General features: G+C 67.5%; 48 protein-coding genes, 1 tRNA gene and 1 other RNA gene (2 of these 50 cut by a window edge). 24 read left to right on the top strand and 26 right to left on the bottom strand.

The genetic code is table 11. From position 1 onward, the window contains the following. The 4 genes in view from malQ to glgA are tightly spaced (at most 2 nt apart) and all read right to left on the bottom strand, a layout consistent with a single transcriptional unit that may run on beyond the window. Window positions 1-407, bottom strand: the beginning of a protein-coding gene (gene malQ, locus DYQ94_RS09530) for a 4-alpha-glucanotransferase (protein ID WP_160955105.1). 1,543 nt of this gene lie to the left of the window's left edge; the window shows 407 of its 1,950 coding nt (coding positions 1-407); the start codon lies at window positions 405-407; the stop codon falls past the left edge of the window. Then, a complete protein-coding gene (gene treZ / locus DYQ94_RS09535; RefSeq protein WP_160955106.1) occupies window positions 404-2,161 on the bottom strand; it encodes a malto-oligosyltrehalose trehalohydrolase in 1,758 nt (585 codons plus the stop codon). Before treZ ends, malQ begins: the two co-directional genes overlap by 4 nt. A gap of 2 nt (window positions 2,162-2,163) precedes the next feature. Next, window positions 2,164-4,395 (bottom strand): 1,4-alpha-glucan branching enzyme, encoded by a 2,232-nt coding sequence (locus DYQ94_RS09540; protein ID WP_160955107.1) that lies wholly within the window; start codon window positions 4,393-4,395, stop codon window positions 2,164-2,166. Beyond that, entirely contained in the window at window positions 4,392-5,975 is a 1,584-nt protein-coding gene (glgA, locus tag DYQ94_RS09545; RefSeq protein WP_047127915.1) for a glycogen synthase GlgA, read from the bottom strand. The genes DYQ94_RS09540 and glgA overlap by 4 nt, the downstream gene beginning before the upstream one ends. A gap of 486 nt (window positions 5,976-6,461) precedes the next feature. Between glgA and DYQ94_RS09550 the strand changes: the two genes are divergently transcribed. Further along, a complete protein-coding gene (locus DYQ94_RS09550; RefSeq protein ID WP_024938243.1) occupies window positions 6,462-8,081 on the top strand; it encodes a GGDEF domain-containing protein in 1,620 nt (539 codons plus the stop codon). 154 nt (window positions 8,082-8,235) lie between these two features. On the opposite strand, the gene DYQ94_RS09555 is transcribed toward DYQ94_RS09550, so the two are convergent. Beyond that, a complete protein-coding gene (locus tag DYQ94_RS09555) occupies window positions 8,236-9,177 on the bottom strand; it encodes a DUF808 domain-containing protein (protein ID WP_053046019.1) in 942 nt (313 codons plus the stop codon). 238 nt (window positions 9,178-9,415) lie between these two features. Between DYQ94_RS09555 and DYQ94_RS09560 the strand changes: the two genes are divergently transcribed. Continuing rightward, window positions 9,416-11,140 carry an ABC1 kinase family protein gene (locus DYQ94_RS09560; RefSeq protein WP_024938244.1) on the top strand — a complete coding sequence of 575 codons (1,725 nt, stop codon included), beginning with the start codon at window positions 9,416-9,418 and terminating at the stop codon, window positions 11,138-11,140. A gap of 472 nt (window positions 11,141-11,612) precedes the next feature. Then, entirely contained in the window at window positions 11,613-13,721 is a 2,109-nt protein-coding gene (locus DYQ94_RS09565) for a phosphoglycerol transferase I (protein WP_160955109.1), read from the top strand. A gap of 300 nt (window positions 13,722-14,021) precedes the next feature. Here DYQ94_RS09565 and DYQ94_RS09570 read toward each other — a convergent pair whose 3' ends face one another. Further along, on the bottom strand, window positions 14,022-16,445 hold the full coding sequence (locus tag DYQ94_RS09570; protein ID WP_160955114.1) for a DUF3772 domain-containing protein: 2,424 nt from the start codon (window positions 16,443-16,445) through the stop codon (window positions 14,022-14,024). A 350-nt stretch (window positions 16,446-16,795) separates the two neighbouring features. Here DYQ94_RS09570 and DYQ94_RS09575 point away from each other — a divergent pair, with 350 nt between their 5' ends. After that, on the top strand, window positions 16,796-17,137 hold the full coding sequence (locus DYQ94_RS09575) for an HPF/RaiA family ribosome-associated protein (RefSeq protein WP_024938247.1): 342 nt from the start codon (window positions 16,796-16,798) through the stop codon (window positions 17,135-17,137). Between the two features lie 163 nt (window positions 17,138-17,300). On the opposite strand, the gene DYQ94_RS09580 is transcribed toward DYQ94_RS09575, so the two are convergent. Next, a tRNA-Arg gene (locus DYQ94_RS09580) sits at window positions 17,301-17,377 on the bottom strand. Window positions 17,378-17,605: 228 nt separating this feature from the next. On the opposite strand from DYQ94_RS09580, the gene ubiA reads away from it, so the two are divergent. After that, window positions 17,606-18,511 (top strand): 4-hydroxybenzoate octaprenyltransferase, encoded by a 906-nt coding sequence (gene ubiA / locus DYQ94_RS09585; RefSeq protein ID WP_102255503.1) that lies wholly within the window; start codon window positions 17,606-17,608, stop codon window positions 18,509-18,511. Window positions 18,512-18,626: 115 nt separating this feature from the next. On the opposite strand, the gene DYQ94_RS09590 is transcribed toward ubiA, so the two are convergent. Then, complete coding sequence (locus DYQ94_RS09590) at window positions 18,627-19,352, bottom strand: ComF family protein (RefSeq protein WP_184428944.1); 726 nt, start codon at window positions 19,350-19,352, stop codon at window positions 18,627-18,629. Window positions 19,353-19,401: 49 nt separating this feature from the next. Here DYQ94_RS09590 and bioB point away from each other — a divergent pair, with 49 nt between their 5' ends. From bioB to bioC, 5 genes are all read left to right on the top strand, one after another. Further along, complete coding sequence (gene bioB / locus DYQ94_RS09595) at window positions 19,402-20,436, top strand: biotin synthase BioB (RefSeq protein ID WP_154831294.1); 1,035 nt, start codon at window positions 19,402-19,404, stop codon at window positions 20,434-20,436. A 97-nt stretch (window positions 20,437-20,533) separates the two neighbouring features. Then, on the top strand, window positions 20,534-21,739 hold the full coding sequence (bioF, locus tag DYQ94_RS09600) for an 8-amino-7-oxononanoate synthase (RefSeq protein ID WP_160955111.1): 1,206 nt from the start codon (window positions 20,534-20,536) through the stop codon (window positions 21,737-21,739). 235 nt (window positions 21,740-21,974) lie between these two features. Beyond that, window positions 21,975-22,736, top strand: coding sequence for a pimeloyl-ACP methyl ester esterase BioH (gene bioH, locus DYQ94_RS09605; protein WP_160955112.1), 762 nt, complete (start codon window positions 21,975-21,977; stop codon window positions 22,734-22,736). Between the two features lie 43 nt (window positions 22,737-22,779). Further along, complete coding sequence (locus tag DYQ94_RS09610) at window positions 22,780-23,562, top strand: SDR family oxidoreductase (protein WP_046346173.1); 783 nt, start codon at window positions 22,780-22,782, stop codon at window positions 23,560-23,562. A gap of 192 nt (window positions 23,563-23,754) precedes the next feature. Next, window positions 23,755-24,639 (top strand): malonyl-ACP O-methyltransferase BioC, encoded by an 885-nt coding sequence (bioC, locus tag DYQ94_RS09615; protein ID WP_039517288.1) that lies wholly within the window; start codon window positions 23,755-23,757, stop codon window positions 24,637-24,639. Between the two features lie 169 nt (window positions 24,640-24,808). On the opposite strand, the gene DYQ94_RS09620 is transcribed toward bioC, so the two are convergent. Then, a non-coding RNA gene (locus DYQ94_RS09620) (sX9 sRNA) lies at window positions 24,809-24,884 on the bottom strand. 101 nt (window positions 24,885-24,985) lie between these two features. Here DYQ94_RS09620 and lpxO point away from each other — a divergent pair. Continuing rightward, complete coding sequence (lpxO, locus tag DYQ94_RS09625; RefSeq protein WP_016903250.1) at window positions 24,986-25,891, top strand: lipid A hydroxylase LpxO; 906 nt, start codon at window positions 24,986-24,988, stop codon at window positions 25,889-25,891. 206 nt (window positions 25,892-26,097) lie between these two features. Here the strand turns inward: lpxO and DYQ94_RS09630 are convergent, their stop codons facing one another. The 3 genes from DYQ94_RS09630 to DYQ94_RS09640 all read right to left on the bottom strand — a co-directional run bounded on the left by DYQ94_RS09630 (window position 26,098) and on the right by DYQ94_RS09640 (window position 28,159). Further along, window positions 26,098-26,517, bottom strand: coding sequence for a nuclear transport factor 2 family protein (locus tag DYQ94_RS09630; protein WP_065047020.1), 420 nt, complete (start codon window positions 26,515-26,517; stop codon window positions 26,098-26,100). A gap of 80 nt (window positions 26,518-26,597) precedes the next feature. Continuing rightward, on the bottom strand, window positions 26,598-27,215 hold the full coding sequence (locus tag DYQ94_RS09635) for a YdcF family protein (protein WP_026064498.1): 618 nt from the start codon (window positions 27,213-27,215) through the stop codon (window positions 26,598-26,600). After that, window positions 27,200-28,159 carry a pyridoxal-phosphate dependent enzyme gene (locus DYQ94_RS09640; protein ID WP_126965386.1) on the bottom strand — a complete coding sequence of 320 codons (960 nt, stop codon included), beginning with the start codon at window positions 28,157-28,159 and terminating at the stop codon, window positions 27,200-27,202. Before DYQ94_RS09640 ends, DYQ94_RS09635 begins: the two co-directional genes overlap by 16 nt. 157 nt (window positions 28,160-28,316) lie before the next feature. On the opposite strand from DYQ94_RS09640, the gene DYQ94_RS09645 reads away from it, so the two are divergent. The 3 genes from DYQ94_RS09645 (at window position 28,317) to DYQ94_RS09655 (ending at window position 32,191) form a co-directional block, all read left to right on the top strand. Next, a complete protein-coding gene (locus DYQ94_RS09645; protein WP_024938779.1) occupies window positions 28,317-28,775 on the top strand; it encodes a hypothetical protein in 459 nt (152 codons plus the stop codon). A 581-nt stretch (window positions 28,776-29,356) separates the two neighbouring features. Further along, on the top strand, window positions 29,357-31,261 hold the full coding sequence (gene mnmG, locus DYQ94_RS09650) for a tRNA uridine-5-carboxymethylaminomethyl(34) synthesis enzyme MnmG (RefSeq protein WP_184428943.1): 1,905 nt from the start codon (window positions 29,357-29,359) through the stop codon (window positions 31,259-31,261). Window positions 31,262-31,480: 219 nt separating this feature from the next. Beyond that, the gene (locus DYQ94_RS09655) at window positions 31,481-32,191 is read left to right on the top strand and encodes a DUF2490 domain-containing protein (RefSeq protein ID WP_425519411.1); all 711 of its coding nucleotides are present in this window, start codon (window positions 31,481-31,483) and stop codon (window positions 32,189-32,191) included. A gap of 131 nt (window positions 32,192-32,322) precedes the next feature. Here the strand turns inward: DYQ94_RS09655 and DYQ94_RS09660 are convergent, their stop codons facing one another. Then, a complete protein-coding gene (locus DYQ94_RS09660) occupies window positions 32,323-33,291 on the bottom strand; it encodes an alpha/beta hydrolase (protein ID WP_054591142.1) in 969 nt (322 codons plus the stop codon). On the opposite strand from DYQ94_RS09660, the gene DYQ94_RS09665 reads away from it, so the two are divergent. Then, window positions 33,235-33,585: a hypothetical protein gene (locus DYQ94_RS09665; RefSeq protein WP_164738858.1), complete on the top strand. Its 351-nt coding sequence runs from the start codon at window positions 33,235-33,237 to the stop codon at window positions 33,583-33,585. The genes DYQ94_RS09660 and DYQ94_RS09665 overlap by 57 nt on opposite strands. A 30-nt stretch (window positions 33,586-33,615) precedes the next feature. Here DYQ94_RS09665 and DYQ94_RS09670 read toward each other — a convergent pair whose 3' ends face one another. Continuing rightward, window positions 33,616-34,476: a PA4780 family RIO1-like protein kinase gene (locus DYQ94_RS09670; RefSeq protein WP_039528778.1), complete on the bottom strand. Its 861-nt coding sequence runs from the start codon at window positions 34,474-34,476 to the stop codon at window positions 33,616-33,618. Window positions 34,477-34,623: 147 nt separating this feature from the next. Between DYQ94_RS09670 and DYQ94_RS09675 the strand changes: the two genes are divergently transcribed. Then, window positions 34,624-35,481, top strand: a complete 858-nt coding sequence (locus DYQ94_RS09675) for an IclR family transcriptional regulator domain-containing protein (protein ID WP_024938784.1) — start codon at window positions 34,624-34,626, stop codon at window positions 35,479-35,481. A 16-nt stretch (window positions 35,482-35,497) separates the two neighbouring features. On the opposite strand, the gene DYQ94_RS09680 is transcribed toward DYQ94_RS09675, so the two are convergent. The 9 genes from DYQ94_RS09680 to DYQ94_RS09720 all read right to left on the bottom strand — a co-directional run bounded on the left by DYQ94_RS09680 (window position 35,498) and on the right by DYQ94_RS09720 (window position 44,049). Beyond that, window positions 35,498-36,424, bottom strand: coding sequence for an alpha/beta hydrolase (locus DYQ94_RS09680; RefSeq protein ID WP_160955116.1), 927 nt, complete (start codon window positions 36,422-36,424; stop codon window positions 35,498-35,500). Window positions 36,425-36,691: 267 nt separating this feature from the next. Continuing rightward, window positions 36,692-37,096 carry a 4-carboxymuconolactone decarboxylase gene (pcaC, locus tag DYQ94_RS09685; RefSeq protein WP_126965389.1) on the bottom strand — a complete coding sequence of 135 codons (405 nt, stop codon included), beginning with the start codon at window positions 37,094-37,096 and terminating at the stop codon, window positions 36,692-36,694. 252 nt (window positions 37,097-37,348) lie between these two features. Continuing rightward, a complete protein-coding gene (pcaD, locus tag DYQ94_RS09690; RefSeq protein WP_126965390.1) occupies window positions 37,349-38,137 on the bottom strand; it encodes a 3-oxoadipate enol-lactonase in 789 nt (262 codons plus the stop codon). A 10-nt stretch (window positions 38,138-38,147) separates the two neighbouring features. Continuing rightward, entirely contained in the window at window positions 38,148-39,500 is a 1,353-nt protein-coding gene (locus tag DYQ94_RS09695) for a 3-carboxy-cis,cis-muconate cycloisomerase (protein WP_126965391.1), read from the bottom strand. Window positions 39,501-39,818: 318 nt separating this feature from the next. After that, a complete protein-coding gene (pcaG, locus tag DYQ94_RS09700; RefSeq protein WP_065033054.1) occupies window positions 39,819-40,382 on the bottom strand; it encodes a protocatechuate 3,4-dioxygenase subunit alpha in 564 nt (187 codons plus the stop codon). Between the two features lie 4 nt (window positions 40,383-40,386). Then, entirely contained in the window at window positions 40,387-41,115 is a 729-nt protein-coding gene (gene pcaH, locus DYQ94_RS09705; RefSeq protein ID WP_126965392.1) for a protocatechuate 3,4-dioxygenase subunit beta, read from the bottom strand. An 80-nt stretch (window positions 41,116-41,195) separates the two neighbouring features. Then, window positions 41,196-42,404, bottom strand: coding sequence for a 3-oxoadipyl-CoA thiolase (gene pcaF / locus DYQ94_RS09710; protein ID WP_053051075.1), 1,209 nt, complete (start codon window positions 42,402-42,404; stop codon window positions 41,196-41,198). Further along, on the bottom strand, window positions 42,401-43,189 hold the full coding sequence (locus tag DYQ94_RS09715; RefSeq protein ID WP_126965393.1) for a CoA-transferase subunit beta: 789 nt from the start codon (window positions 43,187-43,189) through the stop codon (window positions 42,401-42,403). Before DYQ94_RS09715 ends, pcaF begins: the two co-directional genes overlap by 4 nt. Continuing rightward, window positions 43,186-44,049 carry a CoA transferase subunit A gene (locus DYQ94_RS09720; RefSeq protein ID WP_024938793.1) on the bottom strand — a complete coding sequence of 288 codons (864 nt, stop codon included), beginning with the start codon at window positions 44,047-44,049 and terminating at the stop codon, window positions 43,186-43,188. Before DYQ94_RS09720 ends, DYQ94_RS09715 begins: the two co-directional genes overlap by 4 nt. Before the next feature lie 257 nt (window positions 44,050-44,306). Here DYQ94_RS09720 and DYQ94_RS09725 point away from each other — a divergent pair, with 257 nt between their 5' ends. The 7 genes from DYQ94_RS09725 (at window position 44,307) to glpK (ending at window position 52,432) form a co-directional block, all read left to right on the top strand. Continuing rightward, window positions 44,307-45,383: an aromatic ring-hydroxylating dioxygenase subunit alpha gene (locus DYQ94_RS09725; RefSeq protein WP_016904721.1), complete on the top strand. Its 1,077-nt coding sequence runs from the start codon at window positions 44,307-44,309 to the stop codon at window positions 45,381-45,383. A gap of 20 nt (window positions 45,384-45,403) precedes the next feature. Then, window positions 45,404-46,207: a GntR family transcriptional regulator gene (locus DYQ94_RS09730; protein WP_016904720.1), complete on the top strand. Its 804-nt coding sequence runs from the start codon at window positions 45,404-45,406 to the stop codon at window positions 46,205-46,207. Then, the gene (locus DYQ94_RS09735; protein ID WP_126965394.1) at window positions 46,200-47,183 is read left to right on the top strand and encodes a PDR/VanB family oxidoreductase; all 984 of its coding nucleotides are present in this window, start codon (window positions 46,200-46,202) and stop codon (window positions 47,181-47,183) included. Before DYQ94_RS09730 ends, DYQ94_RS09735 begins: the two co-directional genes overlap by 8 nt. A gap of 55 nt (window positions 47,184-47,238) precedes the next feature. After that, window positions 47,239-48,066 (top strand): DeoR/GlpR family DNA-binding transcription regulator, encoded by an 828-nt coding sequence (locus DYQ94_RS09740; RefSeq protein WP_039528800.1) that lies wholly within the window; start codon window positions 47,239-47,241, stop codon window positions 48,064-48,066. A 223-nt stretch (window positions 48,067-48,289) separates the two neighbouring features. Further along, complete coding sequence (glpD, locus tag DYQ94_RS09745; RefSeq protein WP_126965395.1) at window positions 48,290-49,804, top strand: glycerol-3-phosphate dehydrogenase; 1,515 nt, start codon at window positions 48,290-48,292, stop codon at window positions 49,802-49,804. 177 nt (window positions 49,805-49,981) lie between these two features. After that, window positions 49,982-50,800, top strand: coding sequence for an MIP/aquaporin family protein (locus DYQ94_RS09750; protein ID WP_016904933.1), 819 nt, complete (start codon window positions 49,982-49,984; stop codon window positions 50,798-50,800). A 132-nt stretch (window positions 50,801-50,932) separates the two neighbouring features. Next, window positions 50,933-52,432 carry a glycerol kinase GlpK gene (gene glpK, locus DYQ94_RS09755; protein ID WP_126965396.1) on the top strand — a complete coding sequence of 500 codons (1,500 nt, stop codon included), beginning with the start codon at window positions 50,933-50,935 and terminating at the stop codon, window positions 52,430-52,432. Between the two features lie 136 nt (window positions 52,433-52,568). On the opposite strand, the gene DYQ94_RS09760 is transcribed toward glpK, so the two are convergent. Together DYQ94_RS09760 and pobA are read right to left on the bottom strand one after the other, a co-directional pair. Then, a complete protein-coding gene (locus DYQ94_RS09760; RefSeq protein WP_126965397.1) occupies window positions 52,569-53,093 on the bottom strand; it encodes a nuclear transport factor 2 family protein in 525 nt (174 codons plus the stop codon). A 258-nt stretch (window positions 53,094-53,351) separates the two neighbouring features. After that, complete coding sequence (gene pobA, locus DYQ94_RS09765) at window positions 53,352-54,536, bottom strand: 4-hydroxybenzoate 3-monooxygenase (protein ID WP_104553187.1); 1,185 nt, start codon at window positions 54,534-54,536, stop codon at window positions 53,352-53,354. Window positions 54,537-54,634: 98 nt separating this feature from the next. Here pobA and DYQ94_RS09770 point away from each other — a divergent pair, with 98 nt between their 5' ends. Continuing rightward, on the top strand, window positions 54,635-55,531 hold the full coding sequence (locus DYQ94_RS09770) for a helix-turn-helix domain-containing protein (RefSeq protein WP_024938801.1): 897 nt from the start codon (window positions 54,635-54,637) through the stop codon (window positions 55,529-55,531). Between the two features lie 253 nt (window positions 55,532-55,784). On the opposite strand, the gene DYQ94_RS09775 is transcribed toward DYQ94_RS09770, so the two are convergent. Continuing rightward, window positions 55,785-57,097: the 3' portion of a benzaldehyde dehydrogenase gene (locus tag DYQ94_RS09775; protein WP_126965398.1), read on the bottom strand. The gene runs 169 nt beyond the window's last position; only the last 1,313 of its 1,482 coding nucleotides appear in the window; the start codon falls outside the window, past its right edge; the stop codon is at window positions 55,785-55,787.

Below are 57,097 nucleotides of genomic sequence, written 5' to 3' on the forward strand. Positions count from 1 at the left end.
GGGGCGACCGCAACCTGCTGGGTCAGGCTGCCGATCTGCAGCGTCCAGTAGCCGAAACGCTGCGGCGCACGCACCTGCCCCTGCGCATCGGCATGCGCCGGCTCGCTGGCGCCGCTGTCGTCCAGCCAGCGGCCGCTGGCATTGGCGGAAACCGACACCGGCAGCAACCCGGCCACCTGCACGGTCAGCAGCGGCGCCGGCTCGGTGGCTTGCGCCTTGCAGCGACGCAGGCTGTCTTCGCGCTGCGCAGCGGTGCCGGCAGGCAGTTCCAGCGCGGTGAGCACCGCATGCAGCGATTGGTCGGACACCTGCCGTGGCTGGTCGCTGGCATCCACCCAGTCCACCATCACCCCGGCCGCGCCGGCCAGCGCATGCAGATCGCTCCTGCTCAGATCGCGGGTACTCATGCGCGCGCCTCGTGCCAGGCGATGAAGCCATCGACCGGCAACTGCTGCGCATCGGCAGCGACGTTTTCGACATGCGCCACGCGGCCACGCAACGGCGGCATCGGCACCGCCGAGGCGCCGACGTTGAAGGCGATATGCCACAGCCCGTCGGGCAACTCCCAGCTGGCGGTCACTGCACCGTCGGCCAGCACGCTGGCGCCCACCGCGCGCGCCTGTGCAAGCCCCGGCACCAGCCACTGGCGACGCACGCCCAGCAGCGCCTTGAACCAGGCTGTCCACTGCACGCCTTCGCCCTGCGCGGCGTCTTCGATCGGCGAGCGCGAGGCGGCGAAGGTGTCGTGGCTGTTCGGATCGGGAATGGTGGCGCGCTGCGCTTCGTCGGCGAATGCGGCGAAGTGGGCGAATTCGCGACGGCGCCCTTCGCGCACTGCATCGTCCAGCGGCGGGCCGAAGTCGGTGAAGAACAGGAACGGCTGCGTGGCGCCCCACGGCTCGCCCATGAAGAACAGCGGAATCATCGGCGTCAGCGTGGTCAGCGCCAGCGCAGCACGCAGGCGTTGCGGCGACACCAGCACGCTCAGCCGCTCGCCGCGCGCACGGTTGCCGATCTGGTCGTGGTTCTGCGCGAAGACCACGAACTTGTGCGGCGGCAGCGCCCCACTGGGCTCGCCGCGCACATGCCCGCGCGGGTCCGGCTCGCCCTGGTAGGCGAAACCTTCGCCGAGCACGCGCGCCAGGTGTTCGGTGGGCTTGTCGGCAAAGGCGGCGTAATAGCCTTCCTCTTCGCCGGTCAGCAGCACATGCAGGGCGTTGTGGAAATCGTCGTCCCACTGCGCGGTGTAGCCGCGTTGCAGCTGCGACGCCTGGTTGGCCTCGTTTTCCAGCACCAGATGCACATGGCGGCCGGCCGGCAGGCTGGCCTGCACGGTCTGCCGCAAGGTATCCAGGAAGGCGTTCGGGGTGATCGCATGCACCGCATCCAGGCGCAGGCCGTCGAAGCCGTATTCGTGCAGCCACATCAGCGCATTGTCGAGAAAGTAACGCTGCACCTGCGGCTTGCGGAAATCGATCGCCGCGCCCCACGGCGTGGGCTTGTCCTCGTTGAAGAACGGGGCGGCATAGCTGTGCAGGTAATTGCCGTCCGGGCCGAAGTGGTTGTAGACCACGTCCAGCAACACCATCAGGCCGTGTCCGTGCGCGGCGTCGATCAGCGCCTTCAATTGGTCCGGCGTGCCATAGGCTTCTACTGGTGCATACGGCAGCACGCCGTCGTAGCCCCAGTTGTGCGCGCCCGGAAATGCGCTCAGCGGCATCAGCTCGATCGCGGTGATGCCCATCGCCGCCAGCTGCGGCAGTTGCGCCTGCACACCGGCATAGCCGCCGCAGGTGCCGACGTGCAGTTCGTAGATCACCGCCTCGCCCCACGGCCGTCCCTGCCACTGGGTGTTCTGCCAGGCGTAGCCATCGCTGCGCTGCACGGCGCTGGGGCCGTGCACGCCCTCGGGCTGCCAGCGCGAGGCCGGATCCGGCACCGGTTCGCCGCCATCGACGCTGTACCGATAGCGCGCATCCGCCGCGCATTCGATCACCGCGCTGAAGAAGCCATCCTGCGCGGCCTGCAACGCGATGCGCGCGCCGTCGTCGAAGACCACTTCCACGCTTTTGGCGTCCGGTGCCCAGAGCGCGAAGCGCACCTGTCCCTCACCCGCTGGCCATGCACCCCATGCCGGCGTGGTGTCGTTGCGCTCGTTCATTCTTATTTCTCCGCTTGCAGATAGATCGTGGCCAGCGGCGGTAGGGTCAGGCGCAGGCGTTGTGCGTGCCCGTGCATGCCCATCGGCTCGGTCGCCAGGCGACCGCTGTTGCCGAGGTTGCTGCCACCGTAATGGGCACTGTCGGTGTTGAGGATTTCGCGCCAGCCGCCGGCACGCGGCACGCCAACGCGATAGTCGTGGTGCGGTTGCGGGGTGAGGTTGCTCACCGCCAGCAAGGGTGCGCCGCCATCGGGATCGTGGCGGATGAATGCCAGTACGCTGTTGCGCGCATCGTCGGCCACGCTCCAGTCGAAGCCGTCGGCACGATGCGTGCTGCGGTACAACGCCGGCACCCGTCGCAATGCGGCATTGAGATCGCCGACCAGTTGCTGCACGCCGCGATGCGCGGCGCCATCGAGCAGATGCCAATCCAGCGATTGATCGTGATTCCAGTCGTTCCACTGGCCGAATTCGGCGCCCATGAACAGCAGCTTGTCGCCGGGATGCGCCCACATCAGCGCCAGATACGCGCGCAGGTTGGCAAAGCGCCGCCAGTCGTCGCCGGGCATCTGCCCCAGCAGGCCACCGCTGCCGTGCACCACTTCGTCGTGCGAGAGCGGCAGCACGAAACGCTCGGAGAACGCGTACACCAGGCCGAAGGTGAGCTGGCTATGGTGCTGCGCGCGCTCGGCCGGATCGCGCTGCATGTAGCTCAGCGTGTCGTGCATCCAGCCCATGTTCCATTTGTGGGTGAAGCCCAGTCCGCCCTCGCTGATCGGCGCGGTCACGCCCGGCCAGGCGGTGGACTCTTCGGCGAGGCTCAGCACACCGGGAAAGCGCGTGGCGATCTCGCTGTTGAGCTGGCGCAGGAAGGCGACCGCTTCCAGATTCTCGCGGCCGCCATGCGCGTTGGGCACCCACTCGCCTTCGGCACGGCCATAGTCGCGATACAGCATCGAGGCCACTGCATCCACGCGCAGGCCGTCGAGGTGGTAGTGGTCGATCCACTCCAGCGCGCTGCCCAGCAGGTAGGCGGTCACTTCGGGCCGGCCGTAGTTGTAGATCAGCGTGTTCCAGTCGCGATGCATGCCTTCGCGCGGGTCGGCATGCTCGTACACCGCGGCGCCGTCGAACTGCGCCAGGCCGTGTGCATCATCGGGAAAGTGCGCGCTGACCCAGTCCAGGATCACGCCGATGCCGGCGCGATGACAGGCATCGACGAACTGGGCAAAGCCATCCGGGCTGCCATGGCGCGCGGTCGGTGCGTACAGCCCCAGCGGTTGATAGCCCCAGGAGCCGCCAAACGGATGTTCGGTGATCGGCAGCAACTCGATATGGGTGAAGCCGAGCTGCTGCACATAGGGGATCAGTTGTGCGGCCAGCCCTGGCCAGTCCAGCGGCTGGTTGTGCCCATCGCGCCGCCAGGACGCGGCATGCACTTCATAAATCGACAGTGGCGCCGGCGCGGCATTGGCATCGCGCGCGGCCATCCAGGCGGCGTCGGTCCAGGCAAACGCGGCTGCGCCCGGCACCACCGAGGCAGTGGCCGGCGGCAATTCGCTCTGGCGCGCCACCGGGTCGGCCTTGAGCAACACGCGGCCATCGGCAGCAGTGATGGCGTACTTGTAGCGCGTGCCGGCTTCCACGCGCGGCAGGAACAGCTCCCAGAACCCGCCGATGCGCGGGCGCATCGGATGCCGGCGCATGTCCCAGCCATTGAAATCGCCCACCACCGCCACGCGTTGCGCATGCGGCGCCCACACCGCAAAGCGCACCCCGGGCACGTCGTCGCAGTGCAGGTGCTGGGCACCCAGGGCGCGACGCAATGCCTGGCCGTCGCCGGCAGCGATCTGCAGCAGGGTGGATTCGTCCAGCGTGGCGGCAAACGCGTAGGGGTCTTCGATCTCCTGCACCACGTCCGGCCACACGATGCGCAGACGATACGGGCCTTCGACCGCCAGCGTGCCCTCGAACACGCCATCGACCGGGCCGGCCTGCATGCGCGCCAGCAACTTGCCACGCGTGTCGATCAGGCCCATCGCCTCGGCCCCAGGCGCCAGCACGCGCACCAGCCGGCGGCCATCAGCCTGGGAATGCGGGCCCAATACCGCGAATGCATCGGCAGGCAGGCCATCGGCCAGCGCCTGCACGCTCTGCACCAGATCCGCCATCCCATCCATGGTCACCGCCGTCGCTTCCGTCTCCTGCCCCTGCACGCCCAGCCGTTCGCTCATGACACCGTCGCAAGCGCGGGAGCGGTTGCGGCGGTGCGTTCGTACAGCGAGAGGTATTTCTTGCCCGCCACATCCCAACCACTGGGACGCAGCATCGCCGCGCGGCGCATCGCCGACAGCAGGCTGGGCAGGCGGAAGGTGCGGAATGCGCGCTCCAGGCAGCGGCGCAACGCTTCCACGCTGGCATGCTGGAACAAAAAGCCGGTGACGCCGTCATCTACGGTGTCGATCAGACCACCGGTGGCGTGCGCGATCGGCAGGCACCCAAAGCGTTGTGCATACATCTGGCTCAAGCCGCACGGCTCGAAGCGCGACGGCATCAGCAGGAAGTCGGCGCCGGCGAACATGCGCCGCGCCAGGCCTTCCTCGAAACCGATGAAGGCACCGACCTGGCCCGGATAGCGCCGGGTCAGCTCGGCGACCTGTTGCTCGATCTCCGGCTCGCCACCGCCGATCACCGCGATCTGGCCGCCGGCCGCCACGATCTGCGGGGCGACCTCGCAGATCAGATCCAGGCCCTTCTGATGCACCAGCCGCGACACCACCGCAAACAGCGGGCCGGTGCTCTCGCGCAGCCCGAAGGCCTTGCGCACCTGCGCGGCGTTGGCCTGACGGCCCTGCCACTGATTGACGCTGAAGTGCGTGTCCAGATATTCGTCGGTACGCGGGTCCCAGCTGGCGTCGATGCCGTTGACGATGCCGGTCAGCGCGCCCTTGGCGGCGCGGCCGGCCAGCAGGCGGTCCAGGCCACAGCCCTGCGCCGGGCCGGTGATCTGCTGGGCATAGCTGACACTGACCGTGTTGACGTGGTCGGCATGCACGATGCCGCCGCGCAGGAACGACATCTGCCCGTAGAACTCCAGCTCGGCCACACGCTCGGCCGGGATGCCCAGCGCGGCGGCCATCGAATACGGCACCAGGCCCTGGTAGGCCAGGTTATGGATGGTCAACAGGCACGGCGTGGTGCCGCCGGACCAGCGCACATAGGCGGCAGCCAGTGCGCACGGCCAGTCGTTGAGGTGCAGCAGCCGCGGCTTCCAGCCCAGTCCGGCATGGCCGGCGGCGATCTGCGCAGCGGCATGCGACAAGGTGGCAAAGCGGATCGCGTTGTCTTCGAATTCCGAGCCGCTGGTGCTCACATAGGGCGAGCCGTCGCGTTCGAACAATTCCTTGGACAGCAGGATGTAGATCGGCAGCCCGTCCGATTGCACGATACGGCCGATGTCGCAGGCCGGCAGTGCGGCATGCGCCAGCACCCGGCCGACGATCTCCACCTTGCCCGCGCGTGCCAGCACCGCGCGATAGCCGGGGATCAGCACACGGACGTCGTAGCGATGGCGCAGCGCGCGTGGCAGCGCAGCGGCCACATCGCCCAGACCGCCCGCCTTGATGAAGTCCGCCATCTCCGACACCACGAACAAGGCGCCGCGGGTATCGGCCGGCGACACCGGCAGGCGCTCGTGATGGCGAATGAAGCGGCCACGCGCATCACGCGGTCGCCCGCTCTTCTTCAGAGTCGGGAGCATCGTGCTGCGCTCTAAGCGTGCGGTAGTAGCGTGAAGCGGCATCATGGCAACCATCTAAACGTCCGTCGTAAAGTGGGTGGAGACGGAAAAACAGCGAAGCGACAACCATCATCTGCCGATTCAGCCAGACGACCTGCTACGAATGAGGAGCGGGGCCAACGCGCGTACTCCACGTTGTCCTTGGGACGAATCTACACCCCAGGCAAATAAAATATGCGTGAATACGTGCTGACTTTTCTGCGACATCTACATTCCCTTGCGCATGGTTGCGTAGCTCTAAAGGCATAAGCGGCGCATTGCAGTGCGATGACATCCCTGCCGTGGTGCGCGGTTGTTGAAACGCACCGAAAGCGGGCAACGACGGCGGCGCCCGCCATCACCCGCATGACTTGTTCAGCCGCGCACGCGGGACCGCTGTCGTGCACTGCCTGGCATCGGGGCTGCCTGCCGGAACTGCGCAGACCTGCCCAGACCGCTTAAGCGCGACGCCCGCGCGCCGATAACCCGCAATGGCACCACGACTTTCCGAGACCCCGGCGCATGGCAGACCAGCCTGAACTCCCAAGCCGCCCACGTGGCGGGCTGCGCCGCCTGTTGCCCTGGGGCGGCGCGGACAGCGCGCGCCCGGCCGCCGCCCTGCCCAGCGTGATCGGCGGCGGGCACGGCCTGGCCGCGCATCAGCTGGTGCCGGCCAAGAACAAGTCCGGCGCGCACGACCCGGCGGCCGCCACCGCCCTGTTGATGCGCCTGTTCTCGCATGCCGCGCATCCGGAGGCCTTGCTGCTGGCCTTCGCCGAAGGCATCACCAGCCTGCATGGCGAACTCGGCGACATGGGCGTGCGCCTGAGCGCAGCCTATGCGGCCGGCGACTGGCCCGGCTACGGCCGCACCCTGCGGCAACTGATCGACAAGTACATCCGCACCATCGATACCGGCGACTCGCTGGCCGAAGGACGCACCGAAGCCGAACAACTGCGCGACCTGCTGCGGCACGCGCTGGGCAATGCCCTGGCCACGCTGCTGCAACGCAGCCCGGAACTGGCCGAGGAAGCGCAGACCCTGGCATCGGCACTGCGCCACTGGCGCCCCGGCCATGAGCTGATCACGCTGGAACAGCGCCTGCGCGAACTCAGTCATCAGATCGGCCTGCGTGCCGAAGATGCCAGCGAGCAGCAGAACCTGCTGCTCGGCCTGTTCGACCTGCTGTTGGAGAACGTCGGCGAACTGCTCGACGATCGCAGCTGGCTGCAGGGCCAGATCTCGGTGGTGCGGCAGTTGATCTCCGGGCCGCTGGATGTCAGCTCGATCGAACAGGCACGCGGCACCTTGCGTGAGGTCATCTACAAGCAGGGCCTGCTCAAGCAAGGCATTGCCGACTCCAAGACCGCGATGCGCGAGATGATGGTGTCCTTCGTCGACCGGCTCGACGGCATGGCCACCAGCACCGGCGAGTACCACGATCGCGTTGCCGGCTATTCGCAGGCGATCGGCGACGCTCGCAGCATTCCCGACCTCAACCGGCTGTTGCAGGACGTGCTGCAGGACACCGCCGGCGTGCAGGCGCAGGCGCTGGCCGCGCGCGACGAGCTGCTGGCCGCACGCCGCCAGGTCGAGGACGCCGAGCAGCGCATCGCCTCGCTCGAACAGGAACTCAAGGACGTGGCCGGGCTGGTGCGCGAAGACCAACTGACCGGCGCGCTGAACCGCCGTGGCTTCGAGGAACTGTTCCAGCGTGAGGCCGCACGCACCCAGCGCGGCGGGCAACCCTTGTGCGTGGCGATGCTGGATCTGGACGATTTCCGCCGCCTCAACGAGACCCACGGCCACGCCGGTGGCGACGCCGCGCTGCGCCACACCGTGGACGTGGCCAAGTCGGTGCTGCGCACCACCGACGCCATCGCCCGCTTCGGCGGCGAGGAGTTCGTGCTGCTGTTGCCGGACTCCACCATCTTCGAAGCCAGCGCGGCGGTGATCCGCCTGCAGCGCGCACTGGCCCAGCGCTCGTTGCTGCACGAGGACGTGCGCGTGTTCGTCAGCTTCAGCGGCGGCGTGGCACTACGCCATCTCGACGAGGCCCAGGACGATGTGATCCGCCGTGCCGACCGCGCCATGTACGACGCCAAGGCAGCCGGCAAGAATCGGGTGATCAGCGCCGACTAGCCGCGAACGCGGCCTGCCGCATCGACCGGTCGGACCGGATCACCGACGCACGACGCAGAGGCGCCGCCGGTCTTTCGGTTGCCGCCGGGCCCCACTACGACCAACCGCTTCCGTGCGGCGACCAGGGGCTCCCCTGGCCCGCCGCGGGACGGCGTCAGTGCGCCGCCGGCTTCCCGCGCAGCTTCTGGAACAGCATCACCGCGCCCAGCACGATCGCACCGGCAATCACGCCGACCAGCATGTTGCCCAGTGCATCGACCAACCAGCCCATGCCGCCGGCCGACTTGGCCAGGTCCTGAACCAGGTGATGCAGTGCCGGGATGTTGTGCACCAGGATGCCGCCGCCGACCAGGAACATCGCCAGCGTGCCGGCCACCGACAGGAACTTCATCAGCCACGGCGCAGCCACCAGGATGCCGCGGCCCAGCGCCGCCAACGCCGCGCCCTTCTTGCTCAGGTATAGGCCCAGGTCGTCCAGCTTGACGATGGCCGCGACCAGACCGTACACGCCGATGGTCATCGCCAGCGCGATCGCCACCAGCACCGCGACCTGCTGGCCGAACGACACCCCCGCCACCACGCCCAGCGACAGCACGATGATCTCCGCCGACAGGATGAAGTCGGTGCGGATCGCGCCCTTGACCTTGTCCTTTTCCAGCGCCACCACGTCCACGTTCTGGTCGGCCAGCGCGCGGGTGCGCTCGGCATGCCGCTGCGCTTCCTCGTCCTGGTTGTGCAGGAACTTGTGCGCCAGCTTCTCCACGCCCTCGAAGCACAGGTAGGCACCGCCGATCATCATCAGCGGCATCACCAGAGGAACGTTGTAGCCGCGCCCGCGCAGCCAGGCCTCCAGGGCGCTGATCGCCAGTGCCGCCGGCACCAGGATCACCTTGTTCATCAGCGAGCCCTTGGCCACCGCCCACACCACCGGCAACTCGCGGTCGGCGGTGACGCCGGTGACCTGCTGCGCATTGAGCGCCAGGTCGTCGCCCAGGACGCCGGCGGTCTTCTTGGCCGCGACCTTGGTCAGGATGGAAACGTCGTCCAGCAGCGTGGCGATGTCGTCGAGCAGGGTGAACAGGCTGGCACCGGCCATGCGGGGGTCCTTCGTGAGTGGCGGTGGATTCTCGCCGATCCTGCGCCCGTATGGGGTGATGGCAGGCGGTTGCACGCCGTTGCCGACCATTGGTGCGCGATCCCGACGCCCGCCGACCGCACGATTCGGCCATTCCCGTCGGCCGCGCCGCACACGACCGCGCCGTAGCCGCTTGTCTGGATTCACCGCCCGACGACCCGCCGCTAGCCACACTCGCGCTCTTGCACGACCGCCGGAGATGGCCTTGAGTCCGAACGACCCGTACCGCACACCGGCCCAGGCCGCGATCCCCGCCGACACCGGCGTGGTGGGCGGCATGAGCCGTCGCACGCAGATCCTGCGCCTGTTGCTGCGGTATCGCGGGTCGGGCGTGTTTGCCGGCATGAACCTGGATCCGGCTGCGATCAACGAGTACGAAGTGCCCGCCGAAGGCACGCCCGACCAGTTCGTCTCCGACCTGGAAGCGCTCGGTCCCACCTTCGTCAAGCTCGGCCAGATGCTGTCCACGCGGCCGGACATCGTGCCGCCGGAGTTCGCCACGGCGCTGGAGCGCATGCAGGAGAACACCAGTTCGGTGCCGGTGGAGCGCATCCGCCAGATCATCGAAGAAGAACTCGGCGTGTCGGTCAACAAGGCGTTCTCGTTTTTCGATCCGGTGCCGCTGGGCTGCGCCTCGCTGGCGCAGGTGCACCGCGCCGCCCTGCGCGACGGCACCCCGGTGGCAGTCAAGGTGCAAAAGCCCGAAGTCGCCGCCCAGGTACGCTCGGATCTGGACGTGCTCAAGAGTTTTGCCACCGCCGCCGACCGCCTGACCGGCATCGGCCGGCGCGTACGCTTTGCCGACTGGCTGGGCGAATTCGGCAAGACCCTGCGCGCCGAGCTCAATTACGAGGACGAGGCCGAGACGCTGGTGCGCTTCGGCAAGCATCTCAAGCCGTTTCCGCTGTTGTGGATTCCGCAACCCGTGTGGGACCTGAGCAGCCGCAAGGTGCTGACCATGCAGCTGGCCGAAGGCGTGCGCGTGGACAAGATCTCCGGCCTGCGCCGCACCGAGCAGCCAATGGACAAGCTGGCCGCAGAACTGGTCAAGGGTTACCTGGATCAGATGTTCGTGCATGGCGAGATCCATGCCGACCCGCATCCGGGCAACCTGCGCGTGCTGCAGGACGGGCGCCTGGCGATCTTCGACCTGGGCATGGTCGCGCACGTGCCACCGCGCCTGCGCGAGCGCTTGCTCAAGCTGCTGTTCGCCGCCGTCGACGGCCGTGGCGAAGAGGTCGCCGAAGAGACCATCGCGCTGAGCACGCGCCTGGAGGATTACGACGAAGACCGCTACCAGCGCGAAACCGGGCAGATGATCGCCCGCTACGCCGCGCACGACACCACCTCCGAGGGCCGTGTGGTACTGGATCTGGTGCGCATCGCCACCGCCAACGGCTTGCGCACGCCGCCGGAGCTGAGCCTGCTCGGCAAGACCTTGTTGAACCTGGAAGGCGTGTGCCGCACGCTGTCGCCGCACCTGGACACTCGGCGCATCGTCGAGCGCCACCTGCAGCATGTGATGCGCGCGCGCCTGAAAAAATCCCTGTCGGCGGCCAATCTGGCCAGCGAGGCGATGGAACTGCAGCATCTGGTGCGCGAAGGACCGCGCCGCATGTCCGAGATCCTGTCGTTGGCGGCGGAAAACCGCCTGCAGATGCGCGTCACCGGGCTGGAAGAATCGCATCTGATGGAAAGCCTGCAGAAGATCGCCAACCGCGTGGCGGCCGGCATCGTGACTGCGGCGCTGATCATGGCCTCGGCGCAGATGATGCGTATCGAAACCGGCTTGAAGCTGTGGGGCTATCCGGCGATCGCGATGGTGCTGTTCCTGCTCGGCGTCGTGCTGGGCCTGGGCATCGTACTCAGCGCGCTGCTGTTCGACCGCCGCGTGCGTGCACGCGAAGAACGCGGGCACCGATAGCGCCACACCCCCGCGTAGGAGCACACCCGGGCGCGACATCGCGTTACCCGGTGTCGCCTGCCAAGACCGCCGCGTCCACGCGAAGAACGCGGGCATCGATAGCGCCACACACATGCGTAGGAGCGCACCCGGGCGCGACGCGGCTTAACCGGCGTCGCATGCAAAGACCGCCGCGTCCAGCGATCAAAGTGGATCGGGCGATGTGGCGTTATCGAGACGTCGCCGATGTGCAAGAGCCGCGCAGATGCGGAGTGCAGAAACCGTGGCTCCCTTAGCGAGCGCCACCGCGACCAGCTAATCCTCACCGCGCACCCTGTGCCGCGCTACGTCAAGCACGCAACTCCAACAAACATTTCAGTCAGCTTCAGCGCGGCATAGTCCGTCATCCGGGTGTCACATTGGGTGTGGCGCAGGACATGGCGAGCAAGGCGTCCGGTACGCGCTCGCATCATTCCCCCACGGACGCTGCCGCATGCATTGGATGTTGTTGTTTTCGCTGTTGCTCCTGCTTTGGCTCTTGGTCGCCTCGCCGCGTCTGGCGTGGCTGAAGGCCGGATTGTTGTCATTGCTGCTGCTGTTGCTCAGTGCCTGGGGCCTGGTGGATCGGCTCAGCGGCGACGGCATCAATGCTGCCACGCTGTATCACCTGCGCGCGGACATGGACGGTGCCGGCGTCAGCGATTTCTCCGGCTATATCGCCGTGTTTATCGGCATGGTGCTGCTGTCGCTCAGCCCGTTGGTGTTGCTCAGGGTGCGGCGTTTCCGTCGCCCGCGTGGAGGCAATGCGGTATTCGGCGGCTTCGTGGTGATGTTGTTGGTGAGCATCGCGGTCAGCCCCTTGTACCGCGACGGCAAGCGCCTGTACTACCAGCTGCGCCCGGTGGATTACGCCACCGTGGTACCGGAATACCTGGTGCCGCAGCAGCCCTTGCAAAAGCGCAAGAACATCGTGTGGATCTACGGCGAGAGCCTGGAACGCACTTACTTCGACGAAGACGTGTTTCCCGGCCTGATGCCAAACCTGCGCGCGCTGGCCAGCGAGGCGGTGGACGTGCGCAACCTCACCTCCACCGAAGGCAGCGGCTGGACCATCGCCGGCATGGTCGCCTCGATGTGCGGCGTGCCGCTGACCACCGCGCCCGGCGATGAAAACAGCATGGGCCGCATGGGCCTGTTCCTGCCCGAAGCGCGCTGCCTGGGCGACTATCTCAAGGATCAGGGCTACCGCAATCACTATGTCGGCGGCGCCGATGCCAGCTTTGCCGGCAAGGGCAGTTTCCTGTCCAGCCATGGCTTCGATGTGGTGCACGACGTCCGCTACTTCCGCGACAAAGGCGTGGCGCCGAACCACTTTTCCGCCTGGGGCGTGCATGACGACGTGCTGCTGGACGATGCCTGGGACAGCTTCCAGACGCTGTCGCGCGCCGGCCAGCCGTTCATGCTCACCACGCTGACCATGGACACCCACCACCCTGCCGGCCATCTGCCGCTGGCGTGCAAGGGCCAGCACTACGACAGCGCGTTGGGCGACATCGGGCTGCTGCATGCGCTCAAGTGCAGCGACCGGCTGATCGGCGAGCTGGTCGCACGCATTCGCAACAGCCGCTACGGCAAGAACACCATCATCGTGATCGCCTCCGACCACCTGGCGATGCCCAACGATCTCAGCGATGTCCTGGCCAAGCAGAAGCGCGAAAACCTGCTGCTGTTCCTGGGCAAGGACATCGCCCCGCAGCAAGTGGTCACACGCGCCGGCAGCACGCTGGATTCAGGGGCGACGCTGCTGCAGTTGCTGGAGCCGGGCATGCGCACGCTGGGCTTCGGCCGCTCGCTGCTGGCCAACGATGCGCCCCCCAGCGCCAGCGTTGCGGCCAGCCGCGACAGCGGCAAGGACTACCCGCGCTATCTCGCTTACGCACGCACGCTGTGGACCGGGCGCAGCACCCGCATGCTGCGCATCAACGGCAATGGCGATGTGGTGGTGGGCGTGCAGCAGGTGCGCCCGCCGGTGCTGCTGGAATACGACGACGACACCAACCTCAAAACCGTCTATCTGGAAAACACCTCGCGCCAGTTCGACCGCACCCACACCGAGGGCACGCTGGCCTATGTGGATCGCTGCACGGCGTTCGAGGACGGCTCGGCCGATGGCGACTGGTGCGCGCTGGTGGTCGACCGCCACCAGAGCATGAAGCTGTACCGCGACCCGGACCTGACCCGCGGCATCGCCGTGGATGCGCCGCTGGAGGCCAGCCAGCAAGGCCCGCGCCCACGCGTGCGCCAGCCAATCATGCTCACGCAGGCCGCGCGCAAGACCGAAGCCGGTCGTTACATGCTGGAGCTGTACGCCAAGCGCCGGCCGACGCGTGCATTCTGGGTGGAGGCAGTCTCGTCGGAGCGCAAGGTGGTGCTGGCCCAGCAATGGGTGGTGCCCGATGCGGCCGGTCGCATCCGCATGCCGGTAGGCCTGGAACATGCGGTGGACGATCTGGAAATCCGCGCCTGGCTGGACTACACCGAAGACGTCAGCGTGGACGACCTGGCCCTGGTGAAGCAGACCCAGGTCGCGGATCGCTCCTGAGTCTGGCTGTCGCCCTGTATGAAGCAACGGCGAAGTCAAAGCTCAAGAGCCAACGTCGAAGCATGCGATCTGTGGCCTGGCTGCGGGCCCTTGCCCGCCCACCCTCGCAGGACACGCCGCAAGTACGTCCCTGTAGGCTCTTACGCGGCATCCATGCCGCGTAAGGTCCCGCGACGGTGAGCGGGCAAGGACCTGTCGGGATGGTCGGTGTGTGTGGTGCAGGCAAAGCAAGACGTACGTTGTTCGATCACTGTGGGTGCGACCAGCATCCTTTACCGCGCACTGCATCCACGTGTCGACTCAATCTTCCGATGCAGGCGTGCCATCGGCCGGATCGCGCGCCACCGCGGCACCTGCACGGCTGAAGCGAATTTCCTGCGGCGATTGCAGCGCAATCCCCGCCGTTTCCATCCGCTGCAACAACGCGAAGAACAGCTCGCTGCGCACCCCGTACGAATCGCGCGGGCTGCGCACATAGGCGAACGAATTGAAGTTGACGTGCCCGCCGGCCAGCGAATCGATGAATACCGAGGGAGCCGGATCGGCCAGCACCTTGGTGTGCTCGGCAAACAGCTCCAGCAGCATGTTGCGCACCTTTGCCACGTCGGTTTCCAACGGCACCGAGAACTGCAGTTGCACCCGCCCCATCGGGTTGGACAGGGTCATGTTGCGCACGCTCTTGGTGATCAATTCCGAGTTGGGCACGATCAGGGTGGAGCGGTCGCCGACCTGGATCTCGGTCGCACGCACGCTGATCTTGCGTACGTCGCCCTCCTGGTCGCCGATACGCACCCAATCGCCGATCTTCACCGGCCGCTCGGCCAGCAGGATCAGGCCCGACACGAAGTTCTGCGTGATCGCCTGCAGACCGAAACCGATACCCACCGACAGCGCGCTCAACACCAGCGCAAGCCGCTTCAGATCCAGGCCCAATGCAGTCAGGCCCCACACCACTACGATCAGCCAGCCCAGATAGCGCGCCACCGTACTGATCGAATTGCGCGCACCGTCATCGAGCTCGGTCTTGGGCAGATAGGTGTTGAGCAACCACTGCTGCACCACGTGCACCAGCCCCATGCCGAGCAGGAACACGCATAGCGCCCTGAACACATCGCCCGGGGTGATCACCAGTTCCTTGCCGATGGTGATGCCGTGCGCGATGTTCTCCGCCCAGTCGGTGACCACGCTGATGTTGGCGCCATACGGCGTCAGCAGTACCGCGATGCCCAGCAGCACCAGTAGCACACGGGTTGCCGCCGATATCAGCAGCCCGAGCTGCACCAGGCGTCCGCTGCCGATGCTGAGCGCGTGCGACAAGGCCCGGCTGAATCGGCCGTCGGGCTTGAACAGCCAGGTCATCAGGTCGTCGGCAAAGACCACCAGCAGGCCGAGCAGGCTGCACACCAGGGTGATCCAGATGATCTGCCGCTCCACGAACAACGCCAGATTGAGATAGCCGAACAAGGCCGCGATCAGCGCAAAGATCACCGCCAGATGGCCCAGCAGGCGGATCAGCACGATGAAGCCGCCACCGCGCGAGACCACCGGCGGCGGCGCATCGCTGTCCGGATCGGCCACCCCGGCATTTGCCGCATGCGCGCGCAAGGACAGGCTCAGCCCGGCCAACGCCGACAGGATCAACCCCGCGTACAGCAACGCGGCCAGCGCATCGGTGGCGGTGGTCAGTGCGGGGCTGCTGCCGGCCACCTCGTTGATCTTCATCGCCATGCCGCTGAACCAGATCACCGCCGCGGTGGCCAGGCAATGCACGCGCAGGCGGTCGACAGTGGCATCGTCCAACGGGAACAGGCGCCAGCTTGGCTGGTGTTTCATCAACAGGCTGGCACTGAGCGAACCGACGAAGGCAGCCACCACACTGATGGCGACGAATCCGGTCAGCAACTGGTCCAGATCGTCCGGCAGCTCGCCGAGCGCGCGGATGCCCTCGACCAGCACGAATGCCGCAATCCCCAGAGTCAGCGTGCCGACCAGCAGAAACCACAGTGCCAGCCCCGAGCGCCGCAGGCGTCCGCCGGGCGCACGTGAGGCCGCGTAGCGACGCCCCAGGTGGCGCAGGAAGATGCGCAGCGGAAGCGCCAGCAGCAACGCGATGACGGCAGCGGTCATCAGCCCGCCCACGCCGCTGGCGGCGATGCCGGCCTGCACCATCTGCACCGTCTTGTCGGACAAGGCCTGCAGGCGGGCACGATCGTCGGGCCATTGCTGCGCGATCTGTTTCCACAAGGTCGGCGACAGCGGCGAGGCGACCCGCGTGGAGAGCTTCACGCTGAAGCGTTGCACGCGCTCGCGTTCGAGCCGGTCGGCCAGGTCCTTGGCATTGGAGACCAGCAGCGTGGCCCGGATGAACTCGGCATTGAGCTGATCGCGCTCCTTGGTCAGCGCCTTGCGCTGTTTTACCAGGTCGGCCGGTTCGTTCGGCGCGGCGACACCGAGCCCCTCCAGTCGCCCGTTGAGCTCCTTGAGCGGTTGCTCCAGCGTGCGCACCAGATCCTGCGCCTGCCGCTGCGCGCCGGCGACATCGTCGGTGAGCTTGCCGAGCTGCTCGGTATCGGCCTTCTCCATGCCCGCGTCGGCCTGGGTCAGCACCTTCTGCATGTTGTCGAGCTGAGTCTGTGCGGTCTCCAGCAGCGTGTCGTCGTCCTGCGCCACGGCGGCGCCCACGCACACCATCCACAACGCGACCAGCAGCAGCACACGCTGCAACACGCCGCGACGGGCACCCAGGGCAACTCGGAATTCGGACACAGGCAGAGATCGGACAGGCGCAACCAGCGCGGTGCCGGCATCTTAATCCACTGCTTCCAGCCAGGCGGATCGACGCTGCCGTGCGGGTTCAGCCTGGCAGAGCTCGCCAGCAGCGGCTGTTACTGCGCGATCGCAGGTTCTTTCGCGATGCGGTGACAGCGCTGCCCGTCGCAGTGGATGCACCGTCCGGTCATCCCAACCTGAGCATGAACGCGGTGCAGCTTGTCACCTCGCGGCAACGGTGCGCTGTCGCAGAATCGAGTCACCGCTACGGCAGACGCAGCGGATGACCGCGAAGGAGACACTCTATGCAGATTCAGATCCAGACCGACAAGCACGTGCCGCATGACCCCTCAGTCGTGCAGCATGTCGAGAAGACCTGCTCCGCCCAGCTGGCGCATTTTGCCAACGACATCACCCGCGTGGAAGTGCATTTGCGCGATGAAAACGGCCAGCGCGGCGGCGCAGCGGATCGAACCTGCAGCATCGAGGCGCACGTCGCCGGCCTGCCGCCGATCGCAGCCACCAATAGCGCCGAAACCACCGCCTCGGCCGTCACCGGCGCCGCACGCAAGCTGCGCACCGCTATCGAACACGCACGTGGCAAGCAGCACGCCAAGGCCACCACACCGCCGCCGGAAGCGCTCTGATCCGCGCCTGGGCAGGGTGGCGCCAGGCGCCCCCTGCCAGCCGCTGCATCGTTGGCACCGCAGCGCAATGACGCATTGATACATCAGCCGGCACCAACTCCTGATCCAGAAACGCCATCGGCCCGCTGCAGTGTCACTGCAGCGGGCCGATGGCGTTTTGATCTGGTGCGCCCGGAGGGATTCGAACCCCCGACCAATGGCTTCGGAAGCCACTACTCTATCCGGCTGAGCTACGAGCGCCTGGCCGGGCATTATGCCAGAACCGCCGCCGCGCGCGTGACACCGGCGACAGGGAGTGCCGAATGGCCGGACACCGCTGCATTGCCGATGGAGCCCAGTCCGGAGCCAGCGCCGGCGAGTAGGCACCTGGCGCGAGCTCGCGCAGCCGTCCGGAAGGCTGGACGATGCTGGGCTCGATCGTCACCCAGCGCATGACCGCAGCCAAGTCGCGCTGCTACCCTTTGCAGCATGAGCAAGCATGGTGTTGAACAGCTGCCCACAGCGCCCGCGCTGACCTGGCCACAGCGACTGGGGCAGTACTGGACGTTGGTCCGCGGCGATCGTCCGATCGGCAGCCTGCTGTTGCTGTGGCCCACCTGGTGGGCGTTGTGGCTGGCCGCCGGTGGCCTGCCGCCGCTGTGGACACTGTTCGTGTTCACCGCCGGGGTCTGGCTGACCCGCTCGGCCGGCTGCGTGATCAACGACTATGCCGACCGCTGGCTGGACCCGCACGTGGAGCGCACCAAGTCGCGCCCGCTGGCCACCGGGGCGGTGTCCGGGCGCGAGGCGCTGTGGGTGTTCGTGGTGCTGATGCTGGTGGCATTCGCGCTGGTGCTCACGCTCAACTGGCTGACCGTGGCCCTGAGCGTGCCGGGCGTGTTCCTGGCCGCCAGCTATCCCTATCTCAAGCGCCACACCCACCTGCCCCAAGTCTATCTTGGCATGGCCTTCGGCTGGGGCATCCCGATGGCCTTCGCCGCGGTGCAGGGCAGCGTGCCTTTGCTGGGCTGGCTGCTGTATGCGGCCAACATCCTCTGGGCCACGGCCTACGACACCTGGTATGCAATGGTCGACCGCGAGGACGACATCCGCATGGGCAGCAAGTCCACCGCCATCCTGTTCGGCAGGTTCGACCTGATCGCGCAGGGCCTGCTGTATGCATCGATGTTTGCGGCATTGGCGCTGGTCGGCCTGCGCGCCGGTCTCGGTATCGCGTACTGGGCGGGGCTGGGCGTGGCCGCACTGCTGGTGGCCTACGAATTCCGCCTCGCCCGCCACCGCGAACGCGGCCCGTGCTTCCGCGCCTTCCTGCACAACAACTGGGTGGGCCTGGCGATCTTCGTCGGCATCGCCGCGGCGCTGGGATTGCGCTGACGCGCAGACAGGTCAATCGCCTCGGCTTAAGCCCCTCCCCCAGCAGGAGAGGGATTGGGGTGAGGGTAGGGGCGAAGCCCCATGCTGCAGCTCACAACCCCCAGCCCACCAAGCCTCACGGCACCCGCGCGCATACCCACGCATCCACCCGCTGCACACCGGCCCGCTGCAAGGCCTGCGCCGCCGCATGCAGCGTCGCACCGGTGGTCATCACGTCATCCACCAGGGCCACATGCGCGGGCAAGGCGCCACGCGCGACAAAGGCCTGGCGCAGATTGCGCTGACGCTCGGCCGCATCCAGCTCCGATTGCGGCGCGGTCGCGCGGACCCGGTGCAGCAATGGCAGGCAGGGCAGCCGCAGCGCGCGGCCGAGCGGTCTGGCCAGCTCCAGCGCCTGATCGTAACCACGCTGGCGCAAGCGCTGCCGGTGCAGACTCACCGGCACCAGCGCCTGCGGACGCGGCAGGCCTGCGCAACGCCTGACCATCAACTCGCTGAGCAAACGCCCGGCAGCCAGGTCCTGATGAAACTTGAAGCGCCGCAGCAGCCCATCCACCGGCCAGCGATAGGTGAAACACGCATGCACGCGTTGCAGCGGTGGCGGGTGCTGCAGGCATTGCCCGCACAGCAGCGCGCCACCGCAGGCGTACAGCTGCGTTGCGCAACACAGGCAGGCGTGCCCGTGATCCGGCAACGCGGCGCGACACGACGGGCACAGATCGCAATCGGCGCTGCCGGGTTCCGCGCACACCAGGCACCGGCTCGGCAGCAGCAACCGCAACACCCGGCGCGGCCACCTGTAAACCGAGTTGGCTTCTTCGAAGTTGACAGCCTCTTCCATGCTCACCAGACTGCCTGGCTTCCAAGCCGCTGACTGTCAGGAAACCCCGATGTCTGTTGTCGTACGCCATGACTGGGATCGCAACGAGCTGCAGGCGCTGTTCGATCTGCCGTTTCCGGAGCTGCTGCACCGCGCCGCCAGCGTGCATCGCGCCCATTTCGATCCGGCGCAGGTGCAGGTGTCCACGCTGCTGTCGGTCAAGACCGGCGGCTGCCCGGAAGACTGCGCGTACTGCCCGCAGGCGCAGCGCTACGACACCGGCGTGACCGCGCAGAAGCTGATGGAGACCGAAGAGGTCGTCGCCAAGGCACGCCAGGCCAAGGCCGCCGGCGCCTCGCGCTTCTGCATGGGCGCGGCCTGGCGCTCGCCCAAGGAGCGCGACATCCCCAAGGTCGCGGCGATGATCCGCGAGGTCAAGGCGATGGGCCTGGAAACCTGCGCCACGCTCGGCATGCTCGACGCCGGCCAGGCACGCGCGCTCAAGGACGCCGGGCTGGACTACTACAACCACAATCTGGACACCGCGCCGGATTACTACGACTCGATCATCCACACCCGCCAGTATCAGGACCGCCTGAACACGCTGGAGCACGTGCGCGATGTCGGCTTGAAGACCTGCTGCGGCGGCATCGTCGGCATGGGCGAAACCCGCGAGCACCGCATCGGCCTGCTGCTGGCGCTGGCCACGCTGCCGGCGCATCCGGATTCGGTCCCGATCAACCAGTTGGTCCAGGTGGCCGGCACCCCGCTGCACGGCACCCAGCAACTGGACCCGTTCGAGTTCGTGCGCATGATCGCGGTCGCCCGCATCACGATGCCGCGTTCGATGGTGCGCCTGTCCGCCGGCCGCGAGGCGATGAGCGACGAACTGCAGGCGCTGTGCTTCCTGGCCGGTGCCAACTCGATCTTCTACGGCGAAAAACTGCTCACCACCGGCAACCCGGACACCGAACGCGACCAGGCTCTGTTCCAGCGCCTGGGCCTGCGCCCGATGCAGATCACCGTCGACGCCGCCGACCACGACCACCCCGGCACCGTGCATGCGGAAATCACCCGCAGCACGGCCTGCGAGCACGCCGCCTAACCGCGAATCGAACGTCCGGCACCGGTCGTCGGTGCCGGCTGGGCGTGCCGGGCGCGGCAGGCTACGCTAACGCCCCCTTCAGCCGTTGAACGCCCCCATGGCCCGCCCCGATCTGCACGAACGGATTTCGTCGCTGCGCACCTTGCGCGTGGCCCAGGAACGGGTGCGGGTGCGGCGGCTGGTGGGCCGTCGCGATGGCGTGCGGCTGGAAGTCGATGGCCGCTGGCTGACCGGTTTCTGCTCCAACGACTATCTGGGCCTGTCGCAGCAGTTCGAAGTGGTCGCCGCGTTGCAGGACGCCGCCGCGCGCGATGGTGCCGGCGCCACCGCCTCGCATCTGATCTGCGGCCACCACACCGCGCACGAAACGCTGGAGCGCGAGATCGCCGAGTGGCTCGGCTATCCATCGGCGCTGCTGTTCGGCAGCGGCTTCATCGCCAACCTGGCAGTGCAGCAGGCCTTGCTCAGCGAGGACGACGATGTCTGCGTGCAGGACCGGCTCAACCACGCCAGCCTGCTCGATGCCACACGCCTGGCCGGCTGCCGGTTGCGCCGTTATCCGCACCTGGATGTGGAAGGCGCGATGCGTCAGCTCAAGGGCTCGCCCGAGGGCGCGGCGATGCTGGCCAGCGATGGCGTCTTCAGCATGGATGGCGATGTCGCGCCGCTGCGTGCGTTGAGCCTGGTGGCGCGCATGCAGCAGGCGCTGTTCTACGTCGACGACGCACATGGCGTGGGCGTGCTCGGCCCGCAGGGGCGCGGTTGCGTTGCCGATGCCGGACTGGGCGTGGCCGAAGTGCCACTGCAGCTGGTGACGCTGGGCAAGGCGCTCGGCGGCTATGGCGCGGTGGTGGTCGGCGATGCGGCGCTGGTGCGCCATCTGGCCGAAACCGCGCGCCCTTACATCTACACCACCGCGTTGCCGCCGGCGCAGGTCGCTGCGACGTTGGCGGCCGTGCGACTGGCGCGTCGCGACGATTGGCGGCGCGCCAAGCTGGTCGAGTCGATCGGCAGTTTCCGCGATGGCGCACGCCGGCATGGCTTCGAGCTGATGGCCTCGGATACGCCGATCCAGCCCCTGCTATGCGGCGAAGAAGCCACGGTGATGGCGATGTCCGCCGCGCTGGAACAGGCCGGCTTCCTGGTCGGCGCGATCCGCCCGCCCACCGTGCCGGAAGGCAAGGCGCGTCTGCGTGTGACCCTGTCCGCGCTGCATACGCCGCAGCAGGTGCAGGCCTTGATCGAGGCCATCGTGCAGGCGTGCGATGTGGTCAGCCGGCAACCGCTGCGTGCGTCTGCCTGAGGGCGACGATCCAGACGATTGCGCAATAGCCGCGCGGTGGCGGCCGGTGCTCGACGTGGCAGTGTCGCGTCGCTGATGTTGCCGGATCGCTGCTGTCGGTGCGGTCCTGCGTGTCCGCAACCGGCTTGGCGTGCCGCGCAGATCGGCTCCACGCGCAGCGCAGGCTGACGCAAGACACCTTGCGCCGCACACGCCGACCCATGCGCCGGTCAGCGCCATCAGCGACAATCCCCGCATGCATATCGATGTCATCGGCCACGGGCCTGCGCTGGTTCTTCTGCACGGTTGGGCGTTGCACGGCGGTGTGTTCGCGCCGTTGGTGGAACGCCTGGCCGCGCAGCATCAACTGCATCTGGTGGATCTGCCCGGGCACGGTTTCAGCCGTGGCGACAGCACGCCGCTGGCGCTGCCGGACGTGGTCGCCGGCATTGCCGCCGCCACGCCGCCGGCGGTGTGGGTCGGCTGGTCGTTGGGCGGGCTGTTCGCGCTGCATGCCGCGGCCACCCAGCCCAAGGTACGCGGGCTGGCGATGATCGCGGCCACGCCGCGTTTCGTGCGTGGCAACGATTGGTCCGACGCCGTCGAGCGCGAGGTGTTCGTGCAATTCGGCCAGGACCTGGCGCGCGACTACCGCGGCACGCTGGAGCGATTTCTGGCGCTGGATACGCTGGGCTCTGCGCATGCCCGCAGCGAGTTGCGCAGCCTGCGCGAGACGCTGGTGGCACGCGGCGAACCGGCCGCCGAAGCACTGCAGCAAGGCCTGCAGCTGCTGGAACGCAGCGACCTGCGCCGCGCGCTGCCGCAACTCGCGCGCCCCAGCCTGTGGATCGCCGGCCAGCGCGACCGGCTGGTGCCGGCGGCCGGCATGCAGGCTGCCGCCGCGCTGACGCCGCACGCGCAGGCCCTGACCATTGCCGGTGGCGGGCACGCACCGTTTCTTGGCCATGCCGATCAGGTCGCCGAGGCGCTGCAACGCTTCGTTGTGTCCGTGCCATGAGCGGATCGTCGATCATGCGGCATCGCTGATCGAGGACACACGCATGGATCTGGGAATCGCCGGGCGCTGGGCACTGGTCTGCGCCGCCAGCAAGGGCCTCGGGCTGGGCTGCGCACGCGCACTGGCCAGCGAAGGCGTCAACGTGGTGATCGTCGCGCGCGGCCGCGCTGCCCTGGAGCAGTCAGCCCAGGCATTGCGCGCACTGCCGGGCGCCGGCGAAGTGCGTAGCGTGGTGGCCGATATCGCCACCCCGCAGGGACGCAGCGATGCGCTCGCCGCCTGCCCGCAGCTGGATATCCTCATCAACAATGCCGGTGGCCCGCCGCCCGGCGATTTTCGCCAGTGGGAACGCGACGACTGGCTGCGCGCACTGGACGCCAACATGCTGGCGCCGATCGAACTGATCCGCGCCAGCGTCGATGCGATGCGCGCGCGGCGCTTCGGTCGCATCGTCAACATCACCTCCAGTGCGGTGAAGGCGCCGATCGACATCCTGGGCCTGTCCAATGGCGCGCGCGCGGGCCTCACCGGCTTCGTCGCCGGGCTGGCGCGCAGCACGGTGGCCGACAACGTCACCATCAACAATCTGCTGCCCGGCCAGTTCGCCACCGACCGCCTGCGCGGCAACTTCGCGGCGATCGCGCAACAGCAAGGCGGCAGCGCCGAAGACGTCGCCGAGCGCAAGCGTGCGGGCATTCCGGCCGCACGCTTCGGCGAGCCGGACGAATTCGGCGCGGCCTGCGCGTTCCTGTGCAGCGCGCAGGCCGGCTACATCACCGGGCAGAACCTGCTGATCGACGGCGGTAGCTATCCCGGCACGTTCTAGAGCGCCTCGGCCACGCGGCGAGTGATGGCGACCGCCGCGGGCATCCGGTGGGTGTTTGGTCAGGCCCCGTTGAATCCCGTGCCGCTCGCCGCGCAGCCACCGGCAGACCGAACGTCTGCAGCCTCGCCAGGCCGATACCAGGCCACCCATCGATTCCCTCCGCCCCGGCCACAGGCGACAATAGCGCCGCTCATGAACAGTACTTTCGACCCCCGCCACGTCCGGCGCGCCTTCGCGCGTGCCGCCAGCAGCTATGCCGCCGCCGCCGCGCTACAGCGCGAAGCCGAAGCGCGCCTGCTCGAATCGCTCGACTACCTGGGCGACCAGGTGCCCAAGGTGGTGCTGGATGTCGGCGCCGGCCCCGGCCATGCCAGCGGCGCGATCAAGAAGCGCTGGCCCAAGGCGCAGGTGATCGCGCTGGACCAGGCCATGCCGATGCTGCGCCAGGCGCGCAAGGCAGCGGGCTGGTGGAAGCCGTTCGCGCAGGTCTGCGCCGATGCACGCGCCTTGCCGGTGGCCGACGGCAGCGTGGACGTGATCTTCAGCAACCTGTGCCTGCAGTGGGTGGAAGACCTGCCCGCGGTATTTGCCGGTTTCCGCCGCGCGCTGCGGCCAGGCGGCTTGTTGCTGTGCTCCACCTTCGGCCCGGAGACGCTGATCGAGTTGCGCGAGGCCTTCGCCCAGGCCGACCCGGCACCGCATGTCAGCCGCTTTCCGCCGATCGCCCAGTTCGGCGATGCCTTGCTGATGTCCGGCTTCCGCGACCCGGTGCTGGACCGCGACCTGTTCACGCTGACCTACAGCGACCTGCCTGCTCTGATGCGCGAGCTACGCGCGATGGGCGCCACCAACGCACTCAGCAATCGCCGCGCCACCCTGACCGGACGCGGCCGTTTTGCCGCCGCCAGCGCCGCCTATGAGCCCTTGCGGCGGCCGGACGGCACCCTGCCCAGCTCCTGGGAAGTAATCTATGCCCACGCCTGGGCACCGGCGCCGGGCGCGCCCATCCGCGAGCAGGGACACGATGTCGCCAGCGTCCCGGTGGCCTCGATCCCGATCCGCCGCCGCATCGACTAGCGGCGGTGCAGATCGCCGGCAGCAACGCAGCCGTTGCCGGCGAGACACACAGTTTTGCGACGGCACCAATGCAGACCTGTCAGGCTCGGTCGCGACACCCGGTAGAATTCAGCAGTCAACGGCCGCATGTTCCTGTTGCGGCTTGCCTTTTCGACGCCTGAACCGGCGTGGTTAGCAAAACGCAGCACGCAGCCGTCAAGTGGCTGCAGACGGCGCGCAGGAATCTGCATGTACGCGTGGTACATGCCGGTTCCGAGTACCGGCAGCGCCTCCGCCCGGCTGCTGCACTGACGTTTTGATAGCCGCTCTTAGGTTTGCGGCCCCCGTCCCCCAATCGGCCTTCCCAATGTTGAAGTGGCTCATCATCGCGCTGTTCATCGCATCGGCGCTGTACATCCATTACCGCGGTCGCGTGCGGCACCGGCTCAGCCGGCAGCTGCTGGACCATTCCACCTTCATGGCGCCGATCAACACGCTGATGTACCTGTGTTCGCGCGTGCCGACCACGCCGTTCATCGATCCCGGCAAGGAATTTCCGGAGCTGGCGCCGCTGCGCGCCAACTGGCCGCTGATCCGCGATGAAGCGGTGGCGCTGCAGCAGATGCAGAAGATCCGCGCCGCCGACGGCTACACCGACATCGGCTTCAACTCGTTCTTCCGCCGTGGCTGGAAGCGCTTCTATCTGAAGTGGTACGGCACCGCCCACCCGTCGGCGTCCGAACTGTGCCCGCAGACCACTGCGTTGCTGAAGTCCATCCCCACGGTCAAGGCCGCGATGTTCGCCGAGTTGCCGCCGGGCAGCGAACTGCGCCCGCACCGCGACCCGTTCGCCGGGTCCATGCGCCTGCACCTGGGGCTGGCCACGCCCAACGACGATCGCTGCTTCATCGATGTCGACGGGCAGCGCCATAGCTGGCGCGACGGCGAGTGGACGATGTTCGACGAGACCTACATCCACTACGCGCGCAACGACACCGACCAGGACCGCATCATCCTGTTCTGCGACATCGAGCGCCCGATGCGCTGGCGTTGGGCCGCGGCGGTGAACCGCTTCGTCGGTCGCAGCCTGCTCTCGGCCGGTGCCTCGCCCAATCAGGAAGGCGACAAGACCGGCGGCATCAACCGCGTGTTCCGCTATTTCTATGCCGCGCGCCTGAAGGCCAAGGCGCTGAAGGAACGCAACAACCCGCTGTACCAGACGCTCAAGTGGGGCATCTTCATCCTGGTGGTGGTCGGGATCGTGTTGCTGTAACCCCCACCCACCCACGTAGGAGCGCACCCGGGCGCGACCGGCATCGCCGGTAACGCCCCATCGCGCGCAAGCGCGCTCCTACATAGGCACAGCTCCGGCCGCAACACCGCACCGATCACGTAGGAGCGCACCCGGGCGCGACCAGGCATTGCCGATAACGCCTCATCGCGCCCGGGTGCGCGCCTACGCAGTGCCGGTCGATGCGCTCAGCGCGACACCTGCGCGATCCATTCCTGCAGGTTGTAGTAGTTGGTGACGCGGGTGATCTTGCCGTCGCGCACATCGAAGAACGCACCGCCCGGCAGCACATAGGTCTGCCCATTGGCTTCCGGCAGGCCTTCGTCGGTGGTGTGGTAGACCCCGTGCACCACGTACTCGGCACCGACCCGGGTGCCATCCTCGTTGGCGGTGATCACGATGTCGCGCAGCTGCTCGCGGTAACTGTCGTTCATGCGCTGCAGGAAGGCGGCAAATTCCGCCCGGCCGATCTCGCGCGGGCCCTGGTTGAGATCGTGCGCGACGTCCTCGGCCAGGAACGCCAGCATGGCGTCCCAATCGCCGCGGTTGAATGCCGCGTAATAGGCCTGGACCAGGCCGGTGGCGTGTTGCCGATTGCGCTCGCTCATGCTCGAACCTGCCGCTGGGAAAGCGGCATCATAGAGCGCGTTTTGCGCTTCAACACGCCTGCCCTGCGGCATACCCGGCGTCAGGCGCCCTGCACCACCAGATCGCGATGGAAGTAATAGACCTCCTGCAGCAGGAAGCGCCAGCTGGTGTGGAAGCTGCGAAAGCGCGTGCTGGGCGTGGAAGAGGCCAGCGCGTCCACCCCCAGCTCATCGCTCAGCCGCAGCGCGCGCGCCATGTGCAACGGGTCGCTGACGATGATCGCCCGGTGCATGCCGTGCCGGTCCATCAGCGCGCGTGCCTGCTGCAGATTCTGCCGGGTGGTGCGCGAGACCGTCTCGATCACGATCGCCTCCGGCGGTACGCCGTGGCGTAGCGCGTAGCGCCGCGCCACCTGCGATTCGGCAAAGCGCGCGCCATTGCCGAAGCCGCCGGTGAACAGCAGCCGCGGCGCGTAGCCCTGCGCGTACAGGTCCAGCGCATGCCGGATGCGCTCTTCGAACACCGGCGAAGGGCGCGCGTCGTAGGCAGCCGCGCCCAGCACGATGATCACGTCGGCCGGCGCGGCCTGGTCGCGATCGCCGACCCAGACGATCCAGCCGGCCACGCCCACCAGCCAGATCAGCGTCAGCATGCACAGGCGCCAGCACCAGCCCCACAGACCGATCCCACGCGACCGCCTGCTCACGCCGCGGCCCACGGCAGCGCATCCAGATCGACATTGCCGCCGGACAGGATCAGCCCGACCCGCCGCCCGGCAAAGCGCGCCGGGTCGCCCAGCACCGCTGCCAGCGCAATCGCCGAGGACGGCTCCACCACCTGTTTGAGCACCTGCCAGATCAGCCGCATCGCCTGCACCACCGCCGCATCGTCCACGGTGATCACCTGCGCGCCGGCGGCCTGCAACACTGCGAAATTGGGCGCACCCAGGGTGCCGCGCAGGCCGTCGCAGAGCGTGTCGGGCACGAAGTCGACCAGGCGCTCGCCGGCCGCCAGCGAGCGCGCGGTATCGGCCGCCCCGCTCGGCTCGGCCAGCACCAGCGCACAGCCCGGCGCCGATTGCAGCGCCAGCGCACTGCCGGCGGCCAGCCCACCGCCGCCGACCGGTGCCACCAGCACATCCAGCCCGCCGCTCTGCAGCAGCAGCTCCAGCGCGGCGGTGCCCTGCCCGGCGATCACCGCCGGGTCGGTATACGGATGCACCAGCGTCGCGCCGCTGCCGGCCTGGACGTCGGCACACATCTGCTCGCGCGCCGCGATGGTGGGCGCGCAACGCCACAGCGTGGCGCCGTGACGGGAAATATTGGCCAGCTTGGCGGCCACCGCGCCTTCGGGCACCACCACGTGGCAGCCGATCCCGCGCGTGCGCGCGGCGAGCGCGAGTGCGGCGCCGTGATTGCCGGACGAATGGGTGACCACCCCACGCGCGGCCAGCTCCTCCGGCAACGACCACACCGCGTTGCAGGCGCCACGGAACTTGAAGGCGCCGCTGCGCTGCAGGTGTTCGGCCTTGAAGAACAGCTGCGCACCGCAGAGGGCGTCCAGGCTGTGCGAGGTCAGCAGCGGTGTCGGCACGCACTGCGGCGCGATGCGCGCAGCAGCTTGCAGGACGTCGGAATGGGCAAGCGGGACCGTCTCGATCATGCCTGCAAGATTAACGTATCGTCCCCGCCTTCACGGCTGCACGCGCGGCACCCGCGCATGCTGGATCGATGCAGAAGCACCACATTGCGGCACAGTTAAGGACCGATTCAATGCATCGGTTCGAAAGTGACACCATGGTTGCAGGAGGGCACCATCCATGAAATTCCGTCTGATCTTCGCCGCCGGGCTATTGGCCCTGGGCGGCTGCGCAACCTACGACTACACCGGTGCGGGGTCGGGCGGCTATTACCGCGGCGCGCCTGCGGTGCAGTACCGCTACCCGCCGGGCTACTCGCCATATTTCTACGGCAATCCCTACGGTTACCCTTACGGCGCCGGTTCGATCGGGCTGTACGACTACCCGGCGTATCCGGTCTACCGCGGTGGCTATTACTACCGCCAGAACGATCGCCGCCCGCAGTACCGGCCGCCACGTCCGCACGGCTCGTTCAACAATGGGCCCCGTCCCAACGGCCCGCGCCCGCAACAGCCCAATCGCCCACCGGCGACTGGCGCTCCGCCGTCGCGGCCACCTCGTATCGGTGCGCCGCCGCGGGTGATCCGCGAGATTCAGCGGCAGACCGCGCCGCGCAATACGCGTGAGCAGATTCCCTGAGTTGCTGACTGCGACGTGGCCCACAAATGGCGATGTTGGGGGCTTGCGTTCAGCCGGCACTTGGTCGCAAGCTAGGCGCTCTGTGTGACCCGCCACGTCATCTTTTGACCCGGCCGGGCGCACTGACCGACTTATGTCGATGTCCGACAGGGAAATCTGGATCCCCCCTGTTCCGGCCCTGTCGGATATCGGCGCCTCCAACGCATAAAGCCCCGGCATGCCGGGGCTTTATGTTTTTGTCGTGCGGTCCGCTCTGGCGCGCCTGGGCACCCCGTTCGAGCAGCCAGGGCTGCGGCGGGCGGTGGAGCGCGGAAAAAAATAAGGGTCGGCAGTCCCCCGACTACCGACCCTTACGCTACCCCATCGCACGCGTGGCTGGCCCCTGTTCCAATTCCAGCCTTGCGCCCATGTCGCAATGCCACGACGGGTGCACTAGGGATATCCGCACGGAACATGCCAACTTGAGAGCCAGTGTTCGATAATGTGATCTACATCACATTTTTATCCGTCGAGTGACCTTACTCGCCCTTCAGCCGATACTTTCGCGGCCGCCAACCTCCTTCTGCTCCTGGTCCACGCCCATGTCCGACTCCTTCTATCGCTACGACGTCATCGTGATCGGCGGCGGCCATGCCGGCACCGAGGCGGCGCTGGCCTCCGCGCGCGCCGGTGCGCGCACCTTGCTGCTGACCCACAACATCGAGACGGTGGGCGCGATGAGCTGCAACCCGGCCATCGGCGGGATCGGCAAGGGCCATCTGGTCAAGGAGATCGACGCGCTGGGCGGGGCGATGGCACGCGCGGCGGATCAGGCCGGCATCCAGTGGCGCACGCTCAATGCCTCCAAGGGGCCGGCGGTGCGCGCCACCCGCTGCCAGGCCGACCGCAACCTCTACCGCAACGCCATCCGCCGTATCGTCGAGGCGCAGCCAAACCTGACCGTGTTCCAGGCGGCGGTGGACGATCTGATCATCCACAACGGCGCCGCCGAAGCCGACAGCGTGCGCGGCGTGATCACCCAGACCGGGCTGCGCTTCGAAGCGCCCTCGGTGGTGCTGACCGCCGGCACCTTCCTGGCCGGCAAGATCCACGTCGGCGAGACCCAGTACGCGGCCGGACGCATGGGCGACCCGCCGGCCACCACGCTGGCCGCGCGTCTGCGCGAACGGCCGTTCGCGATCGACCGGCTCAAGACCGGCACCCCGCCGCGCATCGACGGGCGTACGCTCGACTACAGCGTCATGCAGGAACAGCCGGGCGACGACCCGCTGCCGGTGATGTCGTTCATGGGCCAACTCGGCGATCACCCGCGCCAGGTCAGCTGCTGGATAACCCAGACCACCGAGCAGACCCACGACATCATCCGCAGTGCGCTGCATCGCTCGCCGCTGTATTCCGGGCAGATCGAGGGCATCGGCCCGCGTTACTGCCCGTCGATCGAAGACAAGGTGGTGCGCTTTGCCGAGAAGAGCAGCCACCAGATCTTCGTCGAGCCCGAAGGCCTGGAAGTGGCCGAGATCTATCCCAACGGCATCTCCACCTCGTTGCCGTTCGACGTGCAGCTGGCATTGGTGCGCTCGATCCACGGGTTTGCACAGGCGCATATCACCCGCCCCGGCTATGCGATCGAATACGACTTCTTCGACCCGCGCGGGCTCAAGGCCTCGCTGGAAACGAAGGCGGTGGGCGGGCTGTTCTTCGCCGGGCAGATCAATGGCACCACCGGGTACGAGGAGGCCGCCGCACAGGGCCTGCTGGCCGGGCTCAATGCCGCGCGCCGCGTGCAGGGCTTGCCGGCGTGGTCGCCGCGCCGCGACGAGGCCTACCTGGGCGTGCTGGTGGACGATCTGATCACCCACGGCACCACCGAGCCGTATCGCATGTTCACCAGCCGCGCCGAATACCGCCTGCAGCTGCGCGAGGACAACGCCGATGCGCGCCTGACCGGCGTCGGCCGCGCGATGGGCCTGGTCGACGATGCGCGCTGGGCGCGCTTCTCCGCCAAGCAGGAGGCGGTGCAGCGCGAAAGCGCGCGCCTGTCGGTGCTGTGGGCGACCCCGGCTAATGCACTGGGCCGCGAAGTGGCCCAGACCCTGGGCGTGGCGGTGAGCCGCGAAACCAACGTGCTGGACCTGATCAAGCGCCCCGAACTCAATTACGCCGCGCTGATGCGCGTGCCGACGCTGGGGCCGGGCGTGGACGATGCGCAGGTGGCCGAGCAGGTGGAGATCAGCGTCAAATACGCCGGTTACCTGGACCGCCAGCGCGACGACATCGCACGCCAGCAGCGCCACGAAACCACGCCGATTCCGGATGGATTCGATTATGCCGGCGTGCGCGGGCTGTCGATCGAGGTGCAGCAGAAACTCGAGCGCGTGCGCCCGCAAAGCATCGGCCAGGCGCAACGCATTGCCGGCATGACGCCGGCGGCGATCTCGTTGCTGCTGGTGCATCTGGAGCGGGCGCGCCGCAGCCAGGTGGCGTAAGCGCTCGCCGGTGCGTGGGCAGCTGCATGGCGGCTGCCTGTTCGGACGCATGCGTTTACACGCGGCACACGCGTGAATGTTTGTCAGCGGATGTCATGGCGCGACGGCATGTCGCCGCAAGCGAAGCAACACGCCGGTATCGCAGCGGCGGTGCCTAAAAGCGCGATGGAGGTCGCGAACGAGTTGGTATGCTCCGGCACCACCGACGACTTCCTGACGATGAACAGACTGCGCGCGCTGCTGACGGCCAGCTACCGGATCGCCTGCCCCGCCCTGCTGCTGATGCTGGGCGGCACCTCGCAAGCGGCCGCGCAGACCGAGGAAGACGGGCGTTACTGGCTGAGCGTGTATGCCCAGGGCAAGCTGCCGGTCGAAAACCTGTACTGGAGCATGGATGTGCACCCACGCTGGCGCGAAGAGGGCGAACAGTTCGACCAGTTGATCCTGCGCCCTGCGGTGTTTTACCGGTTCACTCCCAAGGCCAGTGTCTGGATGGGCTATGACACCATCATCAGCCACCCGGCCGGGCAGTCCTCCAACCGCAAAAATCGCTGGTGGGGGCAGTTTCAATATCAGTTCGATCCGATTGCCAATATCACCATCACCAGTCGCACCCGCCTGGAGCAGCGGCACCGCGAAGGTTTCAGCGACGAGGGGTATCGGGTGCGCCAGATGATCAGGGCGGTCCGGCCCAGCGCATTGTCTGCGCAATTGTCGTGGGTGGCCTTCAACGAACTGTTCGTCAATCTCGACCACACCGAGTGGGGTGCCCGACGCGGTCTGGACCAGAACCGCGTCTTCGTCGGCATCAACTGGAAGTTCAACGACATTGCCAATGTCGACGTCGGTTATCTGAATCAGTTCGTCAACACCAGCACCGTGGACCGCGAAAACCACGTGCTGATGACCACGTTCCGCTTCAACTTTTGAGCCTGCTGGCGGCCCGCAAGACTTGCGTACCTGCAAGCCTGCATCGTCGTCTTTCCCTCGCGCGGTGATCCACATGCGGGCATGGCTGCAGCGCTGCGGCAGCGCGCGCATGGCACGCCTGCCGCACGCCCTTATGCCGCCCTGCGCTCGACGGCGGGCAGCAAGCGCTGGCGCAGCAGCAGCGCTGCCATCTCCAGCGTTTCGCCGGCGGCGCGCAGGACGCCGCCCATATTGATGAAGCCGTGGATCATGCCGGGAAAGCTGTGCAGGGTGACTTCCACACCGGCGGCGCGCAGGCGTTCGGCATAGCTGCGGCCTTCGTCGTAGAGCATGTCGCGCTCGCCCACGATGACCAGTGCGGGCGCAACGCCGGCCACCTCCGGCACCAGCATCGGCGAGACGCGCCAGTCCTGTGCAATGGCCGGGTCGGGCAACAGATGGCGATTGAAGAAGCGCACCGCCTCGGCGGTCAGCGGCGGCAGGCCGGCGTTATGTGATCGCGACGGGTATTGGCCGTTGTCCTCGCGCGCATCGGTGAGCGGATACACCAGCACCTGGCAGCGCAATGCGATCCCGGCATCGCGCGCGGCCAGCGCCGCGACTGCGGCCATGGCCCCGCCGATGCTGTCGCCGGCCACGGCCAGGCGCTGCACGTCGGCACCGACCGCATCGGGCTGGGCAACCAGCCAATGCAGGGTCGCAATCACGTCCTCCACGCCGGCCGGCGCGGGATGTTCCGGCGCCAGGCGATAGTCGACCGCCAGCAGTTGGCAGCCGGCGCGCGCCGCCAGTTGACGGCAGACGTCGTCGTGGGAGTCGAGGTCGCCCACCACACCGCCGCCGCCGTGCACGAACAGGCAGGTCGGGGCCGGACCGGCAGCCAGCCCGGACGGGCGATACAGACGCAGGCGCACCGGGCCGGCAGCGGTGCCGGCCTGCAGGTCGCGCACCTCGGCCATCTCCACACGCGAAAAGCCCAGCTGCGTGCCGAGTGCACGCATCATTGCGCGCGCGCCCTCGATCGGCAGGGTTTCCATCGGTGGTTGAGCGGCGTGTTGAAGCTGGGCGAACAGGCGCACGACATCGGGATCAAACGACATGGCGGACTCTCCAGGAGACGATGGCTGAGCCTGCCAGATACTTATGATCAATCACCATTCAACGCCATCAATTATTTCAATGGCGGTGCCGGAGATGCGCGGCAGTACCGCAAAAACCCCGTGCTGCCGATGCATGCGCCTGCCATGGCGATGCCTGGCGAACAGTCGCATCATCAGCATCTGTTGGTTTTTTGCTGCACTGCATCGTGGCTGCGCGCCTGCATCGGCACGCACCTGCATGACAGTCGTGAGCGATGCATGCCGGCATGCGCGCCAACTGTGTCGCTGCTGTGACGCCGCATCGCGCGCGAACGCAACAGCGGCCTAGTCGTCGTCCTCGGCAGCGGCCTCGCGGCCCTGCTGACGGATGAGGTTTTCCTGGCGTGCGTCCTCGATCGAGGCGCGGATGGCACGCACGTCGGCGCGGCGGGTGTCGAACTTGAAGCGGCCGGTCAGCACGCTGTCCGGGCGCAGCTCGCCCTTTTCGAACAGCGCCCACATCTCTTCGCCGTAATGGGTGTCCAGCAACTCCGGGGCGAAGCGGCCGAGGCAGTCGCGCAGGTTGTGCACATCGCGCAGCAGCATGTCGCGTGCGGCGTTGTTGCCGGCAGCACTGACCACCTGCGGAAAATCGATCAGCACCGGGCCCTCGGGCGAGACCAGCACGTTGTATTCGGACAGGTCGCCGTGCACCAGGCCCAGCGACAGCATCTTGACCACATCGCCGATCAGGCTGGTGTGGAAGCTGCGCGCCTGCTCCGGCTCCAGGTCCACCTCGCCCAGCCGCGGTGCGCTGTGGCCGGCCTCGTCGGTGACCAGGTCCATCAGCAGCACGCCGTGGAAATAGCCGCGCGGCTTAGGCACGTGCACGCTGGCGTCCATCAGTTGATAGAGCACCTCGGCTTCGGTGTTCTTCCACGCGGTCTCGGCTTCGCGCCGGCCGAACTTGGTGGCCTTGCCCATCGCGCGCGCCTGGCGGCTGCCACGCACCTTGCGGCCCTCCTGATATTGCACGCGCGCCTGGAAACTGCGTTGCGCCATGTCCTTGTAGACCTTGGCGCACAGGATGTCGGCGCCCGTACTGACCACATAGACGGATGCTTCCTTGCCGCTCTTCAGTGGTCGCAACACTTCGTCGATGATGCCGTCGTCGATCAGCGGTTGCAGGCCCTTGGGGGTTTTCATGGACTAAGGAGACCGATCCGAAACAAACCAGCAACGATTATGCGGCAACCAGGGTGAAGCGCTTACATGTCCAGGCGCAAGCTGCGACCGGGGGCATGTATCGGCGTGAGCGCTTACCATGCACGGACCCGTCCAAGCTGCGATCCGATGCCCGAGCCCGCCTCCAGCCGCCGCAAACCCACCACCACCGTGGCCACCGCCGGGAGCGAACGCGGCCTGCCGCATGAGTTGATGCAGCAGATCGCCGCCGCCCAGGGCGACCCGGACTTCATGACCTCGCTGGGCCGCGGGCTGGTGGTGCTGAGCGTGTTCGCCCAGCACGCGCGCGAGGTGACGATGTCGCAGATCAGCCTGGAAACCGGCATCTCGCGTGCGGCGGTGCGGCGGGTGCTGCATACCCTGGCCAGGCTGGGCTATGTCGGCGAGCAGGGCCGCGGCTACGTGCTGCTGCCGCGCGTGCTGGGGATCGGCGGTGCGTATGCGGCGTCTTCGTCGATGACCGCGGCGGCGCAGCCGGTGCTGGACGGGCTGCGCGACCAGTTGCACGAATCCTGCTCGCTGGGCGTGCTGGACGGCGACGACCTGCTGTACGTGGCGCGTGCCGAGACGGTGCGCATCATGTCGATCGGGCTGCGCCCAGGCACACGCCTGCCGGCCTACTGCACCTCGATGGGCCGCGTCCTGTTGGCCGCCCTGCCCGGCGACACCTTGCAGGCGTACCTGGAGCGCACCACGCTGCGCCCGCGCACCGACCGCACCGTGACCCAGGCGTCTGCACTGCTGGAAGTGTTGGCACGCACGCGCCGCGAAGGCATGTGCCTGACCGACCAGGAACTGGAAATCGGCCTGCGCTCGATCGCGGTGCCGGTGCGCAACCTGCGCGGCGAGGTGATCGCCGCGCTCAACATCGGCGCCCAGGCCGGGCGCGTGAGCCTGCAGACGATGCAGACGCTGCTGGAGCCGTTGAAGCAGGCGGCGCAGCGGCTGGGTGCATTGTTGAGTTAGTGAGTGGCGGGCGCGCTCAGCGCGGCCGGCGCAGGAAGCTCACCACCGCATCCACCCAGGCGGAATGGGTGTCCTCGACATGCGCCACGTGATCGGCGTGCGGCAGCGTGACCCAGCTGCGGTCTTCGCTGCGCAGGCGTGCGTACAGGTGCGCGTTGTCCGCCTGGGTCGCGATGGGATCGTCGACGCCACGCAGCAGCAAGACCGGCAGCGTGGTCACCTGCTCCGGCTGGAAGGCGAACTGCTCCATCGCGCGCCAGTCGGTGCGCACCGGGTCGGCCGATACCGCCTGCGCCACATAGGCCGCACGCACGCTAGGCGGTGCGGCGTTAGCGGTGATGAAATCCTCGCCGGCCGCCGCGGCCGTGGTGCGCGCACGCAATGGCTGCGCCGGCGCCGGGGTGGTGTCGGGCGCTGTGTCGACATCGTCGGGGAAGCCGTACAGCACCAGCGCCGACACCGCCTGCGGATGTTGCTGGGCGATCAGCAACGCCACCCGCGCGCCATTGGAATAACCGAGCAGCGCCGGCGGCGGCAGCTGCGGGTGCTGGTGGGCAACCCAGCTCAGCACCGCATCGACATCGGCCACGGCGCGCGCGGGCGTGTTCCAGCCGCTGCGATCGCGCGCACTGCCGCCATAGCCGCGCAGATCGACCGCGTAGGCGGCATAGCCGGCCTGCGCCAATGCCGCCAGCACCGAGCGCGCATCGCGCGGCTCGTCGGCAACCTGCAGATCGAAATTGGGCAACGCACTCCAGGTGCGCCCATGCACCAGCAGGATCGTGCCGCGCGGCTGCGCGGGGACGCGCGACCACACCGCCAGCGTCTGGCCATCGTCGGTGCGCACCTGCGCCAGCTCGGTCCCGGGCCCGGGATGCGGTTGTGCCTGCAGCCCGGATGCGGTGAGCAGCAGCAAAAGCAAACAAACGGTACGCAGCAGCATCGGCAACCTCATGGGAAATGTCCTGTGCGAACGGAAGCGGTGGTCCGTTGCGGCACGTCCATCATCCCGTCGTCGATGGGCGATGTCATCAGCGGCGATGTGTATACGGGATGGCCAGGGTGCAACGCAGTGCGCGCGCTGGATCGCCACCCTGCCCGGCGTGCCCTGAGTGCAGGCCAGGGGGCACAGCCAACCGAACCGGTGGCATTTGCGCCGCATGCCGCGCAAATGCAGCGTGCCTGCTGCACTCACGCGTCGCCGTGGCCGTCAGCCTTCGGGCGCCGGCTGTTCTTCGCCGGCCTGCTCCTCGAGGATGGGCTTGGCCAGCGCGAAGGCATGGTTGGCGGCAGGCACGCCGCAATAGACCGCGGCCTGCAGCAGGACTTCCTTGATCTGCTCGGGCGTGACGCCGTTGTTACGCGCAGCGCGCACGTGCAGCTTGAACTCCTCGTCGTGGCCCAGCGCCACCATCATCGCCAGGGTCAGCAGCGAGCGGGTGTGCGCGGGCAGGCCATCGCGGGTCCAGATGGTGCCCCAGGCGTAGCGGGTGATCAGCGTCTGGAACTCGTCGGTGAACTCGGTGCGTGCGGCCAGCGAACGCTCGACATGCGCATCGCCCAGGACGCGTCGGCGCTCGCGCAAGCCCGCCTGGTAACGCTCGTCTTCGTGCATCGGAATCTCTCCTGCGTGGGAATGGGGAATGGGGGAATCGGAGTGCTGGCGGCTGCTGCAGGTCAGCTGTGGCCGTAGGGCAAGCGCTGACGTATCAGGTGCATTGGTTGCGATTGACGTCGCTGGCGACAGGCAGCCGGCTGTGGTCAGCTGGGCGCAGATGCAACGCATGAGTGGGGATGCCGGGCGTCTTGCGTGCCGGATCGGGGTGACGGCTGCACGCGTCCGGCAGCTGCCTGGCCGGGCGGAGGGTCACACGTGGTCGGCCTGCAGAAAGCCCAGCACGCTGTGGTTGAACGCGGCCGGCGACTCCAGGTTGCAGATATGCCGGCCGGACACCTGTGCGTAGTGGCCGTGCGGGGCGGCGTACGCGATCTCGCGCAGATCGGCCGGTGGACAGACCGGGTCGTCGTCGCCGGCCAGTGCGAGCAGCGGCAGTTCTAGCGTATCCAGCGCGCCGCGGAAATCGGCGTCGGCCACCGCCTGGCAGCAGGCGATATAGCCCTGCGGCGATGTCGACACGAACGCGGCCACGATCATGTCCAGGCGCTGCGCATGGCTGATGGCAAACGGTGGCGTGAACCAGCGCTGCAAGGTGGCATCGACCAGCCCCGGCAGGCCTTCGCTGCGCACCTGCTCGATGCGCGCGTTCCAGCTCTCGCTGCTGCCGATCTTCTGCGCGGTGGCGCACACCACCAGCCGGCGTAGACGCTGCGGCGCATGCAGGCCCAGCCATTGCCCGGTGAGTCCGCCGATCGACAGGCCGCAGAAGTCGCTCTGCGCGATCTGCAACGCGTCCCACAGCGCCAGCACGTCCTGGCCCAGGTCGGCAACCCGATACGGGCCGGGCGGCGTGTCCGAATCGCCATGGCCGCGGCGGTCGTATCGCAGGATGCGGTAATGCGGCGCAAACGCGGCGATCTGCACGTCCCACATGTGCAGGTCGGTGCCCAGCGAGTTGCAGAAGGTCAGCCAGGGGCGACCTTCGGTGCCGTCGAGGCGGTAGTGCAGGCGATGCGTGGGCAACTGGAGATAAGCCATCGGAGCACCGTCAGCGGGATGAAGAAGCGGCCAGCACGCGATCGATCCAGACCGAGGACATGCCGCGCCAGCTGTCCACATCGAACACCCCCTGCAGTTGCGCCTGCGTGAGTACCGCGCTCACCTGCGCGTCGTCGCCAAGCACCTCGCGCAGATGGCGCTGCTGCGCCTGGGCGCGTGCCACCGCCTGTTCGACCAGCGCATGCGCCTGCGGCTTGCCGAGCCGTGGTGCCAGCGCGAACACCGCCGCCTCGGCGTACAACGCGCCACCATGGCTGTGCAGGTGCGCGCGCATGGCTTCGCGGTCCAGTTGCAGGTCGGTCAGGCAGCCTTGCATCTGCGCCAGGCTGCCGGCGGTCAGGCACACGATCTGCGGCAAGGTCTCCCATTCGGCATGCCATTGGCCGGCGGCGCGCTCATGCGGCTGCGCCATCGCGCTGAACAAGGTCGCCACCAGGCCGGGCACGCGGGTGGCAGCAGCAACCGCGGCGACGCTGGAGACCGGATTGCGCTTGTGCGGCATCGCCGAGGAGCCGCCCTTGCCGGCTGCGGCCGGCTCGAACACTTCGCCGACTTCCGACTGCATCAGCAACACCACGTCGCCGCCGATCTTGCCCAGCGTGCCGGCCAGCAGGCCGAACGCACAGCCGACCTCGACGAGGCGATCGCGTGCGGTATGCCACGGCATCGCGGGCAACGGCAGCGCCAGCGTGGTTGCCAGCGCCTGGGCGACATCCAGACCGCGCTCCTGCAACGACGCCAACGTGCCGGCCGCGCCCCCGAACTGCAGCACCAGGCCATCGTGCTGCAGGGCCTGCAGGCGCTGGTGCGCGCGCTGCAGCGCATCCAGCCAGGCGGCGACCTTGAGCCCGAACGTGACCGGCACCGCCTGCTGCAACAAGGTACGTCCGGGCAGGCCGGTGTTGCGTTCGCGCGCGGCCAGCGCAGCCAGCTCGGCGCACAGGCCCTGCAGGCGCGGCAGCAGCAGGTCGAGCGCGGCGCGCAGCTGCAGTACCGTGCCGGTGTCGATGACGTCCTGGCTGGTGGCGCCCCAGTGCACCCAGCGCGCGGCCTGTACATCGTGGGCGGCCACACGCGCGGTCAGCGCCTTGACCAATGGAATGGCGGGGTTGCCGGCAAGTGCGGTGGCCTGGGCCAGCGCGGCCAGATCGTAATGCTGCACGTCGCATGCGGCCGCAATGACCTGCGCGGCCTCGGCGGGAATCACGCCGCATTGCGCCTGCGCGCGGGCAAGCGCGGATTCGAAGTGCAGCATTGCCTGCACCCGCGCCGCGTCGTCGAACAGCGCGTCGCAGGCCGGCTCGCCAAACAGGGATCCCAACAGGGAAGACGTCGCAGTCATGCATGGCCTCTGGTGGCGTGCCGGCAGCATGGCACCGATGCGCAAGAGTGCCAACTGGCGTGCGCGGTGCCGGGTGGTGTGCACGCGTGGTGATCGGTGCGGGTCATGCGTGCTGCACGTTTGGACAAGGCGTGTCGCGGCGGGATCACGGCATTGCGCGCGGTTACCACGCGATCACGATGGATCACCGAGGGCAGCGCGCGCTGGCACCTGCCTGCCCGGCGCGCGGCGACAGCTGCACCGCACCTGCACGCAGGTGCAGACGTGCTGCTCGCACGGAGACAACCATGCATGGCACCCCGCGCACCGACCGCGCGATCAATAGTTGAAGAACACCGTTTCCGCATCGCCCTGCATATGGATGTCCCACAGGTAATCGCTGCCACCGCGCGAATGCGCCAGCAGCGTGCTACGGCGCTCGGCCGGCACCAGGGCCAGGATGGGGTCGCTGCCCAGCTGCGGATCGTCGGCGAAGTACAGCCGCGTCGACACGCCGCGCAACAGCCCGCGCATGAAGACCAGCACGGTCAGATGCGCTGCCTGCTGCTTGCCGTCCGGCCCGGCGACCTGGCCCGGCTTGACGGTGCTGAAGGAAAACCGCCCCTGCGCGTCGGTCGGCACGCGGCCCCAGCCATCGAAGCCGGGATCGTGCGCCTGGCAGCGCGTATCGGCGGCATGCGCATAGATGCCGGCCGCATCGGCCTGCCACAGCTCCAGCACTGCGTCGGCCACCGGGACGCCGGCGCCATCGAACACGCAACCACTGACCTGCACGTGTGTACCCACGGCCTGCGCAGGCGCGAGTTGCGCGCGATACAGCGGCTCCAGCCCGAGCCGGTAATACGGGCCAACGGTTTGCGACGGGGTGGTGTGCAGGCTCATCGATTCACTCCCAGACCGTTTGCTTGCGACCGCGCAACACGATGTCGAAGCGGTAGGCCAGCGCGTATTCGCTCACCGCGTTTTCCCAGTCGAAGCTGGACACCATGCGTTCGCGCACCTGCGCATCGTCCACGCAGTTGTAGATCGGGTCGTGCGCCAGCAACGGGTCGCCGGGGAAGTACATCTGGGTGATCAGCCGCTGCCCGATGCCATCGCCATGCAGCGAAAAATGGATATGCGCCGGCCGCCAGGCGTTGTAGTGATTGCGCCACGGATACGCGCCCGGCTTGATGGTCTTGAACGCGTAGCGGCCATGGTCGTCGGTGAGCACCTGGCCGGTGCCGCGGAAGTTGGGATCCAGCGGTGCGTCGTGCCGGTCGCCGGCATGTTGATAGCGGCCGGCGGCATTGCATTGCCACACTTCGACCACGCTATTGCGCACCGGCTTGCCGTTTTCGTCGAGCACGCGGCCGGACACGATGATGCGCTCGCCCAATGGCTCGCCCGCAAAGCCGGCGGTGAGGTCGGCGGCATGCGCGCCCAGGGTGAGCCGATTCAATTGCGGGCCGGTGACTTCCGACAGCGTGGCCGGGATATCGATGGGCGCACGCGTGGGGCCGCGCAATGCGGTGGATGCGTAGGGCAGATGCAGGTAGGCCGGCTGTGTGCCGATTCGCGGCCGGCGATAGCCGAGCAGCGGATCGATCGACGTGTCAGAGCTGGGGTCGCGCATGCGGGATCTCCATCGGTTGCGCTACGGCAGGATCAAAACGTGGGTGTGCGGTCACGGCGGTGACGGTTGCAATCGGCGCACTACACGCGCTCGATCGCCAGCGCCACGCCCTGCCCGACCCCGATGCACATGCTGGCAAGCCCAAGCCGCCCATTGCCCGCCTCCAGTTGCCGCAACAAGGTCAACGCCAGCCGCGCGCCACTCATGCCCAGCGGATGACCCAGCGCGATGGCGCCGCCATTGGCGTTGACGTGCGCGGCATCGTCGGCCAGGCCGAACGCGCGCGTGCAGGCCAGCACCTGCGCGGCGAAGGCTTCATTGAGTTCGATCGCGTCGAACTGCTCGATGCGCAGGCCCAGGCGCGCCAGCAGGCGCTGCGTGGCCGGTACCGGGCCGATGCCCATGTAGGCCGGCTCCACACCCGCCGATGCGAAGCCGAGCACGCGTGCCCGCGGGGTCAGTCCATGCGCGTGCACGGCCTGCGCAGACGCCAGCAACAGGGCGGCAGCGCCATCGTTGAGACCGGCCGCATTGCCGGCCGTCACCGTGCCGGGCTGGCGGAACACCGGCTTGAGCTTGGCCAGCATCTCGGCGGTGGTGTTCGGGCGCGGATGCTCGTCGCGATCGACCGCGCTTGCCTCGCCCCCTTTGCGTGCGGCCACCGGCACCGGAGTGATTTCTGCATCGAAGAAACCGGCCGCCTGTGCGGCGGCGGCGCGCTGCTGGCTGCGCAGCGCAAACGCGTCCTGGTCTTCGCGCGCGATGGCATGGCGCTGTGCCACGTTCTCCGCGGTCTCGCCCATCAGCTCCACCCCATAGGCGCCCTGCAGGCGCGGATTGATGAACCGCCAGCCCATCGTGGTGTCTTCCAGCTGTTGCGTGCGCGCGAACGCGCTCTCGGCCTTGCCCATGACCCACGGCGCGCGGGTCATCGATTCGACCCCGCCGGCGATCGCCAGTCCCAGCTCGCCGGCACGGATGCCGCGCGCCACCGTGCCGACCGCATCCAGCCCCGAGCCGCACAGGCGATTGAGCGTGCTGCCCGGCACCGAGCTGGGCAAGCCCGCCAGCAACAGACTCATGCGCGCGACATTGCGATTGTCCTCGCCGGCCTGATTTGCGCAGCCCAGGTACACGTCGTCGATCAGCGCCGGTTCCAGTTGCGGATTGCGTGCCATCAACGCGGCGATCGGTATCGCGCCCAGGTCGTCGGCGCGCACGCCGGCCAGGGCGCCGCCGTAGCGGCCGATCGGCGTGCGGATGCCATCGATCAGATAGACCTCGCTCATGCCTCGGCTCCGGCTGCCTGCTTGCCATGCGCGGCGTCGGTGCGTGCCTGCAGCGCGCGCAGCGCCTGCAGTTCCGCAACGCTGGGTGGGGTGGTCTGCGCCAGATCGGCGGCGAAGCGGATCGGCCAGCCGGTGGCCGCGCTCACCTGCTCGCGGGTGCTGCCGGGGTGCAGCGCGGTGACGGTGAGTTCGCGGGTCACGGGATCGGGCTCCATCACGCACAGGTCGGTGACCACCACGGTGGGGCCGGCGCCGGGCAGGCCGGCGCGCTGCCGCGCATCGCCACCGTCCAGATGCCCGACCGTGGTGATGAAGTCCAGCGCGGGCACGAAGCTGCGTCTGGATTGGCGAATGATGATGAACACCTGTTTGGCGCTGGCCGCGATCTCCGGCGCGCCGCCCGCGCCGGGCAGCCGTGTCTTCGGCGCGTCGTATGGGCCGATCACCGTGGTGTTGAGATTGGCATGGCGATCGATCTGCGCCGCGCCCAGGAAGCCCACGTCCACGCGCCCGCCCTGCAGCCAGTAGCGGAAGATTTCCGGGGTGGAGACCACGGTGTCGGCGGTTTCGGCCAGCTCGCCGTCGCCGATCGACAACGGCAACACGTCCGGGCGCGCGCCAATCGGGCCGGATTCGTAGATCAGGGTGACATCCGGCGCATGCGTCAGCCGCGCCAGGTTGGCGGCGGTGGACGGCAGGCCGATGCCGACGAAGCACACCGCGCCATCGGGCAGGCGCCGCGCCGCCGCCACGGTCATCATCTCGTTGGTGCTGTAGTCGCTCATGCGGCCACCTGCAGCAGCGATTGCGCGTACACGCGCTGGAACGCGGCAAAGTCCTCGGTGTCGAGAATGTGCGTCTGGATCCAGGCCTGGAAGCGTGCGCGGTCGCGCGCAATCGCATCCCAGGCCAGGTAGAAGCGGTTGTCGCGGGCGTAATAACCGTGCGCGTACGACGGTGCCGCACCGCCGGGCACATGGCAGACCGCATCGACCACCCAGCGCGGCAGGATGCAGGCGTTGGGCGGTGCATCCAGCGTGTCGACGATCTCTTCCACCGTGACGATCACCTTGCGCGCCGCCAGCGCGGCTTCCTTCTGCACACCCAGGATGCCCCACAGCAGCACGTTGCCGCGGCGGTCGGCCTGCTGCGCATGGATCACGGTGACATCGGGCTTGACCGCCGGCGTGGTGGCCAGCGTCTCGCCGGTGTACGGGCATTGCAGGAACTTGATGCTGTCGTTGACGCGCGGCAGGTCCGAGCCGACATAGCCGCGCAGCACCGCGAACGGCAGGCCCGAGGCACCGGCCACATACGCGTTGGCCATGTCGGCATGGCTGTGTTCGCGGATCTGCAGCGGCTGCGGCCACGCATGTTCGACCGCATCGCGCAGCCGGTGCAGCGAACCGACGCCGGGATTGCCGCCCCACGAGAACCGCAATGCCGATGCACAACCGGCGCCGATCAGCTGGTCGTAGATCAGGTCAGGGGTCATGCGCACCAGGTGCAGGTCGCGCTTGCGCTGGCGGATCACCTCGTGGCCGGCCGCATGCGGAATCAGATGGGTGAAGCCTTCCATCGCCACGCAGTCGCCATCGGCGATCAGCTGGGACACCGCTTCTGAAAGGGGGACGATCTGGGCCATTGCTTCGGTCCTGCACAGCGAGCGTGTGGTCACGTTAGGCGCAGCTGCACGGCCCGGTCAATGCGATTATCGGTGCATCAATTCGATAATCGCACAATTTCGGCGGGCGACCGACGCTCCAACATTGTCTCCGGTGTATACATAACTTCGCTTGCAAGCAGACGCCAGCGCCGGCATGCGCGTCAACTGGTCGCCAGCCGGCGCACCGCTGCCGATCCGCACCCCAGGTTGTATACAAAACCCCAGGAGCCACGGTCATGTCCCAGTCCAAGCAGCTGTTTCCCCTCAACGCGTGGTACGCCGTCGCCTGGGACCACGAGATCAAGCATGCGCTGACCCCGCGCAAGGTCTGCAACCTGGATGTGGTGGTCTATCGCACCACTGCCGGGGCCGTGATCGCGCTCGAAGATGCGTGTTGGCATCGCCTGGTGCCGCTGTCGATGGGCAAGCTGCGCGGCGACGATGTGGTGTGCGGTTACCACGGGCTGGTCTACAACAGCCAGGGCCGCTGCGTGCACATGCCCTCGCAGGAGACCATCAATCCCTCCGCGTGCGTGCGCAGTTTTCCGGTGGCCGAGAAGCATCGCTATGTGTGGATCTGGCCGGGCGACCCGGCGCAGGCCGACACCCGCCTGATTCCCGACCTGCACTGGGCGCACGATCCGGCCTGGGCCGGCGATGGCCGCACCATCTATGCCAAGTGCGACTACCGGCTGGTGCTGGACAATCTGATGGACCTGACTCACGAGACCTTCGTGCATGGCTCCAGCATCGGCCAGGACGAGATCGCCGAAGCGCCGTTCGAGGTGATGCATGGCGACCGCTCGGTGGTGGTGTCGCGCTGGATGCGCAATATCGACGCGCCGCCGTTCTGGGCCAGCCAGATCGCGCGCCATCTGGATTACCGCGGCAAGGTCGACCGCTGGCAGATCATCCGCTTCGAAGCGCCCGGCACCATCGCCATCGACGTCGGCGTGGCCATCGCCGGCACCGGTGCGCCGGAGGGCGACCGCAGCCAGGGTGTCAACGGCTACGTGCTCAATACCATCACGCCCGAAACCGACACCACCTGCCACTACTTCTGGGCGTTCATGCGCAACTACGCGCTGCACGACCAATCGCTGACCACGCTGACCCGTGCAGGCGTCACCGGCGTGTTCGGCGAGGACGAGGCGGTGCTGGAGGCGCAGCAACGCGCCATCGACGCGCATCCGGATCACACCTTCTACAACCTCAACGTCGATGCCGGCGGGATGTGGGCGCGCCGCGTGATCGATCGGCTGATCGCCCAGGAGCAGCGCGCGCAGGAACTGTCGCTGCGGATGGTGGGCTGAGCACCGCATCGGAGGTTTCCATGTCACCCGCCACCCCGTTTCGCAGCAGTGCGGCGCAGACCACGCGTGCACTGCTGTCGCTACGCGAACTCATCCTCGACGGCACCCTGCCGGCCGGAACGCGCCTGTCCGAGCTGGCGGTGGTGCAGCGGCTGGGCATGTCGCGTACTCCCGTGCGCGCCGCGTTGCAGCGGCTGTGCGAAGAAGGCCTGGCCAGCGCACTGCCCGGCGGCGGCTATGCGGTGCAGGCCTTCAGCGAACGCGATGTGCACGATGCGATCGAACTGCGCGGCACGCTCGAAGGCCTGGCCGCGCGCATGGCGGCCGAGCGCGGAGCATCGGCCGCGGCGCTGGCCCAGGCACGCCAGCTGCTGGACACGCTCGACCGCATCGTCGGCTCGCCGTTGCACGCCATCGACTTCAGCGCGTACGTGCAGGCCAATGCGCAGTTCCACGCGTTGCTGGTGGCCATGGCCGGCAGCGATGTGCTGGGCCGCGAGCTCACCCGCGTGCTGCAGCTGCCGTTCGCCTCGCCCAACAGCCTGGTCATGGCGCAGACCACCAGCGCCGAGGCGCGGCTGATCCTGACCCTGGCGCAGGACCAGCACCGCGAAGTCCTGGCCGCCATCGAAGACCGCCAGGGCGCGCGCGCCGAAGCGCTGATGCGCGAACACGCACGGCTGGCCCATCGCAATCTGCGCCACGTGCTGCAGACCCCGGCGGCGATCACCCAGGTGCGCGGCGGCGCATTGATCGGCCGCGCCCATCCCGCCACTGCCGGCAGCAGCCGGCCCACCCCTCTGCCTGGAGTTCCCCATGCGTAAAGACACCCAGTGGCACAGCGCCCACGTGGTCAGCATTGCCGACGCCTGCGAGGGCGTGCGCGAAATCGTGCTCGATCCTGGGACCGCGGCGCGCGGCTTCGAAGTCGGCAGCCATCTGGATTTTCGCGTGCAGCTGCATGGCCGCGCCGACGTGCGCTCGTACTCGCTGGTGGGCGAGCCGCGTGCCGATGGCTACTACCAGATCGCGGTACGGCAGATGCCCGACAGCCGCGGCGGCTCGCGGCACATGTGGACGCTGCAGCCCGGCGATGAGGTGGAGATCTCCCCGCCCAGCAACAACTTTGCGCTGGACGAGGGCGGCGAGGAGATCCTGCTGATCGCCGGCGGGATCGGCATCACCCCGATCATCGGCATGGCGCAGCGGCTGGCGCGCCGCCATCGCGCGTTCCGCCTGCTGTATGCCGGGCGCACGCGCCGTGCGATGGCCTATGTCGACGAACTGGAAGCGCTGCTGGGCGAGCGCCTGCAGCTGCAATGCGACGACGGCGCCGGCCCGGCGGATCTTGCTGCCGAGCTGGCGCGGCTGTCGCCCAATGCCGAGGTGTACGTGTGCGGCCCGCTCGGCATGCTCGAGGCGGTGCGCCAGCACTGGCACGCTGCCGGGCGTCCGCGCGCGCGGCTGCACTTCGAAACCTTCGGCAACAGCGGGCGGGTGCCGGCGCAGGCATTCGTGGTCAAGCTGCCCGGGCTCGGCCTGGAAGTGCCGGTGGCCGAGAACGAATCGATGCTGGATGCGCTGGCCGACGCCGGAGTCGAGCTGATCGCCGAATGCCGGCGCGGCGAATGCGGGCTGTGCGCGGTCGAGGTGCTGGACAGCGCGGCCGATATCGATCACCGCGATGTGTTCTTCAGCGACGAACAGCGCCGCGAGAACCGCAAGCTGTGCGCCTGCGTCTCGCGCGCGGTGGGCGGCAGCATCAGCATCGATACCGGCTACCGCGGCGAGCTGGGCTGAGCGCAGCCATCGACACGCCGGCGCTCGCGCAGCGCGTGTTTGCATCCTCACGCGCATGCGCGATCATCTGCGCATGGAGTCGACTCACTACAGGACGGTCCCGGCGCCGGCACTCAACCCGCGCCAGGAACAATTGGTGGCATTGGTGCGGCAGCAGGGCTTTGCCGAGGTGGAAGGGCTGGCGACGCGCTTTGAGGTGACGCCGCAGACCATCCGTCGCGATCTGACCCTGCTGTGCGATGCCGGCGTGCTGCGCCGCTATCACGGTGGCGTCAGCATGCCCTCGAGCGTGGAAAACCTGGCCTACACCGCACGCAAGGCGCTGCAGGCGCGCGAGAAGCAGCACATCGCCGCGCAGGTCGCCCGCTTCATTCCCGACGATGCCTCGTTGTTCATCAACCTGGGCACCACCAACGAAGAGGTCGCGCGCGCCTTGCTGCAGCACCGCGGCCTGCGCGTGATCACCAACAATCTCAACGTGGCGGTGATGCTCAGCGCCAACCCCAGCTTCGAGGTGATCGTGGCCGGTGGCGTGGTGCGCGGCCGCGACCAGGGCGTGACCGGCGAGGCGACGGTGGAGCTGATCCGGCAGTTCAAGGTGGACTTCGGGGTGATCGGCATTTCCGGCATCGATCTGGACGGCACCCTGCTGGATTTCGACTACCAGGAAGTGCGCGTGGCCCAGGCCATCATCGAGCACTCGCGGCAGGTGCTACTGGCCGCCGACCACAGCAAGTTCGGCCGCAACGCCATGGTGCGACTGGGCACGATCGCCCAGGTGCACGACTGGTTCACCGACCGGCCGCCGCCGCAGGAACTGGCCGCCGTGCTGGCCGAGGCCGGCACCCGCGTGCATCTGGCCGAGCCTGGCGACGCCGGCTGAACCAATTGTTCGTTTTTGTGCGTTTGCGGTGCGGCGTGCCAATCTGGCCCCCCTGATGATCCGTCCCGGCTATCAAATTTCCGGCTTTGATAGGCCGATTTACTCTTTTTTCGCCTAGGTCTCAGGCCTGACGGCTCTTCACGTCCCGAAAAGGTTTTATGTTCGAATATGTTCGAACATGACAACTTGGGTTCGCTACTGGCGCGCCCGGACGGAGACACCGATGGGCGAGACATACGATCTTCTGGTGATAGGCGGCGGCATCAACGGGGTTGGCATTGCCCGCGATGCGGCCGGGCGTGGCTTGTCGGTGTGCCTGTGCGAACAGGACGATCTGGCCGCGCATACCAGCAGCGCCAGCACCAAGCTCATTCACGGTGGCCTGCGCTACCTGGAGCAGTACGAGTTCGCGCTGGTCGGCAAGGCGCTGGCCGAGCGCGAGGTGTTGCTGCGGCTGGCTCCGCACATCATCTGGCCGCTGCGCTTCCTGCTGCCGCATCAACCGCATCTGCGCCCGGCCTGGATGATCCGCGCCGGGCTGTTCCTGTACGACCATCTCGGCGGCAGCAAGCGCAGCCTGCCGCGCTCGCGCCGGCTGTCGCTGCGCACGCACCCGGTGGGCCAGCCGCTGCAGGAATCGCTGCGCACCGGCTTCGTGTACTCCGATGCCTGGGTACAGGATGCGCGGCTGGTGGTGCTCAATGCGATGGACGCCGCCAGGCGTGGCGCACAGATCCGCACCCGCACACGCTGCGTCGGTGCCTGGCGCGATGCAGGCTTCTGGTACGCCGAGCTGGAAGACCGCGACGGCCGCCGCCGCACCGTGCAGGCGCGTGCACTGGCCAATGCGGCCGGGCCGTGGGCGGTGTCGTTCCTGGACAAGGTCGCCGCAGTGCCGCACAAGCACGCACTGCGCCTGGTCAAGGGCAGCCACATCGTGGTGCCCAAGTTGTTCGACCACGACCACTCGTACATCTTCCAGCAACCGGATCGGCGCATCGTGTTCGCCATTCCGTACGAGCACGACTTCACCCTGATCGGCACCACCGACGTGGATTACCAGGCCGACCCCGCAGCGCCCAGCATCGATGCGGCCGAAGTGCAGTACCTGTGCGATGCGGTGAACCTGTATTTCCAGCAGCAGATCGCCCCCAGCGATGTGGTGTGGAGCTATAGCGGCGTGCGTCCGCTGCTGGACGATGCCGAGGACAACGCCGCCGAAGTCACCCGCGATTACCAGCTGGAAGTGCTTACCGACGGCGCACCGTTACTCAACGTGTTCGGCGGCAAGCTCACCACCTATCGCAAGCTGGCCGAAGAAGCGGTCGACCGCCTTACCCAGGCGCTGGGTGCCCGCAAGCCTGCATGGACCGCGCGCGGCGATGCATTGCCCGGCGGCGAACAACGCGATATCGCCAGCCTGCTCGAGCGCGTGCGCAACGCATACCCGTGGCTGCCGGCGCCGACCGCGCAGCGGCTGGTACGTAACTACGGCACCTGTGCGGAGCAGCTGCTGGGCCAGGCGCAGGACATCGCCGCCCTGGGCACGCACTTCGGCGCCGATCTGTACCAGGCCGAGGTGGATTACCTGCGTGCCCACGAATGGGCCGTGACCGCAGACGACATCCTGTGGCGTCGCAGCAAACTCGGCCTGCGCATCGACGCGGCCGGGCGCGAACGTCTGGAGGCGTATCTGCAGACACACTCGGTCCGGCAGGCGGACGGCGTGCCGGCCTGATCGAACCACGTTGCCGGCGAGGACGGGTCGCGCGGCAACGTATCCTGGCGCATTCGCCGGCATCATCCTGAGTCACGTGGAGGGCACCCTGATGAGCATCACCGAAGACCCCTGCGCGCCAATGCGCGCATCGCACCACCATGCCTGCATCATCGCCATCGGCGCGAGGACGCGCGCATGAGTCGCCAACTCGTGGGTGAGTTGATCTCCGAAGCGGTGGCGATGTTCATCATCATCGCGCTCGGCGATTCGGTCGCGGCGATGTACGTCCTCTACGACCCCAGCCCGTACCAGAACGCCTATTGGGGCGTGTGCATCGCCTGGGGCCTGGCGGTGACGCTGGCGATCTATGTCACCGGCTCGGTGTCCGGCACGCATGCCAACCCGGCGGTGACGCTGGCGCTGGCGCTGTTCCGCGGTTTCTCCTGGAAGAAGGTGCTGCCGTACTGGGGCGCGCAGGTCATCGGTGCATTCCTGGGCGCGGCCATCGTCTACCAGTTGTACGGCCCGGTCATCGACCACTACAACCAGGTGCAGCAACTCACCCGCGAAGCCGGTGGCGCCGCCGGGGTGTTCTTTACCGCACCCGGCCTTGCGGTCACGCCGATGCATGCGCTGGTCGACCAGATCATCATCACCGCGTTCCTGATCTTCGGCATCTTCGCCATCACCGAACAATTCAACGAAGCCGCGCCGACCGCCAATTCCGGCGCGCTGATGATCGGCCTGCTGGTGGCGACGCTAGGCGCGTCGATGGGCTATCTGGAAGCCTGGGCGATGAATCCGGCGCGCGATTTCGGCCCGCGTCTGTTCGCCTACCTTGCCGGCTGGGGCGAGGCCGCGTTGCCGGCCAAGGACAACTACTGGTGGATCCCCATTGTCGGCCCGTTGATCGGCGGCCCGATCGGCGCGCTCGCCTACCAGTGGCTGATCCTGCCGTTCCTGCCGGCACGCGTGCGCCATCTGCAGGGCGGCAAACCGCTCGATCCGCGCTGATCGCCCTGCTGCACGACTGACAGCACAGCGCCGCCGCCGGGCAGGCTGGGTTTTATCGGCCTTTCGCGCAGCGGCGTGCACTGCCCCCTTTCTCGCCGTGCGCCAGCGCCGGCATTGTTTGAGGAATCTCCGATGGAAAAGCAATACGTCCTTGCGATCGATCAAGGCACCACCAGTTCACGGGCGATGTTGTTCGATCGCAACGGCAAGGTAGCCGGCGTGGCGCAGCGCGAGTTCGGCCAGATCTTTCCGCAGCCGGGCTGGGTGGAACACAACCCACGCGAGATCATGACCAGCGTCTACACCACGATCACCGAGCTGCTCAACAACGCGCAGATCGATGCGCGCTCGATCGCCGGTATCGGCATTACCAACCAGCGCGAGACTGCGGTGGTGTGGGACAAGGCCACCGGCCAGCCGATCTACAACGCCATCGTCTGGCAATCGCGGCAGACCAAGGACATCTGTACGCAGCTCAAGGAGGCCGGGCACGAACAGATGGTGCGCGACAAGACCGGCCTGCTGATCGATGCGTACTTTTCCGGCACCAAGGTCAAATGGATCCTCGACCACGTCGACGGCGCCCGCGAGCGCGCGCGTAACGGCGAGCTGGCCTTCGGCACCATCGACAGCTGGCTGATCTGGAATCTCACCGGCGGCAAGGTGCATGTCACCGACTACACCAATGCCTCGCGCACGCTGATGTACAACATCCACACGCTGGAGTGGGACGCCGAGCTGCTGGCCATGCTCGACGTGCCGAAGGAAATGTTGCCGGAGGTACGCTCGTCCAGCGAAATCTACGGCATGACCCAGACCCAGTATTTCTACGGCGAGCAGGTGCCGATCGCCGGGATCGCCGGCGACCAGCAGGCGGCGCTGTTCGGACAGGCCTGCTTCGAGCCGGGCATGGCCAAGAACACCTATGGCACTGGCTGCTTTGCGCTGATGAATACCGGCGACAAGGCGGTTGCGTCCAAGGCCGGTCTGTTGACCACGATCGCCTGGGGCATCGACGGCAAGGTCGAATACGCGTTGGAAGGTTCGATCTTCGTCGCCGGCTCGGTGGTGCAGTGGCTGCGCGACGGCCTGCGCATGCTCGGCAAGGCCAGCGACTCGCAGGCCTATGCCGAACGCGCCGGCGACAACGACGGGGTCTATCTGGTGCCGGCCTTCGTTGGCCTGGGCGCACCGTATTGGCGCAGCGATATCCGCGGCGCGGTGTTCGGGTTGACCCGCGGCACCACCAAGGAACATTTCGTGCGTGCAGCGGTGGAATCGATGGCCTACCAGACCCGCGACGTGTTGACTGCGATGCAGGCCGATTCGGGCATCGAGCTGAAGGAACTGCGCGCCGACGGTGGCGCGATCGCCAACGACTTCATGGCGCAGTTCCAGAGCGACATGCTCAACGTGCCGGTGCTGCGCCCGGAAGTGGCCGAAACCACCGCGCTTGGCGCAGCCTACCTGGCCGGTCTGGCGACCGGGTTCTGGAGCAGCCGCGAAGAGATCGCCAAGCAGTGGGCGGTGGATCGCCGCTTCGAGCCGACCATGGCCGACGACAAGCGCGAACAACTCTATGCCGGCTGGCAGCAGGCAGTGGAAGCGACGATGGGCTTCCGCACCAGCTGACCGCTGCGCTCAAAAAGACAACGCCCGCCATCAGGCGGGCGTTGTCGTTTCCGTCAACCACTTGCATGGTTGCTGACGAGCTGCATGGATCACGCATTGCAGGGCTGCACGCTGCAGCCCTGCAATGCAGCAGCGATTACTGGCCGCCGCTATTGGCGCGGCCGGCAATGGTGTCCGGATCCCAATGCTCCTTGATCAGGCCTTTTTCGATGCGGAACATGTCGAACCAGGTGGTCGTATAGGTGGTGCCAGGTTTATTCGGATTGGGCAAGGTGCGCACCGACACCAGCGTGACCAGATCGCCGTCGGCAGTGATGGCCACCAGCGGCAGCTGCACGCGCGGCTGCACCGGCGTCGGCTTCACGAAGGCGGTCAGGAAGGCGATGAAGGCATCGCGGCCATTGGCCACATTCGGGTTGTGCTGGATGTAGTTCTTGTCCATGTACATCGGCGCATACTGCACCTGGCCGGCTTCGAACACGATGCGCCAGAAATCGTAGACCAGCCGCTTGTTGGCGGTTTCATACCAGGTGGAGCCAAGCAGCATCTTCTGGTGGTTGGGATTTTCCGTCACTGCGGTCTGCGCGAACGCAGCCACCGGCGCCACCAGCATGACCAGCAGCATGACCAGCAGCAAGGCGCGTGAGAACAGCTTATTCATGGAAGACTCCTTATGTGGAGACGGGCGCTGTGCCGGCCGGGTGCCAACACGGTGCACCGTTGATTGGGGGACGACGCGCCTTGGCACACAGGGTTTTCCACGCGTCGCCGCCAGCCTAACGGCCGCGTCCGCTCGCCCGCTAGCCGCCCTGGAGTGCACCAGGGCACCTGCGGTATTGGTGGTAATCAGAAGATAACCACGGCAGTCGGTTTTCTCGCGCGCACGCACGAGGCGTCTCGGCGGCAACCATCGCTACGCTCAATCCGGCAGCTCCACCAACGGCAAGCCTGCATAGTTTTCGGCCAGGGTGGCGCGCCCGGCCTCGCTGTCCAGCAGATAATCCAGCTCTGCGGCATGAATGCGTGCGGTGAATGCGTCCTGGTCGTCGAAGGTATGCAGCAAGGTGGTCATCCACCATGAAAACCGTTCGGCCTTCCACACCCGCTGCAATGCCAGCGCCGAATACTGTTGCAGCACCGCGGTATCGCCACGCGCGTTCCAGCGCTCGAACAATTGCGCCAGCAAGCCGACATCGGCCAGCGCCAGATTCAGGCCCTTGGCGCCGGTGGGCGGTACGATATGCGCCGCATCGCCGGCCAGGAACAGACGCCCGTACTGCATGGGTTCGGCGACGAAGCTACGCAACGGCGCAATGCTCTTCTCGATCGACGGCCCGGTGACCAGTTGCGCAGACAAGGCGTCTGGCAGACGCGCACGCAACTCATCCCAGAACGCCTGATCGCTCCATGCCTCCACCCGCGCATCGGCCGGCACCTGCACGTAATAGCGCGAGCGCGTCGGCGAGCGCATCGAACATAAGGCAAAGCCGCGTGGGTGCTGCGCGTAGATCAACTCGTCGTTGACCGGTGGGGTATCGGCAAGCACGCCAAGCCACCCGAACGGGTACACCCGCTCGAACAGGCGCAGTCGCTCCGGCGGGATGCTGGCGCGGCTGATGCCATGGAAGCCGTCGCAGCCGACGATATAGTCGCAGTCGATACGCAGGCGCTGGCCATCGTGGGTGAATTCCACCGCAGGCGCGTCGCTGTCCACTCCGCACAGTGTCACGTCCTGCGCGCTGTAATACGTTGGCGCAGCGCTGCGCGCACGGGCCTGCATCAGATCCGCAGTGACCTCGGTCTGGCCGTAGACGGTCACGCTGCGTCCGCAGCCGCGCAGCAGATCGATGCGCTCGCGCCGGCCATCCAGCGACAGTTCGAAGCCGTGATGCGGCAAGCCTTCGCGTTGCACGCGTGCGCCAACGCCTGCCTGCTGCAGCAGCGCCACGCTGCCCTGTTCCAGCACGCCGGCACGGATACGCCCCAGCACATGTTCCGGGGTCTGCCGCTCGATCACCACGGTATCGATACCGGCCCGCAGCAACAGCTCGCCCAGCAACAGGCCAGAGGGGCCGGCGCCGATGATCGCGATCTGGGTTCGCATGCAATGCTCCTGCCTCAGCCGACGGATGCAGGCCAGTGTGGGTAGCCAAGCACATGCTTTGAAGGGATGATTGCGTGCAGTGCTTGGACTTTTCGACGATGCCCACACGCGCGCACGCCACTGCCGCAGCTACTGCGGTTCCCGCCTTCGGCCTGTATGGCGAGCAGCATGCCGACACGCCCGAGCTGTTGCACTGGGAGTCGATTGCCGCACGCAGCCGGCTGCATGACTGGCGCATCGCCCCGCACCGGCACGAAGACCTGGCGCAACTGCTGTACGTGCAACGCGGGCCGGCGACACTGCAGCTGGATGGACGCAGCCAGCGCGTGCGTGGCGCAAGCGTGATCTGGCTGCCACCGCTATGCGTGCATGGCTTCAAATTCGATCCACAGGTGCGCGGCCACATCATCACCGTGTGCATGCCCTTGGTACGTAATGCCTTGAGTGCCGCGCCACTATTGCAGGGCGCACTGACCGTCCCGCAGGTCCTGCACGCACGCCGCGCACGCGGATTGCTCGACGTGCTGTTTGCCAGTATTGCCGGCGATCACGCGTACCGACGCATCGGCCACGAGGCCGCATTGCACGCCGCCGCAGCGCAGCTGTTGATCTGGACCGCCCGCACGGCGCTGGAGCACGCACAGGATGCGGCTGCGGTGAGCCCGTACGCCGACCCGGCATTGCGCCATCTGCGTGGCTATCAGGCCCTGATTGACCAGCACTATCGCGCGCACTGGCCGATCTCCCGCTATGCCGAGCAGCTGGGTCTGACTCCGGGCCATCTCAACGCGTTATGCCAGCGACTGGCCGGCGCCTCGGCACTGCAGTTACTGCAGCGCCGGATCATGCTCGAAGCACGCCGCAGCCTGCGCTACACCAGTCTGAGCGTGCAGCAGATCGCCGCCAGCCTTGGATTTTTCGACGCTGCATACTTCAGCCGCTACTTCGCACGCCATGCCGGCTGCTCGCCGACACAATTCCGCGCTGGCGAGTAAGAGCGGCTGGTCTGGAGCTTGGCTGCAGAGCCCTTGCCCGCCCACCCTCGCAGGACACGCCGCAAGTACATCCCTGTACGCGGCATCCATGCCGCGTAAGGTCCCGCGACGGCGGGCGGGCAAGGCCCAGTCGAGATGGTCGGTGGGCAAGGTTAACAGCGGTGCGCTTGGACAACGCAGATAGATCAGCCCCAAAGCGGCTGATCCACGGCTAGCCTGCAGCCCCGCCCCCCGGTCGGTTGCGCCGCGCCGGTCAGAACGGGTACTGCGGCACTTCGTTCTTGATCGTCAGCCATTGCCAGTGGGTGTACTGCTCCCAATCGGCCGGTCCGCCGACACTGGTGCCGTTGCCCGACGCGCCGGTCCCGCCGAAGGGATTGATGACTTCATCGGCCACGGTCTGATCGTTGATGTGCAACAGGCCGGTGTGCAGCTTGTCGCCCAGGCGCATCGCGCGCGACACCGACGCCGACAGGATGCCCGCAGCCAGACCGTACTCGCCATGGTTGGCAAGTTCTGCGGCTTCGTCGTCGGTATCGAACACGGTGATATTGATCACCGGGCCAAAGACTTCTTCGTCGAATGCACGCATGCCCGGACGCACGTTGGACAGCACCGTCGGCGCATAGAACAGGCCTTGGTTGCTGGCGCCGGCCTCCACCACCGCACCGGCGGCGACGCTGTCGTCCACGATATCGATCACCCGCTGCAGCTGGCGCTGGTCGATGATCGGGCCCAGTGCCACAGTGCCGCTGACCGGATCGCCAACCGGCAGATGCCTGGCTTTTTCGGCCAGCCGCTGCGTGAATGCATCGGCGATCCCGCGCTGAACCAGCACGCGGCCGGTGGCCATGCAGATCTGTCCCTGATGCATGTAGGCGCCGAATGCCACTGCAGCGGCGGCCTTGTCCAGATCGGCGTCGTCGAGCACGATCACTGCATTGTTGCCGCCCAACTCCAGCGACACCTTCTTCAAATGCCGGCCAGCGATCTCGCCGATGCGCCGCCCGGCCGCGGTGGAGCCGGTGAAGGCAATCATCGGGATATCCGGCGATTCGACCAGCGCCTGCCCGATGGCGGCATCGCCATGCAGTACATGCAGCAGTCCCTTCGGCAGGCCCGCTTCTTCCAGCACCTGCGCGATGACCACGCCACCGGTATACGGCGTGCGCGGGTCGGGCTTGAGCACCACTGCATTGCCCATCGCCAGTGCCGGGGCGACCGAGCGCAGCGACAGGATCAGCGGAAAATTGAACGGGGAAATCACTGCGATCACGCCCAGCGGCAGATGCCGCGCCAGGCTGAGTTGACCGGCGCCCGTCGGCAGCACCTGGCCGACCGCCTGCAGCGGCAGCGCCGCAGACTGCTGGTAGATCACCACCGACTCGTTCACTTCGCGCTGGGCCTTGGGCAGGATGCCGCCGGTTTCGCGCGCGATCAGCAGCGCCGCTTCGGCACTGCGCGCTTCCATCAGCTGCGCGGCACGGTGAAACACCGCAGCGCGCTCGCGCGGAGCAGTGGCTGCCCAGGCACGCTGCGCTTTCTTGGCCAGCGCCACGGCAGCGG

Source organism: Xanthomonas sp. LMG 8993, assembly GCF_009835065.2.
GTDB lineage: Bacteria > Pseudomonadota > Gammaproteobacteria > Xanthomonadales > Xanthomonadaceae > Xanthomonas > Xanthomonas arboricola.

Excerpts from the sequence above, each read along its gene's own strand:
- pcaF (WP_053051075.1), bottom strand. The coding sequence starts at position 42,404 with ATGAGCGAGGTCTATCTGATCGATGGCATCCGCACGCCGATCGGCCGC.
- lpxO (WP_016903250.1), top strand. The coding sequence starts at position 24,986 with ATGTTGAAGTGGCTCATCATCGCGCTGTTCATCGCATCGGCGCTGTAC.
- DYQ94_RS09725 (WP_016904721.1), top strand. The coding sequence starts at position 44,307 with ATGTCCCAGTCCAAGCAGCTGTTTCCCCTCAACGCGTGGTACGCCGTC.
- DYQ94_RS09560 (WP_024938244.1), top strand. The coding sequence starts at position 9,416 with ATGGCCTTGAGTCCGAACGACCCGTACCGCACACCGGCCCAGGCCGCG.
- DYQ94_RS09660 (WP_054591142.1), bottom strand. The coding sequence starts at position 33,291 with ATGTCGTTTGATCCCGATGTCGTGCGCCTGTTCGCCCAGCTTCAACAC.
- treZ (WP_160955106.1), bottom strand. The coding sequence starts at position 2,161 with ATGAACGAGCGCAACGACACCACGCCGGCATGGGGTGCATGGCCAGCG.
- ubiA (WP_102255503.1), top strand. The coding sequence starts at position 17,606 with ATGAGCAAGCATGGTGTTGAACAGCTGCCCACAGCGCCCGCGCTGACC.
- bioH (WP_160955112.1), top strand. The coding sequence starts at position 21,975 with ATGCATATCGATGTCATCGGCCACGGGCCTGCGCTGGTTCTTCTGCAC.
- DYQ94_RS09550 (WP_024938243.1), top strand. The coding sequence starts at position 6,462 with ATGGCAGACCAGCCTGAACTCCCAAGCCGCCCACGTGGCGGGCTGCGC.
- pcaD (WP_126965390.1), bottom strand. The coding sequence starts at position 38,137 with ATGGCTTATCTCCAGTTGCCCACGCATCGCCTGCACTACCGCCTCGAC.
- DYQ94_RS09720 (WP_024938793.1), bottom strand. The coding sequence starts at position 44,049 with ATGGCCCAGATCGTCCCCCTTTCAGAAGCGGTGTCCCAGCTGATCGCC.
- pobA (WP_104553187.1), bottom strand. The coding sequence starts at position 54,536 with ATGCGAACCCAGATCGCGATCATCGGCGCCGGCCCCTCTGGCCTGTTG.
- bioB (WP_154831294.1), top strand. The coding sequence starts at position 19,402 with ATGTCTGTTGTCGTACGCCATGACTGGGATCGCAACGAGCTGCAGGCG.
- DYQ94_RS09680 (WP_160955116.1), bottom strand. The coding sequence starts at position 36,424 with ATGCTGCTGCGTACCGTTTGTTTGCTTTTGCTGCTGCTCACCGCATCC.
- DYQ94_RS09645 (WP_024938779.1), top strand. The coding sequence starts at position 28,317 with ATGAAATTCCGTCTGATCTTCGCCGCCGGGCTATTGGCCCTGGGCGGC.
- DYQ94_RS09670 (WP_039528778.1), bottom strand. The coding sequence starts at position 34,476 with ATGAAAACCCCCAAGGGCCTGCAACCGCTGATCGACGACGGCATCATC.
- DYQ94_RS09740 (WP_039528800.1), top strand. The coding sequence starts at position 47,239 with ATGCGCGATCATCTGCGCATGGAGTCGACTCACTACAGGACGGTCCCG.
- bioC (WP_039517288.1), top strand. The coding sequence starts at position 23,755 with ATGAACAGTACTTTCGACCCCCGCCACGTCCGGCGCGCCTTCGCGCGT.
- DYQ94_RS09760 (WP_126965397.1), bottom strand. The coding sequence starts at position 53,093 with ATGAATAAGCTGTTCTCACGCGCCTTGCTGCTGGTCATGCTGCTGGTC.
- glgA (WP_047127915.1), bottom strand. The coding sequence starts at position 5,975 with ATGGTTGCCATGATGCCGCTTCACGCTACTACCGCACGCTTAGAGCGC.
- DYQ94_RS09555 (WP_053046019.1), bottom strand. The coding sequence starts at position 9,177 with ATGGCCGGTGCCAGCCTGTTCACCCTGCTCGACGACATCGCCACGCTG.
- mnmG (WP_184428943.1), top strand. The coding sequence starts at position 29,357 with ATGTCCGACTCCTTCTATCGCTACGACGTCATCGTGATCGGCGGCGGC.
- glpD (WP_126965395.1), top strand. The coding sequence starts at position 48,290 with ATGGGCGAGACATACGATCTTCTGGTGATAGGCGGCGGCATCAACGGG.
- DYQ94_RS09590 (WP_184428944.1), bottom strand. The coding sequence starts at position 19,352 with ATGGAAGAGGCTGTCAACTTCGAAGAAGCCAACTCGGTTTACAGGTGG.
- DYQ94_RS09610 (WP_046346173.1), top strand. The coding sequence starts at position 22,780 with ATGGATCTGGGAATCGCCGGGCGCTGGGCACTGGTCTGCGCCGCCAGC.
- bioF (WP_160955111.1), top strand. The coding sequence starts at position 20,534 with ATGGCCCGCCCCGATCTGCACGAACGGATTTCGTCGCTGCGCACCTTG.
- DYQ94_RS09540 (WP_160955107.1), bottom strand. The coding sequence starts at position 4,395 with ATGAGCGAACGGCTGGGCGTGCAGGGGCAGGAGACGGAAGCGACGGCG.
- DYQ94_RS09750 (WP_016904933.1), top strand. The coding sequence starts at position 49,982 with ATGAGTCGCCAACTCGTGGGTGAGTTGATCTCCGAAGCGGTGGCGATG.
- DYQ94_RS09630 (WP_065047020.1), bottom strand. The coding sequence starts at position 26,517 with ATGAGCGAGCGCAATCGGCAACACGCCACCGGCCTGGTCCAGGCCTAT.
- DYQ94_RS09565 (WP_160955109.1), top strand. The coding sequence starts at position 11,613 with ATGCATTGGATGTTGTTGTTTTCGCTGTTGCTCCTGCTTTGGCTCTTG.
- DYQ94_RS09655 (WP_425519411.1), top strand. The coding sequence starts at position 31,481 with ATGAACAGACTGCGCGCGCTGCTGACGGCCAGCTACCGGATCGCCTGC.
- DYQ94_RS09675 (WP_024938784.1), top strand. The coding sequence starts at position 34,624 with ATGCCCGAGCCCGCCTCCAGCCGCCGCAAACCCACCACCACCGTGGCC.
- DYQ94_RS09715 (WP_126965393.1), bottom strand. The coding sequence starts at position 43,189 with ATGAGCGACTACAGCACCAACGAGATGATGACCGTGGCGGCGGCGCGG.
- DYQ94_RS09730 (WP_016904720.1), top strand. The coding sequence starts at position 45,404 with ATGTCACCCGCCACCCCGTTTCGCAGCAGTGCGGCGCAGACCACGCGT.
- DYQ94_RS09695 (WP_126965391.1), bottom strand. The coding sequence starts at position 39,500 with ATGACTGCGACGTCTTCCCTGTTGGGATCCCTGTTTGGCGAGCCGGCC.
- DYQ94_RS09640 (WP_126965386.1), bottom strand. The coding sequence starts at position 28,159 with ATGATCGAGACGGTCCCGCTTGCCCATTCCGACGTCCTGCAAGCTGCT.
- DYQ94_RS09735 (WP_126965394.1), top strand. The coding sequence starts at position 46,200 with ATGCGTAAAGACACCCAGTGGCACAGCGCCCACGTGGTCAGCATTGCC.
- glpK (WP_126965396.1), top strand. The coding sequence starts at position 50,933 with ATGGAAAAGCAATACGTCCTTGCGATCGATCAAGGCACCACCAGTTCA.
- DYQ94_RS09575 (WP_024938247.1), top strand. The coding sequence starts at position 16,796 with ATGCAGATTCAGATCCAGACCGACAAGCACGTGCCGCATGACCCCTCA.
- pcaC (WP_126965389.1), bottom strand. The coding sequence starts at position 37,096 with ATGCACGAAGACGAGCGTTACCAGGCGGGCTTGCGCGAGCGCCGACGC.
- DYQ94_RS09770 (WP_024938801.1), top strand. The coding sequence starts at position 54,635 with ATGCCCACACGCGCGCACGCCACTGCCGCAGCTACTGCGGTTCCCGCC.
- pcaH (WP_126965392.1), bottom strand. The coding sequence starts at position 41,115 with ATGCGCGACCCCAGCTCTGACACGTCGATCGATCCGCTGCTCGGCTAT.
- pcaG (WP_065033054.1), bottom strand. The coding sequence starts at position 40,382 with ATGAGCCTGCACACCACCCCGTCGCAAACCGTTGGCCCGTATTACCGG.